General features: G+C 67.3%; 50 protein-coding genes and 1 pseudogene. 19 read left to right on the plus strand and 32 right to left on the minus strand.

Annotation, left to right across the window (positions count from 1 at the left end; translation table 11 throughout):
- Nucleotides 1–22: 22 nt before the first annotated feature.
- Nucleotides 23–1,921, minus strand: coding sequence for a hypothetical protein (locus tag ABD810_RS30390; protein WP_344948217.1), 1,899 nt, complete (start codon nucleotides 1,919–1,921; stop codon nucleotides 23–25).
- Nucleotides 1,914–2,291, minus strand: a complete 378-nt coding sequence (locus ABD810_RS30395) for a hypothetical protein (RefSeq protein WP_344948220.1) — start codon at nucleotides 2,289–2,291, stop codon at nucleotides 1,914–1,916. The genes ABD810_RS30390 and ABD810_RS30395 overlap by 8 nt, the downstream gene beginning before the upstream one ends.
- Before the next feature lie 450 nt (nucleotides 2,292–2,741).
- Here ABD810_RS30395 and ABD810_RS30400 point away from each other — a divergent pair, with 450 nt between their 5' ends.
- The gene (locus tag ABD810_RS30400; protein ID WP_344948223.1) at nucleotides 2,742–2,909 is read left to right on the plus strand and encodes a hypothetical protein; all 168 of its coding nucleotides are present in this window, start codon (nucleotides 2,742–2,744) and stop codon (nucleotides 2,907–2,909) included.
- Nucleotides 2,910–3,242: 333 nt separating this feature from the next.
- Here the strand turns inward: ABD810_RS30400 and ABD810_RS30405 are convergent, their stop codons facing one another.
- From ABD810_RS30405 to ABD810_RS30430, 6 genes are all read right to left on the minus strand, one after another.
- Nucleotides 3,243–3,491 (minus strand): hypothetical protein, encoded by a 249-nt coding sequence (locus ABD810_RS30405; protein WP_344948225.1) that lies wholly within the window; start codon nucleotides 3,489–3,491, stop codon nucleotides 3,243–3,245.
- Complete coding sequence (locus tag ABD810_RS30410; RefSeq protein ID WP_344948227.1) at nucleotides 3,488–3,793, minus strand: DUF6247 family protein; 306 nt, start codon at nucleotides 3,791–3,793, stop codon at nucleotides 3,488–3,490. The genes ABD810_RS30405 and ABD810_RS30410 overlap by 4 nt, the downstream gene beginning before the upstream one ends.
- A 380-nt stretch (nucleotides 3,794–4,173) precedes the next feature.
- Complete coding sequence (locus ABD810_RS30415; RefSeq protein ID WP_344948230.1) at nucleotides 4,174–5,460, minus strand: AlbA family DNA-binding domain-containing protein; 1,287 nt, start codon at nucleotides 5,458–5,460, stop codon at nucleotides 4,174–4,176.
- Between the two features lie 172 nt (nucleotides 5,461–5,632).
- On the minus strand, nucleotides 5,633–6,109 hold the full coding sequence (locus ABD810_RS30420; protein WP_344948233.1) for a hypothetical protein: 477 nt from the start codon (nucleotides 6,107–6,109) through the stop codon (nucleotides 5,633–5,635).
- A gap of 53 nt (nucleotides 6,110–6,162) precedes the next feature.
- Nucleotides 6,163–6,810 carry a hypothetical protein gene (locus ABD810_RS30425; protein ID WP_344948235.1) on the minus strand — a complete coding sequence of 216 codons (648 nt, stop codon included), beginning with the start codon at nucleotides 6,808–6,810 and terminating at the stop codon, nucleotides 6,163–6,165.
- A 116-nt stretch (nucleotides 6,811–6,926) separates the two neighbouring features.
- Nucleotides 6,927–7,880 carry a hypothetical protein gene (locus ABD810_RS30430; RefSeq protein ID WP_344948238.1) on the minus strand — a complete coding sequence of 318 codons (954 nt, stop codon included), beginning with the start codon at nucleotides 7,878–7,880 and terminating at the stop codon, nucleotides 6,927–6,929.
- A 260-nt stretch (nucleotides 7,881–8,140) separates the two neighbouring features.
- Here ABD810_RS30430 and ABD810_RS30435 point away from each other — a divergent pair, with 260 nt between their 5' ends.
- Together ABD810_RS30435 and ABD810_RS30440 are read left to right on the plus strand one after the other, a co-directional pair.
- Entirely contained in the window at nucleotides 8,141–8,323 is a 183-nt protein-coding gene (locus ABD810_RS30435; protein WP_344948240.1) for a hypothetical protein, read from the plus strand.
- 344 nt (nucleotides 8,324–8,667) lie between these two features.
- The gene (locus tag ABD810_RS30440; protein ID WP_344948243.1) at nucleotides 8,668–9,276 is read left to right on the plus strand and encodes a toll/interleukin-1 receptor domain-containing protein; all 609 of its coding nucleotides are present in this window, start codon (nucleotides 8,668–8,670) and stop codon (nucleotides 9,274–9,276) included.
- A 47-nt stretch (nucleotides 9,277–9,323) separates the two neighbouring features.
- Here the strand turns inward: ABD810_RS30440 and ABD810_RS30445 are convergent, their stop codons facing one another.
- From ABD810_RS30445 to ABD810_RS30465, 5 genes are all read right to left on the minus strand, one after another.
- Nucleotides 9,324–9,602 carry a hypothetical protein gene (locus tag ABD810_RS30445; protein WP_344948246.1) on the minus strand — a complete coding sequence of 93 codons (279 nt, stop codon included), beginning with the start codon at nucleotides 9,600–9,602 and terminating at the stop codon, nucleotides 9,324–9,326.
- A gap of 35 nt (nucleotides 9,603–9,637) precedes the next feature.
- Nucleotides 9,638–11,059 carry a helix-turn-helix transcriptional regulator gene (locus ABD810_RS30450; RefSeq protein WP_344948249.1) on the minus strand — a complete coding sequence of 474 codons (1,422 nt, stop codon included), beginning with the start codon at nucleotides 11,057–11,059 and terminating at the stop codon, nucleotides 9,638–9,640.
- Nucleotides 11,060–11,270: 211 nt separating this feature from the next.
- Nucleotides 11,271–11,852, minus strand: coding sequence for a nuclease-related domain-containing protein (locus ABD810_RS30455; protein ID WP_344948251.1), 582 nt, complete (start codon nucleotides 11,850–11,852; stop codon nucleotides 11,271–11,273).
- Between the two features lie 256 nt (nucleotides 11,853–12,108).
- Complete coding sequence (locus tag ABD810_RS30460) at nucleotides 12,109–12,318, minus strand: hypothetical protein (protein ID WP_344948254.1); 210 nt, start codon at nucleotides 12,316–12,318, stop codon at nucleotides 12,109–12,111.
- A 631-nt stretch (nucleotides 12,319–12,949) separates the two neighbouring features.
- On the minus strand, nucleotides 12,950–13,099 hold the full coding sequence (locus ABD810_RS30465) for a hypothetical protein (RefSeq protein ID WP_344948256.1): 150 nt from the start codon (nucleotides 13,097–13,099) through the stop codon (nucleotides 12,950–12,952).
- A 2,137-nt stretch (nucleotides 13,100–15,236) separates the two neighbouring features.
- On the opposite strand from ABD810_RS30465, the gene ABD810_RS30470 reads away from it, so the two are divergent.
- Both ABD810_RS30470 and ABD810_RS30475 read left to right on the plus strand, forming a co-directional pair.
- Nucleotides 15,237–15,587, plus strand: coding sequence for a hypothetical protein (locus ABD810_RS30470; protein WP_344948258.1), 351 nt, complete (start codon nucleotides 15,237–15,239; stop codon nucleotides 15,585–15,587).
- Nucleotides 15,584–16,627: a hypothetical protein gene (locus tag ABD810_RS30475; protein WP_344948262.1), complete on the plus strand. Its 1,044-nt coding sequence runs from the start codon at nucleotides 15,584–15,586 to the stop codon at nucleotides 16,625–16,627. The genes ABD810_RS30470 and ABD810_RS30475 overlap by 4 nt, the downstream gene beginning before the upstream one ends.
- Nucleotides 16,628–17,102: 475 nt before the next feature.
- Here the strand turns inward: ABD810_RS30475 and ABD810_RS30480 are convergent, their stop codons facing one another.
- From ABD810_RS30480 to ABD810_RS30495, 4 genes are all read right to left on the minus strand, one after another.
- Entirely contained in the window at nucleotides 17,103–17,249 is a 147-nt protein-coding gene (locus ABD810_RS30480) for a hypothetical protein (RefSeq protein ID WP_344948265.1), read from the minus strand.
- Nucleotides 17,250–17,610: 361 nt separating this feature from the next.
- The gene (locus ABD810_RS30485) at nucleotides 17,611–18,003 is read right to left on the minus strand and encodes a ubiquitination-like system serine protease family protein (RefSeq protein WP_344948269.1); all 393 of its coding nucleotides are present in this window, start codon (nucleotides 18,001–18,003) and stop codon (nucleotides 17,611–17,613) included.
- Nucleotides 18,000–19,169, minus strand: a complete 1,170-nt coding sequence (locus ABD810_RS30490) for a ThiF family adenylyltransferase (RefSeq protein ID WP_344948272.1) — start codon at nucleotides 19,167–19,169, stop codon at nucleotides 18,000–18,002. Before ABD810_RS30490 ends, ABD810_RS30485 begins: the two co-directional genes overlap by 4 nt.
- Nucleotides 19,144–19,404, minus strand: a complete 261-nt coding sequence (locus tag ABD810_RS30495; protein WP_344948274.1) for a multiubiquitin domain-containing protein — start codon at nucleotides 19,402–19,404, stop codon at nucleotides 19,144–19,146. The genes ABD810_RS30490 and ABD810_RS30495 overlap by 26 nt, the downstream gene beginning before the upstream one ends.
- Before the next feature lie 136 nt (nucleotides 19,405–19,540).
- Between ABD810_RS30495 and ABD810_RS30500 the strand changes: the two genes are divergently transcribed.
- The 5 genes and pseudogenes from ABD810_RS30500 to ABD810_RS30520 all read left to right on the plus strand — a co-directional run.
- Nucleotides 19,541–19,918 (plus strand): helix-turn-helix domain-containing protein, encoded by a 378-nt coding sequence (locus tag ABD810_RS30500; RefSeq protein WP_344948277.1) that lies wholly within the window; start codon nucleotides 19,541–19,543, stop codon nucleotides 19,916–19,918.
- Nucleotides 19,919–19,948: 30 nt separating this feature from the next.
- Nucleotides 19,949–20,524, plus strand: a complete 576-nt coding sequence (locus tag ABD810_RS30505; RefSeq protein WP_344948279.1) for an ImmA/IrrE family metallo-endopeptidase — start codon at nucleotides 19,949–19,951, stop codon at nucleotides 20,522–20,524.
- 371 nt (nucleotides 20,525–20,895) lie between these two features.
- Nucleotides 20,896–22,995, plus strand: a complete 2,100-nt coding sequence (locus ABD810_RS30510; protein WP_344948282.1) for a hypothetical protein — start codon at nucleotides 20,896–20,898, stop codon at nucleotides 22,993–22,995.
- Nucleotides 22,992–23,447, plus strand: coding sequence for a hypothetical protein (locus tag ABD810_RS30515; RefSeq protein ID WP_344948287.1), 456 nt, complete (start codon nucleotides 22,992–22,994; stop codon nucleotides 23,445–23,447). The genes ABD810_RS30510 and ABD810_RS30515 overlap by 4 nt, the downstream gene beginning before the upstream one ends.
- Before the next feature lie 217 nt (nucleotides 23,448–23,664).
- Nucleotides 23,665–24,114, plus strand: a pseudogene (locus ABD810_RS30520) (tyrosine-type recombinase/integrase); the annotation flags it as partial.
- Between the two features lie 71 nt (nucleotides 24,115–24,185).
- Here the strand turns inward: ABD810_RS30520 and ABD810_RS30525 are convergent.
- Nucleotides 24,186–24,665, minus strand: coding sequence for a hypothetical protein (locus ABD810_RS30525; protein WP_344948291.1), 480 nt, complete (start codon nucleotides 24,663–24,665; stop codon nucleotides 24,186–24,188).
- 234 nt (nucleotides 24,666–24,899) lie between these two features.
- Between ABD810_RS30525 and ABD810_RS30530 the strand changes: the two genes are divergently transcribed.
- Together ABD810_RS30530 and ABD810_RS30535 are read left to right on the plus strand one after the other, a co-directional pair.
- Nucleotides 24,900–25,619: a hypothetical protein gene (locus tag ABD810_RS30530; protein WP_344948294.1), complete on the plus strand. Its 720-nt coding sequence runs from the start codon at nucleotides 24,900–24,902 to the stop codon at nucleotides 25,617–25,619.
- A gap of 155 nt (nucleotides 25,620–25,774) precedes the next feature.
- Entirely contained in the window at nucleotides 25,775–28,804 is a 3,030-nt protein-coding gene (locus ABD810_RS30535) for a Tn3 family transposase (RefSeq protein WP_344948297.1), read from the plus strand.
- Between the two features lie 105 nt (nucleotides 28,805–28,909).
- Here the strand turns inward: ABD810_RS30535 and ABD810_RS30540 are convergent, their stop codons facing one another.
- Together ABD810_RS30540 and ABD810_RS30545 are read right to left on the minus strand one after the other, a co-directional pair.
- Nucleotides 28,910–29,611: a hypothetical protein gene (locus tag ABD810_RS30540; RefSeq protein ID WP_344948300.1), complete on the minus strand. Its 702-nt coding sequence runs from the start codon at nucleotides 29,609–29,611 to the stop codon at nucleotides 28,910–28,912.
- On the minus strand, nucleotides 29,608–29,997 hold the full coding sequence (locus tag ABD810_RS30545; protein WP_344948304.1) for a PadR family transcriptional regulator: 390 nt from the start codon (nucleotides 29,995–29,997) through the stop codon (nucleotides 29,608–29,610). Before ABD810_RS30545 ends, ABD810_RS30540 begins: the two co-directional genes overlap by 4 nt.
- Before the next feature lie 41 nt (nucleotides 29,998–30,038).
- Between ABD810_RS30545 and ABD810_RS30550 the strand changes: the two genes are divergently transcribed.
- Complete coding sequence (locus tag ABD810_RS30550) at nucleotides 30,039–30,203, plus strand: hypothetical protein (protein ID WP_344948307.1); 165 nt, start codon at nucleotides 30,039–30,041, stop codon at nucleotides 30,201–30,203.
- Between the two features lie 64 nt (nucleotides 30,204–30,267).
- Here the strand turns inward: ABD810_RS30550 and ABD810_RS30555 are convergent, their stop codons facing one another.
- Together ABD810_RS30555 and ABD810_RS30560 are read right to left on the minus strand one after the other, a co-directional pair.
- The gene (locus tag ABD810_RS30555; RefSeq protein ID WP_344948310.1) at nucleotides 30,268–31,140 is read right to left on the minus strand and encodes a recombinase family protein; all 873 of its coding nucleotides are present in this window, start codon (nucleotides 31,138–31,140) and stop codon (nucleotides 30,268–30,270) included.
- A 250-nt stretch (nucleotides 31,141–31,390) separates the two neighbouring features.
- The gene (locus ABD810_RS30560) at nucleotides 31,391–32,878 is read right to left on the minus strand and encodes a hypothetical protein (protein WP_344948312.1); all 1,488 of its coding nucleotides are present in this window, start codon (nucleotides 32,876–32,878) and stop codon (nucleotides 31,391–31,393) included.
- 202 nt (nucleotides 32,879–33,080) lie between these two features.
- Here ABD810_RS30560 and ABD810_RS30565 point away from each other — a divergent pair, with 202 nt between their 5' ends.
- Nucleotides 33,081–33,464, plus strand: coding sequence for a hypothetical protein (locus ABD810_RS30565; RefSeq protein WP_344948317.1), 384 nt, complete (start codon nucleotides 33,081–33,083; stop codon nucleotides 33,462–33,464).
- Here the strand turns inward: ABD810_RS30565 and ABD810_RS30570 are convergent.
- The 5 genes from ABD810_RS30570 to ABD810_RS30590 all read right to left on the minus strand — a co-directional run bounded on the left by ABD810_RS30570 (nucleotide 33,402) and on the right by ABD810_RS30590 (nucleotide 40,815).
- Complete coding sequence (locus ABD810_RS30570; RefSeq protein ID WP_344948320.1) at nucleotides 33,402–35,168, minus strand: hypothetical protein; 1,767 nt, start codon at nucleotides 35,166–35,168, stop codon at nucleotides 33,402–33,404. The two genes, ABD810_RS30565 and ABD810_RS30570, sit on opposite strands and share 63 nt — an antisense overlap.
- Nucleotides 35,165–35,845, minus strand: coding sequence for a hypothetical protein (locus tag ABD810_RS30575; RefSeq protein WP_344948323.1), 681 nt, complete (start codon nucleotides 35,843–35,845; stop codon nucleotides 35,165–35,167). The genes ABD810_RS30570 and ABD810_RS30575 overlap by 4 nt, the downstream gene beginning before the upstream one ends.
- Before the next feature lie 463 nt (nucleotides 35,846–36,308).
- Nucleotides 36,309–37,103, minus strand: a complete 795-nt coding sequence (locus ABD810_RS30580; protein ID WP_344948326.1) for a DUF5677 domain-containing protein — start codon at nucleotides 37,101–37,103, stop codon at nucleotides 36,309–36,311.
- 412 nt (nucleotides 37,104–37,515) lie between these two features.
- Nucleotides 37,516–39,564, minus strand: coding sequence for a hypothetical protein (locus ABD810_RS30585; RefSeq protein WP_344948329.1), 2,049 nt, complete (start codon nucleotides 39,562–39,564; stop codon nucleotides 37,516–37,518).
- A 903-nt stretch (nucleotides 39,565–40,467) separates the two neighbouring features.
- Nucleotides 40,468–40,815: a hypothetical protein gene (locus ABD810_RS30590; RefSeq protein WP_344948332.1), complete on the minus strand. Its 348-nt coding sequence runs from the start codon at nucleotides 40,813–40,815 to the stop codon at nucleotides 40,468–40,470.
- Nucleotides 40,816–41,321: 506 nt separating this feature from the next.
- Between ABD810_RS30590 and ABD810_RS30595 the strand changes: the two genes are divergently transcribed.
- Complete coding sequence (locus ABD810_RS30595; protein WP_344948334.1) at nucleotides 41,322–41,618, plus strand: DUF6247 family protein; 297 nt, start codon at nucleotides 41,322–41,324, stop codon at nucleotides 41,616–41,618.
- 705 nt (nucleotides 41,619–42,323) lie between these two features.
- Here the strand turns inward: ABD810_RS30595 and ABD810_RS30600 are convergent.
- Entirely contained in the window at nucleotides 42,324–42,770 is a 447-nt protein-coding gene (locus ABD810_RS30600) for an N-acetyltransferase (protein ID WP_344948335.1), read from the minus strand.
- Between the two features lie 165 nt (nucleotides 42,771–42,935).
- On the opposite strand from ABD810_RS30600, the gene ABD810_RS30605 reads away from it, so the two are divergent.
- Nucleotides 42,936–43,358, plus strand: a complete 423-nt coding sequence (locus ABD810_RS30605; protein WP_344948338.1) for a hypothetical protein — start codon at nucleotides 42,936–42,938, stop codon at nucleotides 43,356–43,358.
- A gap of 101 nt (nucleotides 43,359–43,459) precedes the next feature.
- Here the strand turns inward: ABD810_RS30605 and ABD810_RS30610 are convergent, their stop codons facing one another.
- The 3 genes from ABD810_RS30610 to ABD810_RS30620 all read right to left on the minus strand — a co-directional run bounded on the left by ABD810_RS30610 (nucleotide 43,460) and on the right by ABD810_RS30620 (nucleotide 46,452).
- Nucleotides 43,460–44,368 (minus strand): hypothetical protein, encoded by a 909-nt coding sequence (locus ABD810_RS30610; RefSeq protein WP_344948341.1) that lies wholly within the window; start codon nucleotides 44,366–44,368, stop codon nucleotides 43,460–43,462.
- 1,286 nt (nucleotides 44,369–45,654) lie between these two features.
- Nucleotides 45,655–46,095 carry a hypothetical protein gene (locus ABD810_RS30615; protein ID WP_344948344.1) on the minus strand — a complete coding sequence of 147 codons (441 nt, stop codon included), beginning with the start codon at nucleotides 46,093–46,095 and terminating at the stop codon, nucleotides 45,655–45,657.
- A 102-nt stretch (nucleotides 46,096–46,197) separates the two neighbouring features.
- Entirely contained in the window at nucleotides 46,198–46,452 is a 255-nt protein-coding gene (locus ABD810_RS30620) for a hypothetical protein (protein WP_344948346.1), read from the minus strand.
- A gap of 188 nt (nucleotides 46,453–46,640) precedes the next feature.
- Between ABD810_RS30620 and ABD810_RS30625 the strand changes: the two genes are divergently transcribed.
- On the plus strand, nucleotides 46,641–47,774 hold the full coding sequence (locus ABD810_RS30625) for a hypothetical protein (protein WP_344948363.1): 1,134 nt from the start codon (nucleotides 46,641–46,643) through the stop codon (nucleotides 47,772–47,774).
- Between the two features lie 44 nt (nucleotides 47,775–47,818).
- Here the strand turns inward: ABD810_RS30625 and ABD810_RS30630 are convergent, their stop codons facing one another.
- The gene (locus ABD810_RS30630; protein WP_344948349.1) at nucleotides 47,819–48,118 is read right to left on the minus strand and encodes a hypothetical protein; all 300 of its coding nucleotides are present in this window, start codon (nucleotides 48,116–48,118) and stop codon (nucleotides 47,819–47,821) included.
- 314 nt (nucleotides 48,119–48,432) lie between these two features.
- Here ABD810_RS30630 and ABD810_RS30635 point away from each other — a divergent pair, with 314 nt between their 5' ends.
- The gene (locus tag ABD810_RS30635; RefSeq protein ID WP_344948352.1) at nucleotides 48,433–48,876 is read left to right on the plus strand and encodes a hypothetical protein; all 444 of its coding nucleotides are present in this window, start codon (nucleotides 48,433–48,435) and stop codon (nucleotides 48,874–48,876) included.
- Between the two features lie 170 nt (nucleotides 48,877–49,046).
- On the plus strand, nucleotides 49,047–49,506 hold a 460-nt coding region (locus ABD810_RS30640), incomplete at its 3' end, for a hypothetical protein (RefSeq protein ID WP_344948356.1).

Genomic DNA, 49,506 nt, shown 5'->3' on the forward strand with positions numbered 1-49,506 from the left:
GCGTTTGTGCTGCCGTGTTCGCTTATCTGGTGCGCGGGTTTCGAGCCTGGTGTCTTGGCGGTGCCGGTTGTGCGGTGCTGGCACGCTGCGACGATGCCGGACCAGTCGGCCCATCGGTGGTCGCCGATCGCAGCTGAGCCGCCCATGTCCGGCTCTTCGTCTTCATGACTTCGGCGCGCTTTTCATCTGCGCGTTCGGCGAGTTGCTCGTCCCCTTCTCGGGTCTCCCGGGTGGGTGTTTCCGGCTGCAGGTGCGGTCCGATCGTCATCTGGCGGTTGGTTCCTTGCAGGTTGGCCTGCCAGGCGGCCGAGCGCATACGACTGCGATCGGCGACGATCTGCGCTGCGTTGGGGGCGGGGTGGGGCAGGACTGCGGCGATGTGGATGATCGGCCGGGAGTCGGGGATCCGCCGGCCCGCAACCAGGCGGTAGGTCTGCGGCTGCACCGTACGGTAGATGATCTGGTGGGTGGGCTGCTGCGGGTTCTCTCCGACGTAGCGGGGGCGAAACCCTCGAAAATCGACGTCGCGGGGCGTCGACGCCGGGCGTGCGGCCGAGGTTGCGCGCCTGTCGGTGTCTCGTGGGCCGTTGACGGTCAGATCGGCCAGATTCCGGGCTACGGCGGTTTTGACGTTGACAGGAAGCGCCTGCAGGTCGTTTTGGACGCCGCGGGAGAGTCGCAGATCATAGGCGCGCTCGCTGGGCAGCCATCGGGCGAGCGCGCTTTCGAATGCCTCTGCCGAGCTCCTGGGAGAGGCGGCTGGGCGGGCCGGTGCAGCAGCGGCCTGGCCATCGCGGATGGCGGCCACCCGACTCGCCACCGGTACGACGTCGGCTCCTTCGACGGTCTTCCCGTTGATCGTCGTGGCCACCGAGTAGCGCAGACTTCTCTGGCCCTGCTGGTGGGGGGCGGCCTGGGTGCGGGTCTTGAGCGCCTGGACCCGCTCGGCGACCGCCGCGTCATCGACCTGGGCGGGTCCTTGGACGGTCAGTACCTGCATTGCGCGGTGCCTGGTCGGAGATCGGTCAGCGTTCAAGATCCGGTAGACCACGCGCCCCTCAGGGCGGCTCAGTCGTTGCGCCGCGGTGTCGGCCAGGGCGCTGTCCAGGCGTTCGGATATCGCCACCAGCTGGATCGCCGGCCGATCCTGCCCCCAGGGGGAGACAACATGCCGGTAGACCAGAGCCTGGTTGTCACCCAGCCGACGGGCCCGCAGGTCGTCCAGCTGAGTCCCCGCCACCTCGAACTCCGTATCACTCACCGCGGGTCCGTTGGTGGCCAGCTCCTGGATGGCCGTCAACGCCGACCGCTTGAGCTCGGCTGTCGGCAGCGCCCGCAGTTCGGCCTCGACACCGATGAGCGGCACAATGTCGTTACGCGCCTGCAGCGGCATCGACAGGCGCAGCCGCCGGGCGAATGCCGCGCGTTCCAGGTCAGCGGCTCCTTGCGACCGGACAGCGAACGGCGCTTCAAGCCAGCTTCCGCCGATCTTGCCGGGGTCACCGATGAGCGTGCCGCGCGCGCCGGGCAGGTCGTACACCATGCTGTGGATGCGCCACATCGCCTGCTGCCGGTCTGCTTCGGGCAGGGCGTTGAGATCGCCTAAGCTGCCCGGTTCCCAGACCAGATCGCTACGGGGAAGCGGCGGTGGCGACGGCGGGGGACGCACGTCCCGCACGGCCGAGGCGGGGTTTTGCAGGGGGCCGAAGTCTCGGGCGTTCTCGTCATAGGTGGCCGGGTCGGGCCGGTTGTAGACGTTGGGTGTCCCATCGGCCCAGGCTCGTTCTGGATTGTCGGTGCTGTCCCAGGCGCCGGCCGCTCGCCCGCTGTCGGTGGCCGGAGCACCCGCTGCCAGGCGGCGGGCCTGGGCGGAGAGTTGTCCTCGGGTGGGTGGGACGTTGGTGTCGGCGTCTTCAGCCACGGCTCACCCCGATCGTGCCGTCCGCGGCGAGCTCAAGGCCCAGAGAGTCGACGAGTTCCTGCGGCGACGGCTCAGGCTCGCCGGTGGCGGAGTGATCCAGCGCGCGCTGCAGGATCTCGAGGAGTTCGGCAGAAACGATGAAAGCTTCCGTATCGCCGGCACCGGTGATACGGATCGGGCGGGCGAAGATGCCGTCGGACGCGACAATGGCGACCGCATCGGCGAGCTCGCCAGAGGTGGGCAACGGCTGTTCGGCAGAGATCATGTGCCAGTTATAACGCGCTTTCCCGCTGGGCGGCAGGTGGTATTGAAAGCCCGCAAAGGGCGCCAGCTGGTGGGGCAAAGCATCGAGCACAAGGTCCACCTGCACCGACGTCCACGCTAGGGGCCGTCCGTTCCGGTCGATGGCCCCCAGGGACGTTAAGCCGTGAAAGTAATACCGTGCGCGCCATGGCAGGAGAGCTCGAGGTTTACAGGCGCGGTACATGTCCGAAATGCGCGCAGGAGGTGGTAGAAGAATGGCTGGTCATCCCCATTTTCCGGCCGCCGAGACGACCCGGCTGGGCTGAGCCGTTTGTGCTCGGGGCCACCTCCATGGACGTGGCCTCGACAGGGATTCGTCACGGCGAACTCGCGCCCAAGTATTGCGACCAAAGCCGTAGATCCTTAGCACTCTTGTTGCTTATTCCTGTCGGTCAGGTCCACACCTTGCGCGTACTCCGCTCCGAGATGCTTGTTCTGCGCCTCCAAGCCGGGCCCGTTGGATGGGCCCGGCTTACCGCTGGAAGATCGTTTACTCAATGGGCGGCGGGTAACGGCGGTGCAGGCGCTCGATCTCATCCAGGCCGAGGCCCAGGCGGTCAGCGCCGCCCAGGCCCGGCTCACTGCGGCTGTACGCGCGGCGCGTGAGGCCGGCAACTCCTGGGTCGACATCGGGGGAGCGGCCGGTATTAGCCGTCAGTCCGCCCACGAACGGTGGGCCCGATAGGGACAGTGGGAGAGCGCGTCGGGTCTGCCTCCCAGAACCCGCAGCTGGTGGCCTCTACCGCTGTCTCGCGCGCGGGCACGCGCGTAAGGGTGTCCCCGAAAGTTTCGAAATTGCTCCGCAGACGCAGTGCTGATAGTCGGAACCGGCCCGGTCGCAGGGCACCTCTTCCAAGTCAGCCAGGCGGGCGGGGCTGCTGCAGGAATCATGTGAGCAGGCGCTGGGCCTGAGGTTCGCCGTCCACCCGCGCTCGCCGGTGCCCGTACTGGACGCCGCAATGGCACCCTGGCGGCAAGGCACGGCCGGGGGCGCGGTGACCCTGCTGCGCAAGTGTGGTTAGCCGGCCCACACCAGGTCGTAGATCGTGATCAGCTCGGCGGCCTCATCGACGCGGAACCACATGATGCCGACGCCGTCACCGAACGTCGTCTGGCGCAGGTCGGTACGGGAGGGGTCGACCACATGCGCGTCCCAGGGCTCGCGGACCAGGTAGGCCGTTCGCGCCACCAGCGCGGTCAGCGCCTCATCAGGAAAGCCCTTCATCTTGGCCAGGGCCAAGCCGCCCAGCTCGACGCGATAGCTCACCGGCGCCGAGCCTGCGCCAGGCGCTCCTCCCAGTCGGGGATGGCCTCCTCGATGGGCACCCGCTGGCCCGATCCGTCGAGGATCTCGCGCAGCGCGGCCTCGTGACGGGGGTCGCTGTAGGCGATCGAGCTCAGCCACCACCGGTGCAGGACCTCGGTCAGCCGATGGTATTGACCCGGCTCTCGCGCAGCCTCCAGGGCCTCGCGGTATTGGTCCAGGAACAGCGGCCGGTACTCCTCTGGGAGGGCCTTCAGGATGGCCTGCGGGTCGTAGCGAGGATCGTGTACGGGCTGAGCGGTCATGGGGCGAGCGTACCTCGGGGAGCGGCTCGCCCTGAGGCCTTGGTTCGGTGTTCCCCCATCCTTCCCCAGACAGCGAAACGGCCGTCTCGCCCGGTGGGGAGAAACGGCCTTTGATGCGTGCGAGTGACGATCGGCGGCGCAGGCGGTGGCAGCCACACCTAACTTCGCCCATCTGATCTCATCGTTCCCGGCTCCGCCTTCTCGCAACGCGTCGGCGTACTCGTCAGGATCGACCTCGGCCAAGGTGAACTTGTCGGCCATCTTCCGTCTACCGCTTGTTGCGCTGGTGTCCGGGGGTAGATCCAGTCGACGGTGACGGTGCGGCACACCCCGGCCTCGAGCATCGCGCGGGAGCGGTGCTGGCCGTTGATCTCAATCGCTCACAGGAACGCGAGGTTCGCGACGCCGAACTGATGCAGGACATCCTCAGCCAGGCCGCGAGCGACGGCTCGGAGGGTATCGACGGCGGCCGCTGAAGGGATCTCGGTTGCCAGCGGCTGGAATCGGCGCACGGTCCGTGCTCCGTGGGGCGGCCGGTACTGTCCGGTCGAATGGCCTTGAATTAGGCGGTCGCTGATCGCTGTGAATGGCCAACCGGCGACGTCGTCGCGAACGAGATCGACTCGGGCGGCCAGGGCGTTCTGGGAGCCGAGATGTCGGGCGTACGTCTCGGCCAGTGCTATGAAGTCGGCGGCGAAAGATTCGACTACGGGTGTGGGCACGAAGTTGCTGCCCTCGACACGTGATCCGTACCACCCCTCCAGCGCCGCCGCGAGAACGACCGACCCGTCATGGTGCAACTCAACCCGCACGAAATCGCACCGGCGATCAGGGTCATCGGTGGGGTTGGTCTCGACGATCCAGCGGCGCAGGCCGACACGGGGGTTTAACGCCGCCTGGTCGAACTCGCGCACCAGCCAATACCGGTGGCTGCTCGTACTCGGGGCTATCTCTTTGGTCCGGGACAGCACCGACTCCAGGACCCGGGGTACCTCGGCGCGAGGCAGTGGGCCTGCCACGGTGGGCAGCGGTGTACGCGGAGCGGCAACACCAACGATCCAGGCGGCCCTTCCCAGGTCGAGTTGGTCGGAGGTCTCCGAGAGGAGCGTGCTGAGCCGGGTCCGTTCGTCAGCGCGAGCGGCGAATCGGTCAGAGTAGGCGCGTTCGAGGTCGCGTTCGCGCATCCATTCGGTTTCCGGGCCGTGGCGGTACGGGATACCGAGCTTTTCGCCTTGGCCGATGATGTGTGGTGCGTCGGGGCTGCGCGGCACCGAAAGGGCCAGCACGGTCTCCGAGCCGTCGTCACTGGCCAAAGGGATGGTGTCAAGGCCGACGACCCTGGGGTGGACCCGGTTGACAGCCAATTTCCGCAGGCGCCGCTGAGCACCTTCGGAGATGTCAACGCTGGCGATCGCCTTCGCCCGGCCTTTGCCGCGTTCTTCCTCAACACCGTAGACGAGCAAGCCACCGCGGGTGTTGGCCATGGCCGCGACGTCCTTGGCGAACTCGTGGAGGCTCTCTTCCTCCTTGGTAGGGAGGATGCCTTTCCAGTCAAGGTCCTCGGTCTCTGTAATCCTCTGGTCCACGGCGGCCTTGACCATGGCGAAGGTGAGTTCGCCTGGGGGCTCACCGAGTGCCGCATGAATCCCTGACCATAGAACCGGCATTTGTGCAGCGTATCGCCGCCTAAACACTCCTGGCTCACATAATTAGCATTGTGTGAAACGAATTCGGGGTGGCGGCGACGCCAGCCGACACCAGCCGACAGCCGCCCACACCGGCCGATGACGCAGCCGCCGCGCGGGAATCACCGCCACCCTGTCCGCTCGCTGCGCCGCTTCAGCCCAATGGCCAATCCGCTTCGTCGGGCGAGCCGAAGGACCGCCAGATACCCAGGCGCGAGGAGATCGCTGACGGCTGGCGGCCGGACTCGGCGGCGAGCTCGTCGAGGGTGGCACCTTCGGCGTGACGCCGGCGCAGGTGCTGCTCTTCCTCCTCGGTCCACCGCCGGTAGGCAGTGGGATGGTGTTCTCGGATGTCGGCAACCCGGTAGGCAGGGTCTTCGCCTGCGTGGCCGTACCAGATATCCATGCTGACCAGCTGGTCGGCGGGGTAGCGGCCGATCTCCTCGGTGCCGTTGCGCACGATGACCTGGCCCTCGTGGAAGGCGATGTTGTTGGCCTTGGCCCGCAGGACGCATCCCATGCGCCACCGGTCTTCGTCGTAGAACCGCACGATGTTGCTGGCGAACCGGATGCTGACCCACTGTTCCTTCTCCCGGCCGGGGAACCGGGCGGGACGCCTGTACTGCGACATGGCCGGATCGTAGGGCCGCGCCCAGGCCGCTCAAGGGGAAACGGCGTGAGACATCAGAACTCGCCCAGCAAGCGGTTCATCCGCAGGGTAGAGGTCGCCTCGATGAAGGCATCGAGAGTGTTCTGCATCCGTTCCAGGCGGTGAGTGGCGATGCTAAGTTCAGCGATCGCGTCGCCGTCCACCCTGCGTCCCAGGCGACTGTAGGCCTCGGTCAGCTCATCCAGCAGGCCACGCATCAAGGTGGCAGCCTCGTGGTCGGCGTGCTCCAGCCGGTCCAGTACTTCCAGCATCTTGGCGTCGTGCTCTTCGAGGCTCTCGGCGACCAGCTGTTTCAGACTCGCCGGCGTCACCTCTCGCAGCCGCTCGAGCGCCTGGCGCGGGTCCGCCTCCCGCTGGACCTTCCATCGGCGCAACCTTTCGGCGGTGTAGTGCCGCGGCTGTTCGTCGACCAGCTGGTGGTGCTCATCACACAGCAGGATCAGATTGGACTCGGCGCGGCGCTCGTCATCGGTCATAGCCGCGTCGTAGCGCGGGCCGCCCCGTGTAGCGGCGCTGATGTGGGCGATGTCGACCAGCACGAGCCACCGGCCGTCCCGATGTAGCAGGACCGGCTCAGGGCAGCCGGGCCAGTAGCACAGCCCACCGCTGTTGTAGAAGAGGGCGGCCCTGGTGCCTTGGCTGTAGGTACGGGGGTCGGGCACGTGAGGGCTCCTTCGTGGCGTTGGTTGGGGGGTAGTGCCTGGAGCTTGGATGGCGGACTCGCCGTCCCGGGCTGCACGGTAGGTCAGGGAGAGATCGAATCCCGCGCTGCTGTCGACTACGATTGCCCGAATCTCGCCCAGGGGCGCCACACCTCTTCCGGCAAGACCTGCAGCCACTTGCTTCGATAGTCCGATCGGATGGAAGCGGGCTGATCGGCCGGTGCGTCTTCCAACGGGCCGCCGAGGACCGCACCGTCCGGCATGAAGATCATCACATTGACCGCCCCCGTTGGCCATCTGGTGTATGCCTCGGCCAGGAGCGGGCGGGCATCGAACTCGAATGAGCCTGACGGCAGGGCTACCGGCTTGGCGAGTATCAGCACATCCCGAGTGATCTCTCGTTCGGGAAGCTGACCCAGCCCATGGTGGCCTTGAAGCCGGTTCACCAGGTAGCACAGATGGTCCCGCTCGCGGGTGATCAACTTCTCGCTGATCAGCGCGCTGTAGAACCCCTGGACGGCCCGGAAGAAGAAGTTGAGCTCCTGCACGGACATGACGGTGGGAGGGGCGGCCTGATTTCGGCTCGCAGTGGCTTCCAAGTCACCGCTGGGACGCACGATGAGTTCTCGATGCACCACCGAGTGCCGGAGATCCATCGCGTTGGCGTACAGGCGCATGTAGCGTTTCCACAACTCCGGGTTGTTACCGAAAGGCTTGGGACGAGCGGGACCGTTGCCGACGAGCGCCTGCCTGTGCTTGGAGGAGATGGGGAGCGGGTCACCGTTCTGTAGCGTGCCTACTATCGCGTCGACCACCAGGTCCAAGATCTTCCAAGCAGCGCCGAAGACCAGCGGCGTGATGTCCACACTCGTCGAGGCGCCTCCGATGGACCACGTCGCCCTGACGGGCGCGGCACCAACTACAGCGTGGATCCGCGGCGTCGTGCGTTCTAGCTCTCGGTAGTCGACGATCTGGACGCCGCTCGAAGGAGCGGCCGCAGGCGCGACAGCATCAAGCAGGTACCTTTCGAAGGCGCTTTCCAGCTCGAGCCGAGCGGCGGAGTAAGCCATGTCTGCCTCGCGCGTAGGTGGTGGGGTGCTTTGATGGACGGCTGTCATGTCCGAACGGTTGGCCAGGCCAGTGGACGGACGTCGGGATGATTGCTCCGGTGGCCAACTTGACGTCGGCCTCGCCAGCAGGTCGGCGACCAGACTTACGACGGCGAGTTGGTCGACGAGAACCTCACCTGCCGGACAAGATGCCGAAGCATCCCGCCGGCTTCGGCGCGCAGGGCCTGCGGCCGCCATCGCCGACAAGAGAGGCACGCCTCATGCCGAAAACGACCAGCGACCGCCCGCACGGCTACGACGCCGAGACCGACACCGTCCGAGTGCGCCGCCACGATCTGGCGCGGCTGCTGCTGACCTTCCGGGACCACGCAGCGGAGTTGCGAGAGGGCCTGACGAAGACGCTGATCGGTCCCCGGCTGGGCTGGGAGAAGGACGAGGGGTAGCCAGGCCCAGGGCGCCTTAAGGGCGCCCTGGGCCACGGCCGATCGCTCATCCGCCGTCGGGAGCGACTTGGCCCGCCGGGCCGTCGTAGGCGGGCCCGTTCTGCGAGGTGCCTGTTTGAGACGGACCCGACCATCGCGGGAACCAAGTCTCTGGGCGTTCGCCGCCAAGCACGAGCAGGATCCGCGCGTCGGCCTCGGCATGGAGCGCCTTCCCGAGCGGCATACGCCCCAGGATGCGCACCGTTTCACGCTTCCGCCCACCTGACTGTCTTGCCGGGGCTTAGCATCCTCCGCTATGGGAGCCACCGGGTGACAGTGGCCGCAGGCGAGGAGCGCTGCACGTCATGAAGATATTCATGTCGCACAACCACCGCGACAAGCCTCACGTGCGTGAGTTGGCCACGCAACTGGAACTGGCCGGCGCTGAAGTCTGGTTCGACGAGTGGCGGTTGGAACCGGGAGACTCGGTGGTAGGCAAGGTCAACGAGGCGCTGACTGTGGCCGAGAAGGTCGTGGTGGTCTGGTCGGCCAACGCAGCCGCGTCCAGGTGGGTGGCCACCGAGTGGGAGACCGCGCTGAATCGCCACCTCAAGAACGGTTCGGTCAAAGTCGTCCCGGTGCGCATCGACGACACTGAGCTACCGACCATGCTGGACGGGCTGCTGTGGCTAGGACTGGACGCCCGCGCAACCGGAGGGACCTCAGGCTCCACAGAGACCGTCGTCCGCTCCATCCTGGGCATGAGCTCGCGCGCTGCCTACGTCAAGGCGATCTCTAAGTCCCTTGAGTGGAGCGGCGTCACCTTTGCGACCACCCCGGATGGCATGGCCTACATGGGCTGCCCGAAGTGCGGGGCCGAGTCCGACGAACTGAGAATCACCCATGCCACCGACGACGAACGCGGTGACGAGTACTACGGAATCTGTTGTCAACGCTGTAGCTGGCCGGCCTGAACGCCTCGCCCGTGCTCTGAGGGAACATGCGCGCGGGCAGACATGTCTCAGAACGGCGGCTCGATCTCAAGATCAAAACCCATGGCTGGGTCGACATACGGATCCCGCGGCCGCATCTTGGTACGCAAAATGGGGGATGGCAGATCTGAGACATCATCGAATGCCGCGCTCCACAACCGCTTGAAGAGAGCCTGGTGGGTTGTCTCCTCGCCCTCGTCGGCATCCCAGTACAGCGCGTCTGGATCGACGCCGTCCAGGACGCAGAGCGGGGCGTAGACGGCATACGCCGTCTCGCAGCGTTGCGGGATGACCAGCCCTTTGAGCACGCGGCGGATGGTCTCCTGGCTGTGGCGCAGGCCTCTCAGTCCTCGCTCGGTGAGGCTGGGGTGAAAACACGTTTCAGGAAGTCCTCCCGGGTCTTCTCGTCAAGCTTTCCGTCGAGGGCCAGAGCGGTGGCCAGGGAACTCTCGGTCACATCTCGGGCGATCCTGAGCCGGCGTTCCGCCTCGCCGATGATCTCGCTGATGGTGTGGGCGGCGGTGGAGGGGTGGTGGCGGATCAGCCAGTCGATCATGCGGGCTACGTGGGGCACGATGCCGTAGAAGGCCGTGTCTTCATAGATGGGCTCCGGTTTTCCGGCGGCAGCTGCGCGCTCGCGGTCGCTTTCGTAAATGTCGCGATGAAGCTGCTGTCCGGTGGCGAACTCGTCCAGGACGGCGTGGCGGATAGTGCTGGCCAGGTCCTCAGCGGGAATGATCGCGTCGAGGTTGGCGGCGACGTCCCAGCCGAGTTCCTCGGCGATCTGTCCGACTGCGTGCTGGGTGCGCCAGCGCAGCGCCCAGCGTTTGCGCCGGTCGGGGTTCTCCCACAGGGCCGAGGTGAAGATACCGGTGAACCTGGTCCACAGTTCGGCCACGCCGATGGGCAGCGAGGCGGAACCTGCCTTGGCCGAGACGGCCTGGTCGAGGCTTTCGGGGGAGCGATGACGGCGTTCGACCCATTCCTCGGCCACCGGGCGGGCCCAGACGTTGCGGCCGCTGACGGTGGCCTGGGGCTGGGGCACGTCTCCTTCGCCGCGGGAGACGTAAGCGCGCAGGGTGGAAGGGGCGACGCCGGCGATCTGGGCCATCTGGGTGAGGCTGAGGAGTTGGTCGGCGGTGAGTTCGGGTGCGGAAAGCTTCACCACGCTGAGCGCGGCGGAGGGTGTCTGGCGGTGGGCAGCCCAGGTGGCGAGGTCGTCCAGCCAGCGGCCCTGGCAAGGGGTGTCGACGTCGACCTGGTCGATGTCGAGGATGCGCCCGGCGCCGGAATCGGCGTCGCCACCCTCCAGGAGGTCTGCGGCGGTCACGTTGGTCGCGGCAGGGACGCGACGGCGCATGTATTCCTCGCTGGCCCAGTCGAAGATCTGGGATGGGCGATACCAGGTGGTGCCGTCCCACCAGTAGCCGCCGGAGCGGAACAGTTGAGCGGTGTCCTGGTAGTCAGTGTGGGCGCTGGCGACGTCGGCGTCGCGGTAGAGGATGACGGACCGGCCGTGCTCGGGGTGCCAGCGGATCAGCCAGGCGAGATCTTTGCGGACAGGGTCGGTGGTGAAGGTGACCCAGCCGCCATCGCGGGTTCTGTCGTGGCGTCCCCAGGTGCCCGTGCCGTGGCGGCGGCCGATCGCCTCCACGGCGCGCGGGTCATCGATGGGGATATGCGCGTCGTCGACGAAGGGTAAGTCGGGGATGGGGTGGTCGGTTCTCAGCCCATTGGCGACGGGCTGGAGCTTGTGCTGTGGCATTACGACTCCCGCTGGACGTGTACGCTGTAGATAGTTACAGCGTAGTCGATGGATTACTACAGCGCTGATGGCTATATGACTACAGCGCTGTTACTCGGTACAGCGCAGGGCGCTGACGATCGCCACCGGGCTGATCGCGCTGGTGGCAGTGGACTACACCGCGCGCAACGCAGATACCGCCCAGCGTTCCTTTTGACCGTCGGCATCATGCTCAGCGGGACAGGCAGGGGTACCAGGAGGACTCGCCGTAGATGGAGCGGCTCCAGTTGTCGCGGTCCCAGCCGGTCACCGTCCGGCCGGTGAGCGCGGTGATGGCGGCGGCCGCCGCCTCCTGCGCGCCGGCCTGGTCCCGCGCCGAGATCGTGCCGAAGAACCCGAAACCGTCCACCTCGATCTCCCCATCGGCGCCCTCCTCCCGAACGTGACCCCAGCCCCAAAGTGGGTCGATCGGGCAGGTCGTCCCAGTCCAGCACTTCCGCGAACAGGACCTCACCATTAGAGGGCGGCTGGGGTCACGTTCGGGAAAAGGACGCCTTGACGCCACGGCCCCGCTTGGTGATCCGCCGGCCCGGTTCCAGTTCTTGGTGTCCACCACGAAGACGCCCGCCGGGCCGATGACCAGATGATCCACGTTCGCCTTACCGCGGGGCAGCGCGCGGTCATGCAGGACCAGGTGGCCGGCGCGCTCCAGGCGACGCAGCGCGCGAGCGGTCCGCCGTTCGCCGGCAGCACCCTTGCGCCAGCTGCGCACCGCCTCATGTCGGCGCCACCGCTGCACGGTGTCGGCAACCACCGCCACCACCGCGGCGACCAAGGCCGGCCCGCCAGTCGAGCAGAGGCGCCGGGTACGGCCAGCCTGCCACTCGGCGCGGTACCGGGCGTGAGCCGAGGCGCTGGCCCCTGACGAGGGAGACACGCCACGTGCGCGCGTCCTCACGGTATGACGGCCCACCGACAGCGCGAAGGCCGCTCGTGCCCCGTACGTCTCGCTTCGCGTGGCATGCGAGACGTACGGGGCGACTCACCTACTGCTAAGAGCACGGCGAGCGCTACTCGTCATCTCGTCCACCGCTCCCGATGAAGTGGGCGGCGCCGAACAGGAGCCCCATCGTCGCCGCGAAACTGCCGCCACCCCAAGCCGGAAGGTACTCCGGCGACTGCTTCAACAGCATCGCCAGGCCGACGGCGCAGATGGCGACGAACGCCGACACTAGCGTCATGATCGCGAGCCAAATGGCCCGCTGGTGGAACTTGCTCACGCATTTCTCCTGCTCAAAGACATGGATGGCAACCAGTGCCACCGGAGTCTGAGATTGCGTGAGCTAAGTACCTGTCATACTCTGGGAGGTCTGGTCAGCGGAGATCCACGACACGAGGTCGTAGGCGCCGCGGTAGCGCCTGTCACCCTGGTCCTCAAGGAGGGTAAGAGCTGGCCTACCGCGATCCTGTGCGGGGCCACCGCCTTCGTGGGGACCGCCACGTTCATGAACGAGGTGATCTCGTAGCTGGGTTTTCGTCAAGCACCGCGGTGGTCGTCGGCGCGTGAGGTGTCCCGGGCCTACTGGCCCCGTCGCGGGACTCGTCTTGCGCGTGCTCATCGGCAGCAGGCCACCGCCCGGGCCACCGCGGCCGCCGACCTCCCGCTGCTGCTCTACCGGTTCCGCACACCCCCACCGGCGGGGGGGGTGGCGTGCTGAGAGAGGAACGCCTGGGGGATGGGGGAGGTCATCGGATCATCCTCTTCGATGCCCGGCCTGTGCGGGCCGGTTCAGCGACCCACGGGGTCTGGCGGCGAGCGTCATGTCCTTGGCGGCGTGCTCATGGAGGATCTGCTCGCGCTCACACCGGCCGGGCGGTAGTTGACCCGGCACCACGGTGTCCCGAACGCCTTTAGGTGCAGGAGTCGTACAGCGGTTCGTCGTAGCGCTGGCGGAGGATCGCGAGGGTGACTTGCTTGCTGTTGACGGTCATCGCCTTGATCTCCACGGTAGTGGTGGTCTCGGCCCACTGGGGAGCGAGCAGAGGACCGCGGGTAGCCATGACTCTCCCTTCACGGTGGGGATGCTTTCACGGTGGGCCAGATCCCGGACCGGCGCCGGGGCTGAAGGGCGTGCTGCTGTCGCGCTGCTGGCAACCTTCCGCGTGGGCGGCATCCTCACCCGCCCAGGCCCGGGCAGCGCCTGGCCTCACTGCGACAGCGGAGCCAAGTCATCACAGGTAGGCCTCACCCTCATGTGATCCCGCATCGGCACCCCGTCCCGTGATCGCAGCGGGCCTCCTTCCACGGCCAGCACGGCACCGAGCCGGGAGACGCCCCGATCTTGCTAACAACCCCGATTTTCTCGCGAGAGAACACGGATTGGTCGACGATCCGCTCCCAATGCCGCACACAGACAGCTATGCCCTTATTCTATTTCGACGCAACATTGAGAATGCAATATGAACTCGACGACAAATGCATTCCAATAATCGCCCCCAATAATGCGTTGGCGGTCTTCATGGACTTCATTTCTCGCCGATTTATTGCTACTACTCGAACCATCTGCTCGCGGTCCGCGCAACCGGGGAGCTCATCGGTGAGTGTGTCCAGAGAAGGACATAGGGGCCTGCCATCCGAGTCCTGGGTAGCTGATCGCAAGCAGTCGCGGTGCTTCCACGACAATGTTGGCGCTTGTCTTGTTTCGTGTCGCTGCTCATGTTGTTCAGTTTCGTTTCAACTACAAAGCATTTCGTTTCGTCTTGCCTAGTTTCACTGCGAAGGCTTGTGCCATTCCAGAGCTGGCCGCAAAGTCAGTCCAGGAGGCAATCTTTGGTGGACAAGCCCCCGCCATGCTTGCGCTTGCCTCCCCCACCCTGACGCCGGCTCGAAGGGAGAAGCCGATGGATGATCCACCCTCACGGCAGCTCCTGCCTGCGGATTTGAGCGAGGCAACAACGCTGATCGTGGCTGCCGTCCTCGCTGTCGCAGCATCGATGATTGCGGCTTCAGGGCACACTGCTACCGCAATCCGCGTCTTGACTAGCTGGTTCGTTCGCGGCCGCCATCACGAGGCAGTCAACTGGCCTGAGACTCGCACAGTCTGGATGCCGTTGCCTAGCACCAGGTTCGCGCTGCTCAACGCCCTGTCTCCCCGGCCTGGCCGAGTGAACGGAGACACAGCCTGATGGAACGAGTCATGGCGTTGCCGCTGGGCGTTGCGGTCGGTGCATGGTCGACTAGCCGGTCCTTGCTAACATTGGCGGCCCGACTGGCCCCTACCGTTCCCTCGCCGCGCGCAGCGGCGCTGGCTGGCCTCCAGCCGCCTCTTTGGACGCCGACCCCGATCGCCTGCCGACAAGCGAGCGCGCCTGCACGGCTTGTGCTGCGGGGTCGCAGTAGCATTCCTGCATGCCATGAGCCTGCAGGATCCCTGTCAGGGCCAGGTTCTGCCCTGCGCAGCTCCGCGACAGGCGGGCCGCAGCTACCGCTCCGCGGGAGGCAACCGCGGATGCTTGCCCCCTGATCTGAGCAATTCCCAAAACCTGCACACTTCCGAAAGCACCGATCTGTTGGTCCAGGCGGGCATTCGGAGATAAAGAAGAGGCTCTCCGCTGGCACGGAGGGCCTCTTTGTTTTCTGGCCCAAATGCCCTCGATCCCTGCTCGCCTGAATCGACGGCCCAGCCTACGGATTAAACTAATTATTCGCGCCCATAAGGATTCGCGAGCCATTTCTTATTCTTTTGTTCTGCCGCTTTCCTCAACGCTATTCGCGAGGGACGGAAGGAAGGTTAGGTGACCCTTAGATTCAAAACCTGTTTAACCGGTTACATCTATCGATTCGGAAAGATCATCGGTCTGGTTGCCTCCGCCCGTCGGAAGATCATCCGGCCTGGAGGCTTGTCAAGGGCCGATCGTGGTGTAATTGTTTTACCAAGGGTTCCGTGACGGCCGACCGCGCATTCTGCGAAGGCCCGAGCAGAACCTCGCTCTGTATGTGGGCACTGTTGCTGCGATGCCAGTCAAAGCAATACAAAACGCCCACTCGCCGAGCTGACCCGCGTACACCCTGTGCGCGGGCCCCCGCCTGGACCACAGGTCAAGGAGGAGTGCGACGCGAGCGCGAGCACACGTGCTCCCCATGTATGCGCACGCGAGCGTCGCGCGCCTCCTCGGCCTTCGCAGAGAGGTACCTTCGGTGTCACACCCGATCAACGCCGGCAACGTCGCCGGCGCCCGCGCCCACCCCACTCACGGGCTGACCTTCGGCCTGGCGCTGCTGGCCCACGTGGGCTTCACCGGCTACCTGATGTTCCTGGGTCACCCGCTGTGGGAGTCGCTGGCCGGCTCCACCAGCGCCGTCCTGGTAGCCGCCTACGTCACCCGCGTGGTACTCACCGGCGTGCCGCATCTGGCCTTCACCGCGCGCTCCCTGGTGGCCCGCACGGTGCTGTCCTGGGTCAAGCAGGGAGTCGCCGAGCAGCTGCCGGCGACCCAGCCCAGCAAAGACCAGCAGCCGTCCTCCGTTCAGGGGGAGGTCATCGCGTGATCACCCTCTACACGACCTCACTCGCCAGGCACGAGCTGCGCGAGGCCTACGTCTACATCAAGGAGCAGCGGCAGATCCACGCCATCAAGGCCGTGCGCCACGGCGGCCCGTCCTGGGGGTTGAAAGAGGCCAAGGACCTGTGCAACGCCATGCGCGACGGGCACGCCAAAGGCATCTTCTTCGTCTCCCTTCAGACCTTCGACCAGGTCAACAACCTGGTGTCCACGCGGCCGCACGCCGCAGTCAAGGAGCTGGACGACGAGACTGCGGGCTTGATACCGACGCGCCATGCGAGCGCCATCGTGAAGCACTTGCTCGACTGGACGCCCGAAATCCCGGTCCAGGTCAAGCCATGGTCGACCGAGCAAGATATCGGCGGCGAGCACGTGCGCAGCACATCGACGCTCACGACGCAGCGCGTCACGCCGGGCACCCCCACGCCGGAGCGTGTGCGGCCGGCGCGGCCCAGACGGATTCCAGCCGAGCCGCCCACGGCCACGCGGCGCCTGGCCGACGAGCTGAAGTTGGCCTGGCGTCAGGCCGGGGAGCCGCCGCTGCGCAAGCTCCAGCGTGCCCTGATCAACAGGGGCGTCGACGGCGCCGTGTCCAGCGCGTCGATCTCCAAGGCCATGTCCGGGTCCACCGGACGTCCACCGTCGTGGACGTTGGTGGAGGAGCTGCTGTGGGAGTTCGACAAAAACGCCGATATCGACGGCTTCTGGCGGCCGCTGTGGGTGCAGGCCCGCGAGGAGATCGCGCCCCTGGGTCTGTCTTCCACCACCGGCACGACTGAGTCGAGCACGGTCGTCCCGGTCATCAATCTGGTGACCAAGCCCGAGGAGGAGAACAACACCGCCGCCTCGCGTAGCGACGCCCACGACCACGCCCCTAAGGCCGGAGACGGGGACCCAGCGGGCTTCGAATGCGAGGACTGCGGCGCCTGGGTCGTCAACGCCGACCGGCACTACGCCTGGCACTGGAGCATGGAAAAACAGCTCCGCCGCGCGATCATCCGAGGAGTTGAGAGCACCGGCAGCTAGCGGCAGCCCACCGACCGGCGCCCCGCCACCGACTTCGTGCACGCCGCGGAGCTCGGGGGCGGGGCGCCTTCTCAGCGGGGCTCGGTGCTGGCTCGGGGAGAAGGGCGGGCCGCAAAGTTGACGATGACCCCGAGCCCCACGATGCCTGCGAGGACCTGCCCACACGCTCCCGCAGTACGGCGAGCGGCGCGTTGACCCGGTCCGAAAACTCGTGTGCAGCTCCCGGTCAGTTAGGCTCACGAAGCTCGTCGGCACCACCACGACGAAGCTCGTCGGCACCACCACGACGAAGCTCGTCGGTCCGCGATGCGACCGCCCCGTGACAGGGTGCCGGGGCGCCGCCGTGTCAGGTGATCTCGAACCCAGCGAGCCCTTCCGGAAGGCCGTGTTGCACTGCGCGGACCATGGCCGCATGGAGCCACTCGGCGTTGCTGGCCGCGATGGTCAGCGGTCCGCCAGCCACCGTGTACTACTCCTACGCTCCGGTGTACTGGACCCGGATGGTGGCCTGGTTGCCTTCGCCCTCGGTGGCCACTGTCAGATCGCCGGTGATGACGCCGACCTCGTCGGTCATGACCCCGTCGAGGCCGGCTTCGACATCGGACTCTCGTCGCATCGTCACGGGTGCCAGGTGTCGAGCATCCCGTCGAGCGCGCTCTTCTCGGCCGCGGTGATGGTGGCCCGTAGTGGTGCTTCACGTCGGTCCATGCCCGGGCGTAGGTGCACCAGTAAGACCGCAGCGGGGGCTTCCACTGGGCGGGGTTCTAGTCGCCTCGGCGCTGATCTCGATCTCAGCGTGTGTCATGCGGAGCAACAGTAGCCCGATGGCAACCCGGCCAATTTCGGCTGCCGAAGGGGGCCACAGCGCGATCAGGAGTCACTTTGGGGCTGCGGACATTTCGGGCGGGCCTCCCGGCACAGGATGCGGACCGCGGGCCGTCGTCGTGGGACGTCCTGAAGGCTGGTCCGCCGCCCGGCGGAGGTCAGAGCCCGAGACGGCGGTACAGCCTCGCGATCGGCCCGGGCGCGGTGTCTGCGTGGTGTTCCTGCAGGTCTCTTCGGTCCCGTTCCCGGTTGTCGGCGATCTCGCGTGCAGTGAAGCGGCGGCACCACCGTACGGCGCCTTCTCTGATCCAGTAGTGAGAGCGGCAGGGCAGCCCCCAGTTGCCGATCGAGGGCGACAGGGAGACGTCCCTGCCGTTGTAGGTGAGGGTCCACTGTGCCGGGGACAGCGGCGTGACGATCTCGTGCCCGCACCCGCAGACGCACAGGTGCCCGCAGGTCGCGTAGGGGATCGATACGTAGAGCACTCTCGGCTCGAGCTCGGGCGGGAAGCTCTCAACGAATTCGGGGCGCAGGAACGCGGTGGCGGTCACGGGAGGTCCTCGTTGGCGATCTCGTTGGTGACCAGCGAGTAGGTGGCGAAGGTCTCGTCGGTCGCGTCGGCGTAGACGCCCAGGTAGCGCTTCCACCGGTCGACCGCCAGGAGCGCGTTGAGGGCGTTCAGGTCGGCGGTCTGGATGTTGCGGCCGTAGTCGTCGCGCTCGGGGGCCGGGGCCGGGATCCTGTGACGGGCCTGGGCGCGGCGTCCGGGCAGGCTGGTGGAGACCCGCAGGAGGCCGGTCAGCTTGCCATCGATCTCCTCAACGCCCAGCCCGACGTCGATGAAGGGCACGTCGTAGGCTTCCAGCCAGTCCATGATCGGCTGCTTGCTCAGCGCGTCGTCGGAGGCCAGGAACACGAAGGTCGCCCCGGACAGGACCTCGAGGGTGTCCTCGTCGAGGTAGTGCTCGTAGGCGGTGATGCCGCGGTGCATCTGGGAGTAGACCGAGGCGAAGTGGGCGGCCTTGTTCGGGCGTTCGCGCAGCACTTCCAGGGACGCCGCGCCGGGCGCCCGAAAGGCATTGTGGTTATCGAGGCAATCACCGTCGATGAGCAGGATCGAGTCGACCTCGGTTTTGGCGATCTGGTCCAGAATGTAGCTGCCGGTGCCGCCGAGCCCGATGATCGCGATGCGGTGGCCGCGGAAGCGGCGGTGGACGGCCGCGAGCCCGGCCCGCGAGGTGGCGGTGTCGCGGTAGGCGAACGGCGAGTCGGCCTCGACGTCCTGCCAGGCCGCGCCAGGGGTGGCGGTGACCGCCGGGTTGAGCGCTTGGGCCTGGTCGGCGATCATCCGGGCGTAGGCGGTGACCTTCGCGTACTGGTCGGAGTAGCCGGACGGCGCCGGCTTGGACGACAGCATGAAGTCGGCTTGGACACCGTCGGCGATCACGCGGACCTCGTCATTGACCATCGGGAGCCGGCGGCCGTGCTCGTCGCACGGCGCCGAGCCGCCGAACCAGATGCGGTGGTCGGTGTCGGAGACGACCTGGTCGCCGCTGACGGTGACCGGGTAGGCCAGGAACCCGTATTCCACGGTCCGCGCCCCGGTAACGTAGGGGATGTGCCGGACGATTAGGTGCCCCGCTTGCACCACGACGTCATAGCCGTCGTCGAGCAGGCGGGACAGATCCGCGTCACGAACGAGAAGTACGGACGACATCGAAGACCATTCCGTTCTTCACCTTCACGCTGTGGGCGGCGGTCAGGCTGCCCGACCCGTGCCCGTCGTGCCCGCGGCTGTAGCGGACGGTGTAGGTGTCCTGGTCGGTCTGCGGCTGGCCTGGGTAGGCGAGCTGGACGACCTCCTCGAAGGAGATCTCCTTGTCCCTCCAGCGGTGCGAGCGGGTGTTGACGATGATGGTGACGGGCGGGGGCCCGTGGACGTCTTGTGACATGTGCTTCTCCTGCGGCGCATAGAGGAACGGAACGCATCTGCGTCAGATGTTAGCCAATGCTCGAAATTTCGAGCACTGCTACTGTAGCAGGGGTGAGCGACATGTGGAGCATTGGGAGAAGTCAGGGGCAGCCGGGATGAGCGAGAGCCCTGGGGTCGACGTCAAGGCGCTGCACGCGGCCTTGGACGCCGCGCGCGTCAAGGACGGCTTGTCTTGGCGGCAGTTGGCCAAGGAGGTCGGCGTGTCCGCCTCGACGATCTCCCGCATGGCCAACGGGTTGAAGCCGGACGTCACGGCGTTCGCCGCGATGACGACCTGGTTGCGGATGCCGGCTGAGTCCTTCTACGTGAACCCGATGCAGCCGGGCGCCGAGGAGCCCGAGCTCGTCGCCTCGCTCGTCCCGCACCTGCGAGCTCGCCGGGACCTCTCAGAAAAAGATGTGGCGTATCTCGAAGAGGTCATCGGCGCCGCGGCCCGGCTCTTCCAGACAGAACGAGACGATCGGGAGGGCTGAATGCCCCGAGGCGGGTGGACGCAGGCGCGAATGCGCGAGGTTGTGCTCGAAGAGCGGGGGGAGCTCGGGCTGGGGGCGATTGATCCGTTCGATCCGTACGCGCTGGCCGACGCTCACGGAATTCTCGCCTTCAAGCTCGGGGACCTGCTCGCCGGCGGCATGAGCCAGAAAGCCTTCGGCCACTTCACCATGGACAACTCGGCCGCGTGGTCTGCGGCCCTGGTCCCTCTGGGAAGCGCACGTGTCATCGTCGAGAACGAGTCCCACGCCCGCGTCCGCCGTAGGTCCAACATCGCGCACGAGCTCGGCCACTTCCTGCTGGAGCACCCCTTCGACAACGTGATCCTCGGGGAGGACCACAAGCGCCAGTTCGACGAGAAACAGGAGAAGGAAGCCGACTTCATGGCCGGCGAACTCCTGATCCCGCTCGCCGCGACCTCGCGCATGGCCTTCGACGGCTGGGACAACGCGCGCGTCGCGGCGGCCTACGACGTCAGCCCGCAGTTCGCCCAGAAGCAGATGTACGGCCAGCGCGTGCGAGCACAACACGCCGAACGCAAATACAACTTCGGACGGTCGAACCTCAACAAGTCCACCGCCCGGTGACCGGTCCGGTTCTGCCCAAGCGCCGAGTGGACCGGCGCGGCTGGCGGACATCGAACACCGGGAGATTGTCGCCCGTGTCCCCTAGGGTGGCCCTTGGAGCGCACCGATGTCGGTGACCCGCACCAGCCCCAGTGGACCGAATCGGTTCGGGGTGGCCAGATGTCGCGGTTCCCCTTGAGGAGCTTGCGGCGGCCCGGTACGGCGATCTGTCCAAGGTGGTCGCAACGGCCCAGTGCCCTGCCATGGCGGGGAGGTGGTACGGCGGCGGCACCGGCCTCTGCACGACGGGAGGCGGACCCACTCCGCATCCTTGTCCTCCAGGGCGGGCAGCGGAAGTCTGCCGTCCCTGCGGCCGAAAGCAGAGGTGCGGTATGTCACCGCGTCGTCCCAACCGCCCGACCGGGCCCTTCCCCTACCTCGACGAGCCCGAGTACCGGGCCCAGTTCGTCCAGGCAGGCCTGGAAGACCCCCGGTGCACTCTCGACCAGAGCGCCCTGGAGCGCCTGGCCACCGACATCACCAACATCAAGCCCCTGATCGAATCCAGCGGCAGCAAGAACACCGGCATCGTGGTCAAGGGCTTCAAGCCCAACGCCGTCCGTGAGGTGACGACCGAGCACGGGACCCTCTACCAGCTGATCGCCAAGCAGTCTGGTCTGGCCAGCGCGATCAACCAGTTCAACATCCGCTTCGCCTACGACGTGGCCCAGGCCGTCGACGTGGCCACGCCGCGCGTCGTGGCGATCACGGCGCCGGACGGCCGCCAGCTCGCGGCGCTGGAGGTCGAGTTCGAGTCCGAGCAGGCGCTCATGGACCACCTGACCTTCGTCGAGGGCAGGCTGAACGCGGCCGAGAAGGCCCGCAAGTACGACCTGAAGGCCGACCTTCAGGTCTCCGGCCAGTCCGAGCGGGCCACCTACCACATCGTGCGCTACCGCGTCGGCGACCAGGTGTGGGACACCTCCGCCGCCACGGCAGGCTCCAACCGCACCCGGCACCGCCACGACCTGTACGGCCTCCACCCCGCGGTCGGACTGCTCGGCCTGCCTCAGCAGATCTTCGGCGGGCCCGAGGACCAGCGCTGGCGGGACCCGGCTGACTGGCGGGACCGGTACACCGTGAAGCTCAACGAGTTCTTCGGCGTCGATCCCGAGAGCATCGAGATCCCGGCCGACGATCCGAACAAGGCCGCGGAGGCGATGCAGAATCGCCGGTTCGCGGAGGCCGCCAACGCCGCGAGCCAGGTCGCGATCACCGACGCCGCATTCGTGATCGGATATGTCCCGGCCGACGAGAACCGGCCGGACTTCGACGCAGCGCTGGCCTCGACCAACCTGCGCACCCACCTGCGGGGCCCGCTGGACTTCACCGGCGCCAACCAGGCCATGGCGTCCGGCCGCAAGCTGGCCGACGCCGCGTATGCCGCCGACGCGATCACGGACCTGGAACACGCGGTCCTGTCCGGCGCGACGCCTGCCGCATGTCTTCACGCCGAGCCGCGTGAGGCCGTGGTGGCGCTGGTCCGGTTGGTCGACCGGGTGGCCTTCCCCGACAACATCCCCGACCTGCGCAGGACGACCAAGGTGCTCGTGGAGCCGTCGCCGGCCCACCTGACCGCCAAGCATGCGCTGGCCAGGGCCGAGATCCGCAGCGCCCTGCTCACCGCTGCGGTCGGCGGAGTCGATCTCCCGGCGGCCGCGATGGACACCCCCCATCCGCGGATGGTCCGGCAGGGCATTCCCACCACCGGCCTGTCGGCCGCCGACCTGATCGCCGCCGCGATGTCCGCCGAGCCCAGCCCGATCCGCGACGAGGCTCGTGCCGAGTTGGCGCATGCCGCGGTTCCGGGTCTGGTCAACGGCAAGGTGCTCCTCGGTCCCTACGGGTCCACCGGCGACCGGCGCACGCCGTTGACCAAGCTCGCTGCAGCCCGCATCACCGGCGACGGGATCAGGATGTTCGTCGAGGCCATCGACACGTTCGCCGAGGTGCTCCAGGTACGCGCTGGCCGCCCGGCCGCGCCGCGGCCGGGCGCATCTGAAGGCCGTCTGCGCCGCGTGCTGGACGGGGAGGTGGTGACCACCGAGACGAAGGCGGCCGACTCGGAGTGGTTCACCAGCCATTGGCCGTTGGAGACCAGCGGGCCCGGCGGCGGGCTGGGCATACCGTCCCAGCTGTCGCCCAGCGAGCAGTGGACCACCAAGCTCCAGAACACGGTCGGCCTGATCGAGAGCGCGAAGCGGGCCGCGAACGCTGTCGCCGCGCATTTCACGGCCATGGTGCCCCTCGTCGGGGAGGGCCGGGAGATGACGGCCGAGGATCGGGAAGGCTGGCAGGACGAGCTCGAGGATCTGCAGGACATCGTGAAGGACGCCGGCCGAGGGCTGAAGCTGCTGCGGTATCGGCCGACCGACACCGACGCCACGGTCGGCGACATCGACGACTTTCCCTTCACGCAGGACACCAAATGAGCGGCATCGTGCCGTCGGCTCACGCCCTGTACTCCGACGCTTCGGCGCCGGGGCCGGTCCTGCAGCGGCATCACGTCCCGCTCCTGACGCACGCCTTGGGCTGCTACAGCAGCGGCGAGCCGTTCTGGTCCCGGGTCGACAGCGTTCAGGCCTATTCTCCCGGCCTGTACCTCGCCCTCGACGCCAAGCACCGCATCCTGTGGCTCGGCAAGGCGTGTGGCGCCCAGGGCGTGACCGGACGGATCAGGATGCATTTGGCCGAGCCGTGGAAGCGCAAGGCCTTCCACTGGATCTGGGTTGCCCCCGCCTACGACCAGATACCCGGTCCCGCTCTGAAAGCCGCCGAAGGCTGGGCCGCTGAGGCGTTGGATCTGCGGACCCAGATGCCGCACCGCACCTGGCCGTCCTCAGCGGGGTGGCTGCCGCTCGTCGGCCGTCAGCAGGTGGCCTGACCCTCGTGTTCTGGCTGACCTCCTCACCGGGCGGCCGGACCTACGCAGCAAAGTTCCGGGCGCGTGGTGCGGACCTCGGTGATCCGGCGGCGGAGACGAGGATGCGGTCCGCCCTTGCCGTGGTAGACGACCCGAACGCCTTCAAGAACTCCTTCAGCAACCTCAGTGGTTCAACAGCCCCCGAACCGTTTGTTGAGACCCTGCCCTCGACGTCGCCGACCTCGGCCAGCGCAACCGCCGCGCCAAGGTGCGGCGTAAAGGCGGCGCGGTCGACGTCATCGTCTGGCAAACGCCCACTGCCCGGCTGCTGCCCCGCCTGCTGGACGGGCGCCGCGCCGGCCCGGTGTTCCTCACCGACCGGCGTGCCCGGGTCGCGTTGCCGCCTTCCGACGTCGATCCCGGCTCCGGCCGGGCCCGGCTGTCTTACCGCCGCGCCGCCGAGCTGTTCGAGCAGGCCACCGCTGAGCTGCCCGGTGGGCCATGTACGCTGCACCAGCTGAGCCACAGTGCGCTCACCCACGCCGCAGAAGACGGCGCCAACACCTCGACCCTGCTTGCCTACTCCGGGCACACCTCGGTCGCCTCGCTGGCCCGCTACGCCCGGGTCTCTCCCGAGGCGCTGGCCCGCTGGCAGGCCGGACATGATCCGGCCGCCCGCCGCCGCTGAACCCGGAAAAGTCCTCCTGCACAGGACAACACCGACCGGTTTTGGCCCGGTCCCCGGCATCTTGGTGAAGGTTAGGCGGTCATGGACGCGGCGGGCAGACCGAAGACCTCGTCGAAAGGGTGCGCAAGGCGAGTGCTGACCAGGTAGTAGGAGCCGCCGGGCGGTTGGTGACCGATGGCGGCGTAGTGCGTGATCTCGGTGGGGGTGAGGACGCCCAGGTCGCCGAAGACGTAGAAGAGGGGGACGGGAGTGTTCATGCCGAGAAACTGCATCCCGGCGGTGAGGCAGGCCCGAGACACCGCGTAGCGGTCGGTGTGGGTGCTGGGAAGGCGGGTCTTGGCGTCGATCGTGACGAGACTGGTGCCGCGGGCGGCGATCAGGTCGGGGAAGCGGCGTAATGAGGATTCGGTGCGACTGAGAGCCTTCTGGATGGTCGGGGGGAAGGTGCCTTGGCCACAGCGATGAGTTGTCCAGCCGCGGCGCTCCAGTTCGCGGATGACACGTTGTTCATGCAGGTCACCTGCCTGGTGACGGGTGTGCCAGTCGGCCACGAGGGCGTCCTTTCGACTCTGCGCGAACTTCCGTAGTACGATGTTGTGTTCTTTGGTACTACTGCGATGTCTGCTACCGTACCCGGCATGGCGGCATACGTTAACCCACACTTTCGTCCCACGCTTTGGCCGGGGATCATGGTTCCTCCTCCACTTCTGCGGCCCTTTCCCGACGTCCGGGTAGAAGGCGGGGAATGGGTAACCTGGCCCATCGGCCCGAAAACAGAGGAACCCGTGCCGCTGCCGGTCGACTTCTACATGCGCGAGTTCCTGGAGCTGCGCATAGACGACCTGGAGGCCGTCGCCGAGCTGATGAGGGCCTATGGGCCGCTGTTCGACATGGATGGTGGCGAGCTCGACCTGTCTAGCTGTGATGAGGAGTTCATCGAGCAGGTCGCGGCGATCCCCAAGTACCACCAGGTCACAGGGAGCATGCGCCGGGAAGGTTTCCACCGGGATCTGATCCGGCTGCACGTGGAGATGGGCCAGGAGGCCGTACGAACCTGGCTGGCCCTGCAGCGCGAGGGCGGCATCGAGGAACTCATCGCTCCTGACCTGACCGGCGACAGGCTCGCTCAATGGCAAGAATTGCTGGAAACGACGTCGCTGGAGGAGACGCGAGAGGTTCTGATCTCAGATGTGATCGGTTCTTTCGAGGACGTCGTGGAAGGGGCTCTCAGCAAGTTCAGTATTGGCCTCAGCGGTCTTTCGCGACGTCGCCCCACGATCTACTCGGTGTCCTTCCTCCAGCTCTACAACCACCTGGTCGAAAACGCCCACGTCCGCACCTGCGCCAACGAAAGCTGCCCGCGCCCCTTCGTCCGGCAACGCGGCCGTGCTGAATACGGCCAGCACCGTACCGAAGGCGTCCTGTACTGCTCCCGCGAGTGCGCCCGCGCCCAGGCTCAGCGAGAGCTACGCCGCCGGCGCAAAGCCGAACGCACCACACCGTAAGAAGCCCTCGGCAAGCTCCCCTCACAGGTGCGGGCCTGAGCCAGATAGGCCTCCGGGGAGGATCGGACCGGAATTTGGCGCTAGAAAGTCGATCTTGACGACGATTCGGTGACGACGACTGTTTCCCCTGGTCGAGCGCCTTAGCGTGCCTGCTCATGCCCGTGGATTTCCTCTCAGATGAGCAAGTAGCCCGCTATCGCCAGTTCCGGCCCGAGGTGTCGGTGGCCGAACTCGAACAGTTCTTTCGGCTGGACACCAAAGCGCTGCAGGCGGTGGCCGGTAAGCGCCGCCCAGCGACGAAGCTGGGGTGGGTGGTGCAGTGGGGCACCGTGCGGATGCTCGGGACCTTTCTGACTGAAGATCCCCTGGATGTGCCGGGGGCGGTGCTGGAGTTCGTCGCCGAGCAGCTGAACATCGACCCGGCGTGCGCGATCGAGTACCTGAGTCGGCCGAAGACCGCCTACGAGCACACCTGGGAGATCCGGGACCTGCTGGAACGGTCGGAGTTCTCCAAACGCGAGCAGGAGGTCCGCGACTACCTGGCCGCCCGGGTGTGGTCGACGATCGAGGGGCCGCGGGCGTTGTTCGACCGCGCGGTGGTGCACATGCTGCGTGAGGGCATTCTGCTGCCGGCGGGGATCACGACGCTGACACGGCTGATCAGCGAGGTGCGCCGGGCCGAGCATGCCCGGGTGTACCGCACGCTGGCCGAGCGGGCCGGTCCAGAGCTACGGGCGCGGCTGGCCGAGCTGCTGCAGGTGCCCGCTGATCGGCGGGTGTCGGAGCTGGAGCGGCTGCGTACCGCGCCGATGCGGGCCTCGGGCCGGGTGATGGTGGCGGAGCTGCATCGGGTGGCCGAGATCGTCGGCCTGGGAGCCGGTGCCGTCCGGGTGGAGCCGGTGCCGGCGGTGAAGCTGTCGGCGCTGGCCCGCTACGGGCTGGTCTCCAAGGCGCCGACGCTGCGGGATCTGGAGAGCGATCGGCAGGCGGCCACGCTGCTGGCCACCGTGCGGCACCTGGAGACCTCGTCCGTCGATGACGCCCTGGACGTGCTGGACCTGCTGATCACCTCCAACCTGCTGGCCCGGGCTGAGCGGGCGGACAAGGCCGAGCAGCTGCGCACGTTCCCAAAGTTGTGTAAGGCGGCGCGCACGATGGCCTCGGCGGTGCAGGTGCTGATGTCGGCGCCGGAGGATCGGCTGGTGTCGCTGGTGGAGGTGTGGAAGGCGATTGAGGAGGTGGTGCCGCGGGAGAAGCTGGTCTCGGCGGTGGAAACGGTCGCGGCGTTCGTGCCCACGACTGACGATGACGCGGCCGCGCAGTGGCGGGCCGAGCTGGTCAAGCGCTACCGCACCGTGCAGGGCTTCATCGAGCTGCTGCTGGAGGTGATCCGCTTTCGCGCGGTGGAGGCGGGCAGCGCGGTGCTGGCGATGGTGCGCATGGCTGCGGCGATGGCCAAGAGCCGGCGCCGCTACACGCCGGGCGACATCGCCGCTCACGAGGAGCTGATCACCGGGTCGTGGCGACCGCTCATCTACCGCAACCCGGACGTGCCGGAGGGGCAGGTCGACAAGGCGGCGTTCGTGCTGTGCGCGGTCATGCACCTGCACCACGCGCTGCGTCGGCGCGATGTGTTCGCCGAAGGCTCCGAGCGGTGGAGCGACCCGCGGGCCCGGCTGCTGGACGGGCAAGCCTGGCAGCAGGCCCGGCCGCGCATCCTCACCTCGCTGGAGCTGGAGATCGAACCGGCCGGGCACCTGGCCGAGCTCGCCGGCGCGCTGGAGGGCGCCTACGCCCGGGTGCTGGACGGGCTCGGCACCAACACCGCGGTGCAGTTCGTCGGCGGCCGGCTGCAGCTGGAAAAGCTCGGCGCGGCCGAGGAGCCGCCGCTGATGAAGGAGCTGCGCGCGCTGCTGGATGACATGCTCCCCCGGCTGGACTTCCCCGAGCTGCTGCTGGAGGTCTTCGACCGCACCGGCCTGCCGGCCGACTTCACCCACATCTCCGGCGCCGACTCGCCCATGGAGGACTTCGGGGTCAGCTTGGCCGCGCTGATCGTGGCCGAGGCGTGCAACGTGGGCCTGGTGCCGATCGAAAAGCCGAACGTGCCCGCGCTCACGCGGGCCCGGCTGCTGCAGGTGGATCAGGGTTACCTGCGCGGGGAGACGATCGCGGCGGCCAACGCCCGCCTGATTGCCGCCCAGGCCGAACTCGACATCGTGCGGTGCTGGGGCGGCGGGCACATCGCCTCGGCCGACGGGCTGCGTTTCGTGGTGCCGGTGCAGAACCTGTATACCGGCCACAATCCGATCTACTTCGGCCGCCAGCGCGGCGCGACCTGGTTGAACGTGGTCAACGACCAGGTGATGGGGATTGGCGGGCTGGTGGTGCCGGGCACGTTGCGTGACTCGCTGTTCATCTTGGACGCCATCTTCAATCTCGACGGCGGCCCGAAGCCGGAGACGGTGGTCACCGACACCGCCTCCTACTCCGACATCGTCTCGGGCTTGTTCGCGATCTGCGGTTACCAGTTCTCCCCACGTATCGCCGACCTGGCCGACACCCGGCTGTGGCGGACCAACACCCGCGCCGTCTACGGGCCGCTGGAGCACATGTCCCGCCATGTCGTCCGGCTGGACAAGATCCGCGCGCACTGGGGCAACATGCTGCGGGTGGCCGGCTCGCTGACGATGGGTACGGTGCGCGCCTACGACCTGATCCGGATGCTGTCGGCCGACGGCCGTACCACCGGCCTGGGTGAGGCGTTCGCGCACTACGGCCGGATCTCCAAGACGCTGCACCTGCTGCAGTTCATCGCCGACGAAGGCTACCGGCGGATGATCGGCACTCAGCTGAACGTGCAGGAGGCCCGCCACCGGCTGGCCCGGAAGATCGCTTTCGGCAACCGGGGCCAGCTGCGCCAGCGCTACCGCGAAGGCCTGGAGGATCAGCTGGGCAGTCTGGGTCTGGCGTTGAACGCGGTCATCTGGTGGAACAGCCTTTACCTCGATGCTGCCGTCAAGCAGCTGCGCGAGCAGGGCTTTCCGGTCACCGGCGAGATGTGCGCGCGGCTGTCGCCCATCCAGTACGACCACATCAACTTCCTAGGTCGCTACGCCTTCTCCCGTGCTGATGTGGCCGGGGGCCTGCGTCCCTTCCACGACGGTGCACACGAGGGCGCTTGAGCCCTCCACCCGAGCCCCGGCTGAGCCTTAGGGCTGGGGCCATGCCGCCGTGCGCAGCCCGGGTGAGCACCGCAACCGGCGCTACCCGGGCTGCGCCAGCACGACCTATCGCGGATCTTCCCGCTCGGCTCGGCGCATGGCCTCGGAGGTGAGGATCTGCTCCAGGCTCGGGAGGTCCGCGCGCCTGGTGATCTGGAACAGGCCGATGGCGAACATCACCAGCGCCCCGAGGGACAGCAACACCGTCATCACGACATCGAGGACGGCGATGGGGAAGACGTCGACGGTGAGAGCCCTGGCCACGGCGCCCAGCGCGAAGCCCACCGAGCAGGCCATCAGCACCGCTCCACTGGCTGTCGTGTACCAGGGCTGGTTGGCGTAGGCGGCGACGATCTGGACGAGCCCGCCGGTCATGACGATGACGCCACCGATCATGGACCAGATCGTCTGCTCCGGCCACAGCAGGGGGTCCGCCCCCCAGACCATGCCTCCCAGGGCGGTGGCCATCAGTCCCTCGCTCGCGCGCCAGCGCACTTCAAGTCCGATCGACCTGTTGTGCCTGCGCAGGCCGGCGATCGCCCCGACGGTCACGAACCCCAGGGCGGTCAGCAGCTTCAGCAGCTTGCCCGGCCGGTCGTTGATGTAGGCGGCGACGACCTCTCCGCGCTCGGCGGCGCGGGGGGTGTCGCCGTAGCGCAGGCGGGCGGCCAGGGCCACGAGCCTGACGGCGAGCCAGGGACAGACGTCACTCATTTCGTTCACGATCAGTCCCAGTCCGACGCCGATGATGATGTCCGAGGTGCTCACCAGCCGCTCCTCGAAGTGCTCGGAGTGCTCCTGGCGCCGAGGCCGAGCCAGCGGGCGAAGGCCGTGCCGAGCCCGGCCCGGCCCGGCCTGGCCTGGACGGGAGCGGGCCGCCGCTGGGCCAGCAGCGCGCGTGCTTCCACCACGCCGGTGGGGGTGAGCGTGTACAGCTTGCGGCGCGGCTTGTTGGGCTGGGGATTGTCCTCCCACCGGCCGCTGACCCACCCGGCGTCCTCGATGCGGTCGATCACGCCGTAGATCGTGGGGCCGGAGCGTTTGGTCGTCTTCGCGATGATCCAGCCGTGCAGCTCAGTCTGATCGTTGAATGCTTGGAGAAGCAGCTCCAAGACGTCGAGTAGCGGGCCCGTGACCCGCTCTGGAACAGCCATAACTCTTATCTTACCTAAGTCGGTTAGATGTTGCCAGAGTTGTGAGGCTAGTCGCTGTCACCGCAGCCGTGGTCTGCGTGCCGGCCACCGTCTACTACCTGGCCTGGATCCGCCGCGAGGACCGCGCCAGCTCCAGGGAGATCGTCCTGGCCCTCGCGCTGGGCACCGTGATCGCCGCCCTGGCCATCGGCTTTCTATTCCTGTAGAAGATCGCGCGGGCGGCAGGCCGTCCTGCACCAGGACCTTCCTGGACTGCCGCCGGCTGGCCCGTCAGCTTGGGCCCTCCTGACCCAGCACGCGATAGACGCTGGCCAGAGACGGATGACGGCCCTTGTTCCTCCCGGCCGGGATGGTGAGCTTGCGGGCGATCTCCGGCACCGGCACCCCGCGCTCACGCAGACTGCGGGCGTAGGCGACCATGTCGTGGTCGAACACCTTCGGCCGGCCGCCGTGGCGGCCGTGCTCACGTGCCGAGGCCTGGCCTTCGAGAGACTTCTCCCGGATGTACTCCCGCTCGGACTCGGCCATCCCGGCGAAGAACGCGAACAGCGCCGCCCCGTGCCCGCTCGGGTCGTAGACCCCCTGCAGCGGACCGGTCAGCAACTCCAGCTGGATGTCGGCCCGCCGCAGCTCTTCGGCGATGGCCAGGAGCTCGGCCGCGCCGCGGCCCAGCCGCTTCATCTCGTGCACCGTGAAGATCACCCGCTGGTGCGGGACGGCCGTCTTGATGGTGCGGGCGAAGTCCAGCGCCTTGGCGAACTCCGGCCGCACCTTGACGCGGGTGCTGATCTTCTCCGAGAAGATCGGCTCGCAACCCACCGCCTCCAAGGCGCCGAGCTGGCTCTGCAGCTCCTGCTGGTCGGTGGAGCACCGGGCGTAGCCGACCCGGGTCGGCCTGGCCCCGGCATCGGTGAGGGCCGCCGCTCGCGCCGGGCCCGCCGCCCACGCCCGGCCCGGACCACGATCGGCGGGCGTACGAACCTCCAGCTCGGTCCGAAGCTGCGGCACCAGCATGAAGCGCGGCGTGTGGTACTTCGGCGCAACCTTCCCGCCCCGGGTCCGGCAGGCGCTGCCCGCCGGCGCCTGACACACGGGACAGTCGAACGCCTCAACCGCAGTGGCCGGCTCGACAAGATCGCTCATGTCGCAAAACCTACTGAGAGCGCTGTTGTGAGAACACGGTTTTGCGAGAGGTTGTGAGAACGACGACCGGGGACAAACCGGACAGCGCCGGGTGACGGGTCGGAGTCTGTCAGAACTCCTCATTTCTGAGAGCAAGATCAACGCGGATTGGGGCTCGCGACCTGATCCTTACCGCGTCACGTAGCGCCAAAATCCGGTCCGATCCTCCCCAGAGGCCTTGGCTGCACCCCACAGAGGGAAAGAGGCGCTCTCACAAGGAGCTGGGATCGCGCTTGTTGCCCTGGACGCGCAGCATGATGACGGTACGAGGCCGAGGATCTCCTGCGGGTCCCGGCACGGTGCGCACGTCGACGCAGGCGGGCAGGGCGGCGAGGCCGTCGGGCTTCGCCGTCAGATCCAAGAACATGAAGAAGCTCAACGGCGGTCCGCTGACCTGATAGGAGATGGCCTGGGCCACATACTTGGTGGCGATCTTGTCCCAGGAGGCGTCGGTCCAGTCGCGTTTGAGCTCAATGGTGATGAGCTCATCGTGAGGACGCCAGGCCACGTCGACGCGCCCCGCGCCGACGTTGGACACCTCCAGATCCACCCGCAGTCCCTGACCGCCCAGGAAGTCGCGCAGGTCTCTGCCCAGCTCCCTTTCTTCCGGTTTGGGCTCACCGGCCTTCAACTGCCGCAGGTACTTTCCGGCCGCACCGCGGAACTTCTGTGTCTCCGATAGCCGCAGGTCGACAAAACGCAGCAGATAGAGCAGAAGGAGGTCAACGTCGGCGGCGAACCTGCCGGTGTATCCGTCGGGACATTGATCACATAGTTGCTGCTGTACCGATCGGTACACGCCGGCGACGATGGGGACCTCATCGATGAGCTCACGCGCATTCCGGGCGTCGATCATGGCCTCTAGCCGTTGGGTGAGCTCGGGATCCTGAGCCAGCAGAGTCTCGATCCGCCGGGCGTCTTCGGGTGCCATCCGGAGCCCGGCGAGCGGCGTGGACGCCGGGCCGTCAGGTTTTGGGTAGGGCGGCCCTCCTGTGCTCAAGGCCTGGCGCAGCGCGGTGGCCTGCTCGCGGACACGGGCGGTGGCGGGGGCATCATCGGTGTCGGCTGCGTTCTGGAGCTCTTCGAGCCATCCGTCGAGCAGTGCGAGACCGCCTTCTCGGGCCAGGAAGGCATGCTCGACGCGGGGGGCAAGTACGGCGTGCAGGCCGGGCGCGCTGGGCGCGGCGTCGGTGCGGTTGCCGTCGAAGGGCGGAGCGTCGGGGGGAGCGAGCAGGGTGAGGGAGCGGTGCGCTCCGTAGACGGTGACCAGATCAGTGATCAACGCTGGGGCGTGCAGCCACGCTCGAGGCTCGTTTGAGGCCTGCGCCTTTTCCAGGGTGTGGACGAGCTGTTGCCAGGCGGCGATCGTGTCGAATCGCGGCGTACGCCATCCGGCCGGCATGCCCATCATGTTCAACCGGAACTCCACCACCGCCTCGGCTAGGCGCGTGCAGGTATCTCGGGTGACGGGGGCGCCTGCGGCGTAGGCGAGGACGGCGTCCACCGCGGCGCCGAATGCGGCGGCGTCGGCGCGTTCTTCTTCGGCGTGGGCATCGGTCAGCCGTTGCCGGGCGGTCAGCAGCAAGGTTCGCGCTTCGGTGGCGTCGCTGCTGGCTAGAGCTCGCCGCAGGGCGAGCATTCCGAGTTCGAAGGCGGCGTCGTCGGCGACGTCGTCGCGGGCCAGGAGGGCCTCCAGCAAAGCCGGTACCTCAGGTGCGGCAAAGTGTTCAGCGACGGCGCCGGCGACCCGGACGGCGCGACCGGCGAAGTCATCGTTCAGGCGGGGCAGGTCGCGCTGCAGGCGGGTCAGACGGTCCAGCAGGGCGTAGGGGCTGCCGGCCTCGGCAAGAACCAGGCGGGTGCTCGCCTCGAGGGCGATACCGCCGATGAGGTCGAAATGCTTGCCGCGCCTGGCCGACCTGGGCGGCCTGGACCTGCTCGCCGAACACGCCTCTGAGTTGCTGACCCGCCAGGAGCTCCCCGAACTCATCCAGCTGATCCTCAACGATGATCAGGCAAGCGGCAGCGCAGCGGGGCGAAACTTCCTGCTCGCCGCCGCCGTGGCCCCGCGCAACGGCTCACTGACCGAAGGCGAGCAACTCCGGCTGAAGATCGTGACAACGATCGCTCTGCTCCGGCACGGCTTTCGCAGCGGCGTGGGCCGTCATCCCGGGCTGCTCCTGGTCGACTCTCCCGGCGCCGAGGAAGTCGACAGCGGCGATCTACGCCATATGCTCGAAGACCTGGTTGTTCTGTTTTTGACCGCCGCCCTTCCACACCGTTAGCTGGGCGCCGCTGGTCAGCTCCACCCGCTCGAGCATGTCCAGCCCCAGGTCGCGGCCCATGGCGGTGATGTCGCGGTTGATGTCGTCCAGTATCTGTTTGAGCGCCGCGGTCCGGCGCTCGTGCGCGCTGGCCTCTGCGGCCTTCAGCACCGCGGCGGCCCGGGTCAGCGGAGCGACGTCGACCGGCGTGCCCAAGTCGTCGAAGCGTCCTTGACGCTCGGCCAGCGCACCTTCCAGCCGGGCCACCTCCAGTTCCGCCTCGCGTCGCGCCGTGGCAGCCGGGTCGGTCGTCGCAGTCTGCAGCCGGTTGGCGGCGTCCTCGCGCCGGGCAGCGGCTTGCGCTGCGGTGCGTTGGGCGCGCGACAGTCGGGCGGCGATCTCCTCGACGGCTTCCTGCGCGCTGGCGAGCGTCAGGTGGAGATCATCTATTTCGGATTGGGCATCCGGGTCGTCTTCACGGCTACCCGGCTGCGGCTTCGAGGTCACCTCGTGGCTGGGGTGCAACTCGGAGGCGCACAGCGAACAGGTGCCGTCTTTTTCCCGTTCCCACTGCTCCTTGCGTACCGCGGTGTCGCATCGGGGACAGACGGTCGGGGTGAGGGAATGGAAGAAGGCCCGCGCCAACGCCGCCTCCTCGGCTGCGTGCACGGCCACCACGAGCGACCGCCGTTGCCGTTCCCATTCATCGTGCTCACCGCGAGCACGCGCCAGTTCCCCTTGCGCCTGGGCCGCCTCCTGGGTGGCTGTAGTGAGTGCGCCATACAGCTCCTGCAGCGTCGCCGCCGCCTCGTTGGTCTGGGGAAGCGCCTGGAGCCGGTTACGAGCGCTGATCAGGCGCTGGGAGAGTTCCGCCAGTTGAGCCTGGCGGGCCGCGGCATCGTTGGCGGCGCGGGTCTGCGCCGCTGTCAAGTTCGCCGCCACGATCTTGTGGGCGACCTGGGCGGCCACCTTGGTCGAGGCCCACGGCGCCCCTAGGAACAGCTCCAGCAGGCGGGTGGGCAGGCCGTGCTCGACGCTGCCGCCGCCCAGCACCGCCTTCAGGCTGGCCCGGTTGATGTGCAGGGCGCTGGCATAGGCCGGCCAGGACAGCTCACCGGTGATCGGCGCAATGTCGGGGCCCTTCTTGGCGTCCTGCGCGGTGCGCAGGGGCTCAAGGTTCAATCGATCCAGCATGAACGCGTCCATGACCTGCTCGAAGTTCTTCAGGCCGTTGAACTGCGCCAGGACCGTGCCACTGTCCAGTGCGACGACCTCGCCTTGAGGCAGGCCGTTGACCACGGTCATCTCAACGCCGAGGTGCTCATCATCCAGGGTGAACCGTACCCGCACGCGACGCAGCCAGTGCCGTACGTCGGCCTGCAGGCCGCTGCGACCACGCAGGCACCACAAGATGATCTCCAGGATGCTGGACTTGCCGGCCTCGTTCTTGCCCATGGAGGCCACACACCACACACCGGATTCCAACGCCCAAGAAAAGGAGAAGTTCTCCAGCGAGGTGGCTGTCTCAGCCCCAGGAACGGGCCGCAGCCCGTCGAAGAACACCTCCGTCACCAAAACCCGGTGCGGGCGCGGCAGCGTCGTCCGCGCCCGCACTCCGTGGCTGGTGAGAATGTCGCGGACCGCATCCAGCGGCTGGCGTGATCGCTTAGCGACCTCGGCCAGCCACTCGCCTACCGGGCCCTCGGCGCTCTCGTCCTGGCTCATTCCAGCCCTTCCCGCTCTAACGCGGCGGCCAGCCGCGGTCGGACCCGCTCGGTGATTCCCGCGATCACGCGCCCGGACGGGGTGGCCGCGTACTCCTCGTGCTCGTACTGAGATGCCTTCAGCGCTGCTCCGATCAGGCCTTTGGCGACCAGTCCTACGTAGAGTGCCTGCTCGTCGTACCAGGCCAATGCGGGGACGCGTGAGCGCAGTTGCTGTGCCTGCAACTGCCCCGGCTCCAGCAGGTAGTAGTCCCGCCGCCGCACGTGGGTGTCGGAGGTACTGCCTGCCCGTTCGATCTTGATCAGTCCCAGGTGCCGCAGGACTGACAGCGCATTGTGCAGCGGCTCATAAGCGCCGTGCTGGCCACGCAGCATGCGGTAGGTATGCAACTCGGGTTCTCGTTGCTCCAGCACCTCGCGGGCAGCCCGCAGCCGCTCGGGAGGCAGCCGTCCCTGCTCGACAGCGGTGATGATCTCATCGGCGAGGTAGTCGGGATTGCGCATCAAGAAGTCCAGCTTCTGCAGTTTGCGCTGTGCCCGCACCACCCGCACGGCAGCGAGCGGCCCGCCTTCATCGCAGGTATCGCCCAACCGGTCCAAGATGAACAGCAGCCGTACCGCAGTCTGCTCCCGAGTCGGCTCCGTGCCGATCGCCCCCCTACCGGCGAAAGCCTCCACGCTGGCTTGCCGTCTAGAGTTGCCAACCGCGTGATCGTATCTAGGAACCGCTCAAATTGTGCGATGTCAGCAACACTCTGTGACCATATGGTTAGCGCCGATCCGGCGGATGAGGAGATTGGAGATACAGGCAAAGCCGACGCCGTGACGAGCACGCCGCTGCCCGCTGGTGGGGCCCGGCAGTGTCGGCGAATTTTACTACCGAGAGCCCCTGGAGGTCTTCCCCAATCCCTGCCGCTAGCGCACGCCGACCGCGGCCACCACCACCAAGACAGGTTTCACGGTTTCCACCGTTACCCGAATTGCCGTCCGCAGCCAGAGCCCCGTGTGCGCCCCACAGCCCATTTCTGCCAGTGTGGCACCCGTGAGGGGTGTACGCGCGCCCCGATGCGAATCAGCCGACAACGGCGGCAGACGATTCGGGCGGGCAACGGTGAGCCGTACCCGCTGAAAGCGCGGGCCATTACCTGACGCGGGTAGGCAGGAGTTGGGTGTCCTCCAGGCCGAGGTCCGCGAGGGCCTGGTCGATGCTGGGGCGTAGGGGGTCACCGTCGATGAGAGGACTTACCGCGCTGGCGGCTTGGAGGAGCGCCACGGTCAGTTGGATGACGTCCGCATCGCCGAGTTTTGGCGCATTCTGTCGGATCTGCAAAGTGCCGTCATCCATGTGCTCGACGTACGCGCTGGCGGTGGCCATGGTGGTGTGTGACAGCGAGGAGAGGTGCGAGTACACCGGGTAAACCCCGGCGACGTCGTACCGCTCAAGCATGTCGTAGAAGTTCCCCAGCTCGTGCTTGAGCTTTTCATGGAGTTCCTGCTCTGATGAGGTTCGGGTGGGCGGGGCCGGCCGCTGTGCGGCAGCCAGGTCCAGGGCGGCCCGCAACTCGGCGGCGCCAGGCCAGCCGGTTTTCTCCAGCTTCTTGCACAGCTTCTCGCGATCGTCGTCGCCGCGGGCGACGAGCGCGTCCACGGCGGCATCGCCGTTGTCGACGAGCCAGTTGATGGCGTATGCGTGATTGAAGACGTTTCGGACCAGGGGAGCGACCTCGAGCGTGAAGCCTCGCTCCGTGAGCAGCAGCGCGGCCTCGGCCGTGCGGCAGGTAAGACGCCACCAGCTGTAGACCGGACCGAACACCCGCGCCTTGGCCACGGGGACGCTCAGGCCGGTGGCGATGACGCTCTCGGCGGCCTTGAGGAGGGATGCGGCGGTTGCGCGGGCGAGCTCGCCGGTCTTCTGGTCATTCGTCAGGTTTGACATGACAGGACTGTAGGGGCGAGTTCCCGCAAGCCGAAAACCGCCGGAGGTGGCGGCTCTTGGCCTGGAGTTCGGGGGCGCCGTTCGGCCAGGGACACCGGGCCCCGCATGGCGCCACCAGCACCTGGCCAGCCTCGGCCGCTACGTGAGCCTCGGTGAGGAGACCTCCGCCTACATCACGGCCGAACACGACCCCGCTGCCCGCCGACGCAGCGACTGACCAGACCAACCTCAGCCTCTGACATCGGCGCCGAAAGCGCGCCACCGCGGGTCGTGCGACCCGGCGATGTAGTCCTCGAGTTCGTCGGGCGGAGGCTCCCGTCATGGACTGACGCGTTGATGTCGTCTCCGCCGCTGCACTGCTCGCAGCTCTGGATGTGGGTGATCATGTCGCGGATCTGGCAGGCGGTAGGCGTCACGACCTGTTCCTCCTGTCGTAGACGGCGGCGAGGTCACGATATTGGGCTCTGGTGTTGCTGCTGAGATCACGTGGTGGCGGACCTGGACGTGCCGACGGCGAGATGGGCCGGCCCCCGAGCTCGTCCTGGATGAGCTGCAGCGCGCACCGCAGTTGTTCCTCCTGCAGTGCGGCCGCTGGGGTTTGCTGGGTGTATGCGTCCTCAGGAGGCAGCCACGGCGGCGGTTCGGGGCCCTGCCCGGTAGCCGGCCACGTGGGGTCGTCGCTGGCGGCCAGCGGATGGGGGTCGGCCGTGGCCAGGTCGGGGTCTTGGGGGACCGCCAGCAGGTCGGCGAGTGTGTCGGGTACGGCGATCGCGGTCAGGTAGGCGCGCCAGGCGAGGCGTTCGGCGCGGTGACGGGCGCGCAGTTGTTGGATCTGCTGGTCGACGCCCAGGGCGTCGGCGACCACGTCGGGGTCGATGGGTCCGCGGTGCCAGCCGTGTCGGCCGCGCTCGGCCAGGCCGTATTCGGCCAGCTGCCGCAACGCGTGGTTGGTCGCGGTCGGTGACAACCCGGCCAGGTGGGCGAGCTCCAGTCCTTTGGTGTCGTCGGCGCCCAGGTGCTCATACACCAGCGCGGCCGGGCCGCCGAGCTCGCCGCGGAACACCGGGTGCACGGCGCCGAGTTTGCCGGGTTTCCAGCGACGCCAGGCCGCAACGTCGGCGTAGGCGGCCGGGATGAGCAGCCGGTACCGGTCGCCGGCGGTGCCGTGGCGGGGGCGGACGCGGTCGTGCTCGGGGGTGTCGGGGTGGTAGTCCTCGTCCAGTCGCTCGAGGAAGGGGTCGGACTCCTCTCGGAGTTTCTTCAGCGCCTTGGCGACGGTGGAGTGGTCCAGTCCGCACATTAGGCCTAGATTGCGGGTGCCGAATTCGGGATAGGGACTTCCGTGTGAGGTCACTGACATCTGCGCGGCCGCCACGATCGCGCGCAGCACCCGGCGGTAGGTGATGGCGCCTCGTCCGCTCCAGCGGCCGGTGACCTCGGCGACGCGTAGGGCTGACCACCAGGTGCGTAGGTAGCGGTAGGACTCCAGCGAGAAGATTTCCGAAACCTCCCCGCCTTTACTTTGTACAGGTTGGGTCATCGCCTCACCCCAGGCCTCTGCACCGTGCCCCCCCCGGTGTGTTAGCTCCCTTGTGTGGCTGCTGTGACGAGTTTTCTCCCTGAGAACAAAGGTGACGGCTTTTTTCCAGTCCTTCTCCAGGCGGTCGGCCACCGGCCGGCCGGGGCGGTACCGGGAGTAGAACCGCGCCATGCCGGGCCACACCCCCTCCCGTAGGCGACCGGTGACATCGGCCAGTCGCCAGCCGCGCTCGGCCGCGGCGGCCAGGACGGCCTGGCGTGCGTTGCTGTCGCTGGCGTAGTCCTGGTGGGAGTAGATGCCGAGCCGGGCGGTGCGTTCCATTTCTGGGCGCAGCGGAAGTGAGGCGTTCGACCCCGGGCGAGGTAGCCATGGTGCGCCTGCCTCGTCGACGACGAGTTCGCCCAGGTCCACCTCGCGCTCGCCCTGTTCGACGGCGTGCAGGTCCTGCTCCAGCAGCTCCAGCAGCCGGTCCCAGACTCCGGGGCCGTTGGGGTGGTCGATCGCGGCGCGGGCCTGGTCCAGCGACATGGTCAGGCGCTGCCGGCCGCCGCGGCGGTGGACCGAGCCGGGCGGGCGGATCAGACCGTTGGCCAGTCCGCACATGGGCTTGGGGTCGAAGGTGCGATACCGGCGGGCCAGAGCCCGGGCCACCCGCCGTAGTTCATCGAACGGCAGGTCGGCTTGCCACAGCACATACACATGGCGCCCGCCGGTGGGGGAGATGTCGGTGATCACCCGGCCGCCGCAACGACGAATGTCAGCGGCGAACGCCGCGGCGTCGGCGGCCACCAGGGCGGCCGGGTCACCCGGGCTGTGCGCGGAAGCCAGGGAGATGTCGAAGTCGCCGACCAGCAACCGGCCCGATCCCGAGGCCACGTCGTAGACATAGACCGCGGCCGGGTCGACCGGGGGGGCGTCCAACGGGAGCACCTGCTCCAGGCGTGACTCGCGGCCCTGCCGCGGCGCGGGGAAGCCGCGGACATCACGCGGAGACAGCCGGACGCGGCCGCGACGCCCCAGCGCGGGTGCGCACAATGCCCACTCGGTCGCCGCTGTGATCGCGGTCGCCTGGTGGTCTGGGTGCGGGCTGGTAGTGGGTGTTGTTGCGGTGCGGCTATCGCGGGTCATCGACAGCACCGCCCAGCAGGCGGGGGAGCGGCGTAGTGCTCGAGTCCCTGTGGGCAAGGGTGCCTGCGTTCATGCAGGTTGCCGCTCAGGGACTGGCGATTTGACTGACCGGTGAGGCCGGCGGGTGTCAGATGGTTTTTGGCGCGGCTATCGCGAAGATCGGTCGCAGCGCGCAGCCGGCCGGTGGTTGGCAGCGTCTGGTTGCTGTCGGTGGTGGGCGCGCAGGCAGCGGCCGCTGTTGGCTGACGCTGTTTTTCCCTGCGCAAGATCTGTTCGTAGCGCTGCTGGGAACAGGCGCGGGTAGGAGGTGTAGAAGAGGGCCGCGTCAGGGGTTGTTGGGCCATGGCGACAGCGCGCAGCCGAGGTGTTATGGCTGCGCGACGATCCTCATCAGCCTGCAGCGAAGCAGACGAATGGGTCGTAAACGGGCAAGGGGTGGCACTAAACGCCTCATCTCCACTCGACGTGGACACGCCGAAAAGAGGCAAGGGTGTGGCATCCCCGGGACCATCGGTTATGATCCCTCCTAGGGACCTTGGTTCCGGACAACAAAGACCGGCCCGATGGCATCGCCATCAGGTTCGATCTTCCGAGAAGTTCAGCGTGGTTTGCGACGCCGGTGCTGACTCTCGGGCACGGTGTGAAGTTGTTGGGCCCCCCCGGATGGGACGTCCGGGGGCCTACGCCTCGTTGCCTTTAGCTGGCGATAGACATCTCCGGTTGCTCGATCTTGTCCTGGTGTGTGTCGGGCTTACCGGAACTCCTCGGCTCGGCCAGCTCCTCCCAGTTCTTCGGCAGCTTGGTGTTGGGGTCTTGGTCAGCCAACAGTGCGCGCAACGCTCGCCGCACCACCTCGGCGTCGCTGACCCCCCCTGCCTGGGCGATCTCTTGAGCTTGGGCTGCAAGCTCAGACAACGCGCCAGGGAAGGTCGCGACGATTCTGGCAAGCTTGACCGGGCCCTCAGTTGACGGGCGCTCAGTTGATACGGGCGTCGACTTACGCCGACGCTGCCCTACCTTCGATCCACCACCCCTGTAAGCCATGTGGGAGATCATTGCATACACAGGCATAGTGAGTTGCACACTCACTGGGGCGTGTCGCACCGAAAATAACATCGGTGGGATTCCACTGATCATCCCAGCAAGATGCGGGCCACCGCAACAGCTGCGTACGGCTCAGTACACCGATCGACTACAGAGCGTGCTGTGCCGACTGGTCGGCTACCTGATATGGTCGTCCTCCAGAAGATGGTGTGATCCTGGCCCGTACGGCTCGCCAACCTGGGGGCTGGATCGCACAGTATGGAATTACACAAAGCGCCCCAAGTGGGGCGCTTTTCCGTTTTGCCCGCTTGAAGACCACCTTCTCTCGATCACTTGACCTTGACTATCGTGGCAGAAAGCTTGTCAGATCCCAAGCTCTACAAGGCTTTTCATCCATTACACGAGTCAAGTCCGGTGATCATTCGAGTCGGGGTTATCCCTCGCAGCCGCTGCTCTACCTGTGGTGGAGGGACGACTCCAAAGACCGTGACACCTGGTCGACCGTCATGGTGGTTGCGAAGGGAATGGTTCCGCGCGCTGCCGAAGACCCGGCAGAGATCTTGTGTGCGCTGCCGGAGCGGTGGCACGAGCAGTTCCTGAGCGAGTACCACACGGCGTTGGACGCGGCCCATGAGGTGTGGCGGTTTCAGCAACTTCGAGAGCTCTTGCACCTGTGGCGGCTGCATGCCGCCGCGGTGTCCCATCCGGATTTCGACCGGGCCGAGCAAGCGGTTCGACACGGCCGGCGCGAGGAACTCGTGTCGATGGACGACGCCTTCCCGGGCTGGGCCGACCCTCGATGAGTTACCGCGTGGATCTCCACGTGGCGGCGCTGTCTCAGATGAAGGGCCTACCGAGCGATGCGCACGAGGCCCTGGCCGTCATCGCCCGCCTCCGCCCGGGCCGCCTACGCCGACGGCGCGCACCTGCGGGGCCGCTCCTCCGGCATCGTCCACCAGGTCGCGGCCGTGTACGGGGACATCGAGGCCGTCTTCGAAATCACCGAACCCGGCAGCGACGCTGAGGGCGCGTCATGGCTCCAGGCGGGGCGCAACGGCAAGCTCACCAATGACCACCAGTACGTCAGCGCCGTCGCGCTGCTGCGCGAGCGGCCCCACAGCACGGCCTGGGCCGAGGCATGGTTCGAGGAGAACCGGACGCGCTTCAAGCGCGCTCAGGATCTGGCAGCAGCGTCCCGGGAAGCGGCAGACGACGGTGATGTGCCGGAGGGAAGCGAGGTGTTCCTCAGCGTCATCGAGACGGTCAACGCCACGGCCGTGCCCTGCCCCGCGACCTTTTCGACGGACCGCTTGATCTGCGGTACGGCGCGATGCCGGACGGAAGCGGGCTCATGCTGCTTGATCGCGAGTAGCCACGGCGCTGAGCCAGGGTGGATCTCACCTAATTGTGTGAAACGAGTTCGGGGTGGCGACGACACCCGCCGACACCGGCCCGCTCCAGCCGACAGGAACCGCAACCCGGTCGCGTTCCAGTGCGGCTGTCGAAGGTCAGACGTGCCGCTCGAACCCCGGCGCGGGCGCCGGGATCGGGCAGGTGATCGGCATGCGGCGGTCGTCGTCGAAGTGGGCGCAGCCGCCCCCGTACTCGGGGAAGGCCGTCCCGGTCTCCGCGGTCAGCGCGGGGAAGAACTGCTTGGCTTCCGGTGACTGGCCGGAGGTGGACCAGGTGTAGCTCGGGCCGTCGCGTAAAGCGCGGCTGATCAGGCGGCGGCCCACGCCGCGGCGCTGCCATTCGGGGGAGATGGAGATCTTGTTGATGCTGCCGCGGCCGCACTGATCGCAGACCTGCCACACCAGCCGGGCGATATCGTAGTCGCGGGCGTCGTAGACGTACATCTGCCGAAGCCCCGCCGGCAGATCGGGCGGGTGGTAGACGAAGCGCAGCGTGGCGCCCGGGGTGGTCATCCTGACCCACCACCAGCGGATCTTGCTCATGCCGGGCACCGGAACGACACTTCTGTCTCTGGCCATCTGCTTCCCTTCGGTATTCGGCCAATCGACAAGACAGTATTCGGCTACCGCACTAGCGGCCCTGTGCTTGCGGTTCAGAATCCGCTTATGCGTCTGAACCATGGTGCGATCTTCAACCAGCCTGACCTCATGGAGAACAGTGACGAATCCGAGGTCGAAACCGTCACCTACTTCGCGACCGCTACCCGGACCGGAAAGCAGTGGACCGCTACCACCCGCGACCTCCCCGGCGGGCGCACCGTGCAGGCCCAAGGCGCGAGCTGGCGCGAAGTGAAGCGGAACGTGGCCGACCTCATCTTCGAGGTACACAACGACGATTCCAGCATCGGCGCCCTCCATCTTGTCCCCGCCGACCCGGACGCCGCAGCCGCCCTGAAGGACGTTATCGCCGCCCGCTCGGCGCGTGTTCTCGCCGAGCAGGCCGAGCGTGACACCGTCCGCCATGCCGTCCGCCTCCTCATCGGCCAGGGGTGGAGCACCCGCGACATCGGCAGCGCCCTGCTGTTGTCGCATCAGCGCGTCTCCCAGCTCGCCCCCCGCGCCACCACGTAAGGGCCTTCGAGCGCTCGGTGGTGCGGGCGCGGCGTCATGTCCTGGCCGCGGAAGACCGACCGCCACAGCAGCCGCCAGCTCGACGACGGCGGCCGCAGCGGTCAGGGGTACTTCCAGTCAACGGTGACGGTGCGCCGCACTCCGGCCTCGAGCATCGCCTGGGCGCGGTGCTGGCCGTTGATGTAGGAGATCGTGCGCCAGCCAGCGAAACGGGTGACCTGAATGGCGTCCGCCAGGCTGGCCAGGCTGGCCACCGCGTCGACTTCCCACTCCGACATGCGCTCGGCCTCGGCGGCGTCCAGGACGGCATGGTGGATGTCTTCGACCGCCACCCCGTTGCGTTGGGCGCGGTGGACCAGGCGGATCGCGGCCGCCGCGGCGCGGTGCCAGTTGCCGCCGTGATACCAGCAGCAGTCACGCACGATGGTTCGCGGAGTGAGCTGGCGGGCCAGACGCTGCCAGCCCAGCCCGGCCGGCATGCACTCGTCCTGGCGGAACGGCTCGGGGCGGGGGAGGCGGGCGACCCACATGACCCGGTAGTAGGGCTGCGGCTCAGGCTCTGGCGGCTGCGGCCGGTAACCGACGCCGCGATCGACGTCGACAGCCCCGCCAACGAGCTCGGCGAGCTGCAGGTCGCTCACCCGCTTCCATTTGGGGGTGTGGAGGTCGAAAGAGCCGGTCTGGGTGAAGGTGACCAGGGCCAGATGGTCCAACCGGCCGCTGGGCAGCAACTGGTGCTGAATCCAGATGGGCGGCTCGGCCGACTCGGTGCAGTGCCGCCGCCACACCTCGGCCGCGTACTCCTCCGCGGCGTTGACCAGCGTCCGGCCTTCCATGACGGTCTGGGTGGCCACGGCGACCGGCCGGGAGCCGGGCGCGGTGAACAGCTGCAGCCGGAACGTCGCCAGCGGCCGGCCAGGCTGGTCGACGGCGAACATGTGGTCATCGACGACCCGGGTGCGCACGGCGGCGTGCTCGGCGAGGAAGGCCTGCAGCGTCGGGGAGCTCATCGGGCCATCCTGCGCCAAGCGCCCTCGCGGCGCGCCCCGTTCGCACTGTGCGATGCAGCAAGGTTTATGAAGTAAGGCAGGCGCCGAGACGTGCCTACTGCGAACGGTCGGTAGGCCGCCCGGTCTCCGGGTCGCGCACCGGTGGGGGCGTCGCCAGGCGCACAGAAACTCCGAACGACTGCTGTGGGCGGTTCGCCTCGAGCAAGAAGCCGCGGACACCACAACGGCCCTGCGCGAGCTGCGCAGGGATATGCGCGCGCAGGGGCAGGTCCCGCCGCGGCTGTCAGGTGGCACCACGAGCACGAGTTCGGCCTTGACGTTGGAGCACATCGACGACCCCAGCCCGCCGAGCTTCGAGCCGAACGTCAACGACCTCGGGGCCCTGGACCCGTTCTTCCCGAGCGAGTAGCCGGCGACCCGGCCGCGAGGTCGCCCCGCGTACGGTCGGCGAGAGGCGAAATTGGCCCCGATTCGGGGGTGTTCGCCGAGTTTTCGCGATCCGGGGAGAGAGACGGGAGCGGCTGCGCGGGGTCCCCCGGGCCCTGGCCAAACCAGCTGACCAGCCAGGATGCGTCAAATGTCTGATTGATCGGAGTGGCGGGGCGAGGCGCCGGCAGCTGCAGAAGTGCGCATCCGCGTTGGCGGAAATCGGGGTCGAAAACTTGTCACCCTCTCCGTGGGCTCCCCCCGCGCGTTCGCCGCCCACCCCCGCAGTGATTCCGATGGCCCTCCCTCCAGGGCGGCCGGTTGGAGCCCCAACATCTTTCAAGATCGATAGAGGTGCCCGAGGTGAAATCTCGACTACAGATCGCGGCTCGCGTCCTGGTCTTATCCGGCACTGATCGGTGCTGTCCGGCAATGTGCGGCAATTTCCAGCATCCGCTGTCAGCACTCGTGTTCCAATTTCAGGGCCGTCGTGTTGTCGCGGTGGTTGCTCGGTTCCCGGAAGGTCCGGGGACGAGGTGAGCAAGCGGGCGGGATTTCGCACCGGCCGCTGATCGCTGTTCTACGCTCTGAAGGCGCAAGCGTCACCGCGACGCTGCCTGCGAGGTTCGGGTCGGTCAGCAGGGGGATTGACCGGCAAGCCCCCACGGTTGATCTCACCCATCAACGGGGGCGGGCAAGGGAGCTCTCATGGGCGCCAAGCGGCGACGTCGCAAGACGCCGGTCTTCGACGGGTGGGGACCGCAGATCATGCGGGCGGTTCTGATCATCGTGGACTGGTGGCTCAACGCAAGGTCGCGGCGTTCGCGGCTGAGAGACGGCTGCCGAATCCGGCCCAATGCTCAGGTGGGATAGGGGAGAGCCAGCTGATCAGTAGGCCGTCGTCGTGTTGTTCCTCGGCGTAGTCGTTGGCGGGTAACACGGTGGACCGGGCGCCAATAGACACCGCAGAACTCGTGATCTTCTGCACATTCGGGGTCGGAGCATCGGCTGGTGAAGTGCCGGCCCAAAATGAGGAACCCGTGAGGCGACGGGGGTTCCTCCAGCAGCACCTCTTCATCGGGCATGGTCTCCTGTGCGGCTTCCACGATGCTGACCATGTCGGGCGCGACCCAGAAGTTCTGGGCGTGCATGAGGCTGTCGCGCTCGGCTTCGCAACTGTTGTCGACGCCTTGCTTCTGGTAAGACTCGGTGCTCATCGCCGCGATCTCCCGGGCGAACGGCGACCCGAGGTACTCGATGTACAACCTCTTCAGATCCAGGGTTTCCAGGGGGTCAGTCATCGCTCTCTTCTCACGCGGCAAGAGCAGACCCCAGGGCTGCTCTGCCAGTGCGGCCCACTCGGCTGCGACTGTTGCTGAATACGCCCACCAGGGTGCCAGGTGTCACCACTCGATGTGCTCGTCGCACAGCAGGATCAGGTTGGCGTCGGAGCGTCGCTCGTCATCGCTCATGGCGGGGTCGTAGCGGGGGCCGCCCCGGGTGGCGGCGCTGATGTGAGCGATCTCCACCAGCACGGTGCACCGACCGTCCCGGTACAGCAGGACCGGCTCGGGACAGCCGGGCCAGTAGCACAGGCCGCCGCTGTTGTAGAAGCGCGCGGCCCTGGTCCCTTGACTGTAGGTGCGGGGGTTGGGCACCTGAAGGCTCCTACGAAGACGTGGTCTGGGGGATATTGCCTGGAGCTTGGACGGCGCACTCCGTGCGTGCTACACGGTAGGCGATGCGTCCCGCCCGGGCAGCCATTCGACCAGCCACTGGTCCCGAGGCAGGGCTTGTGCCTTTACGCGGACTTCCCAGATGTCGTTGCGCCAGGATGAACGCCGTGATGGTTGATGTGGGCTCCTATGAACTGGTTTGGCCAACAGCGCTGTTCCTCGCCGAAGGACAGCGGGTTGCCCTCTCCAGCGGTTCGTCGTGGAGCGACCGGGTGAAGTGGCTGCTGACGGAGGCACTTTCTGGGGCCACGGCCGTGGCGGACTTCGAGGATGCCGCCTACGACGTGGACGGCGATCCATGGGCACTGCCCACGGGACAACTGACGACGATGACGAATCACCAGCGGGACTGGTTCACTGAACTGCTTAGACGTGCTGATGAACTACGGCAGGCGTCAGCTCCGCGGGCTTACTGGCCACAGCGCCGCGTCGGAAGCTCTGCCCACACGGAAAGCCCTCTCCGAGATGCGCACCGGGACTTCACCCAGATCATCGCCACGTTCGAGAGCAACGGCTACCTGATCGAGGCCTTCGGCCAACCCTGCGTCGACAGCGATGAGGAACTGCCAGACCCTGCAGACGTCATCGAGCACCGCCTCGGCATCGGCGGCTTATGGCCGCTTGTTCCTGCCGACTGGAATGAGGACACCTTCTACGGGCTCGTAGAGGTCTTCCACGACATGGTCAGCCGACCTCGGCGACGCGAGAACCACCCGTTCGGCGCGTGCGGCTGGCACTACTACGAGTTCCACGTCGTGCCTGGACAGATCTTGTACCGGTGGAAGATCAACCAAATGCTGCGCTCAGCCGGCGTCGAGTACGAACTGGCCGCCGAGGGGGAGGACCGGGGACGTCTGATAGCCGTCACCGACGACGCCCGCAGCCATCTGGTCCACCAGGTGCTACAGACCTCGACGCCCGGCATCAAGGAGCGGGTCGACCATGCCATCGCTCTCTTCCGCAACCGCTCCGCCTCGCCCGAGAGTAAGCGTTCCGCGATTGTCACCCTGGCGGGCGTACTCGAGGAGCGCCGCCAGCTGATCCGTGACAACCTCGGCAAACCCGACGAAGGGTCACTGTTCGAGATCGCCAACAGGTACGACCTCCGCCACCGAAGGACCGATCAACTCGGCGACTACGACCCCGTGTTCTTGGACTGGATCTTCTGGTGGTACCTGGCCACAGTCGAGCTCACCAGCCGTCTGATCGCCCGTGAAGGCTTCCCCCAGGAGAAGAAGGACTGACCTCGGCCAGGACACCCGTGTACCGAGTGCCCTACGGCGGCGGCTCACTCCAGCCGCCGCCAGCGGGCCTCCTCGCTGGTGGCTTCGGCGGCGACCTCGGCAAGCTCGATGATCAGCTCTTCCCTCACCCACATCGACAGCGAGCTGCCACGCAGCTGCCGGCAGATGTCCTCACTCGGGGGCGACCATGGCCCACCGGTCGACGGTGCGTGCGGCCACGCTCTGGGACTGGGCAGCGGCCAACCGATGACCGGACACACCGACGCGGTGCTCGCGGTGGCGTGCACGGTGCTCGACGGGCGCCCCGTCGCGGTCACCGGCTCGGGCGACGACACGGTGCGCATCTGGCATCTGGCAGAACACCGCCTCCGGCACGTCGTGGCTCTCCCTAGCGCTACTTACGCCGTTGCGCTGGGAGAGGCAGGCCAGCTTGTCTGTACGTTCGGCAACGACTTCGCTATACGAACTCGACAGAAGACCTATGGGTGCGGCTCCTTTCGAGGGAGCGAGTTGACCAGGTAGAGCACGCCCTTCACGGTTTGTTCAGCGCTGCCGTGGTGGGCGGGGAAGCCCTGCAGGTGATGTTGGAGGAGGCGAACGAATGGATCCTTCTCGTCACGAGAACAGGTCCTCACCGGCCTATAGGAGAATGCTGGACGTGGATGAACTATTGGCGCGGCTTGAGCACGTGATGTACGGCCTGAACTACGCGACCACCTTCGGTTTGCTGCCGTTGCCGGCTGGGACATCGTTGAAGGGTGCTGAAGCCGCAATCGTCGGGGTATATCCGAAGGCCGAGCTGACCGGGCCGACACCCGCGGATGCTGCCACCGTGTGGGAGGAGATCGGCTATGCCTTTGATTACCGCGGCGACATCGCCCACGGGAGCGGGCTAGAGCTGACCGATGACCAGGAGGTTGAGCTGCGGGAGTTGCAGGACCGTTATAGGGACTATGTCCGCGGCTTCATCGGACCGGAATCGGCTATTTACACGGGTGGCTGCCGCGGCCTTCCCGGCTACCCTGTGTTCTGGGGTTTTTGCTTCCTGGTGCTCAACGCCGACCGTGAGGGTCTGCTTCTGTTCGGCGATGCGTCGGACTGAGTCCAATCGACATGGGTGTAGCTCGTTTCAGCGACCGTCTGAGCTGGGCTTGTGGTCATGACTGTTGGGTGCGGCTCCTTCTGAGGGAGTGGCTGAGCTGGGGGTTCGTGGTTCGGGCCTGGTTGGGTGAGGGATCACGTCCTACCGTCTGAGGCAAGGCGGTGGTGGCGATGGGCTCGTTGCTGGAGGAGCTGGCGCGGCGGGAGGCTGCGGCTCGGCGTCGGATCGAGGGGCTGCGACAGCAGATCAGCGAGTTGACCGAGCGGCTGGGGGTCGAGGAGGACCGGTTGTCTCGTCTGGTGGTCACGCGCGAGACGGTTGAGGAGATCCTTGGTGAGGCCGCGTCGCTGGTCGAGGAGCCCGATGAGGAGGGCGGCTCGGCTGATGCGGCGGGGGCGGAGGAGGAGCCGCCGGAGGTGGTGCGGTTGGGGGTGGTGACGGTGCCGTGGTGGCGTTCGGGGATGGGGACGAAGGTGTTGCCGCAGGCGTATCGGGACGCGGTTGAGATCTTGGTTGATGGGGGCGGGCCGATGCGGGTGGGGCAGCTGCTGGTGGCGATGGGCCTGCAGGATGCGGCCTCGACGCGGGAGGGGCTGCGGTCGAAGCTGAAACGGCTGGTCGAGCGCGGTT

It is taken from the genome of Sphaerisporangium flaviroseum, assembly GCF_039537005.1.
Classification (GTDB): Bacteria; Actinomycetota; Actinomycetes; order Streptosporangiales; family Streptosporangiaceae; genus Sphaerisporangium; species Sphaerisporangium flaviroseum.

What these genes read in the sequence shown, in the direction of transcription:
- ABD810_RS30410 (WP_344948227.1), bottom strand. Translation starts at nt 3,793, where the DNA reads ATGACCGCTCAGCCCGTACACGATCCTCGCTACGACCCGCAGGCCATC.
- ABD810_RS30415 (WP_344948230.1), bottom strand. Translation starts at nt 5,460, where the DNA reads ATGCCGGTTCTATGGTCAGGGATTCATGCGGCACTCGGTGAGCCCCCA.
- ABD810_RS30420 (WP_344948233.1), bottom strand. Translation starts at nt 6,109, where the DNA reads ATGTCGCAGTACAGGCGTCCCGCCCGGTTCCCCGGCCGGGAGAAGGAA.
- ABD810_RS30430 (WP_344948238.1), bottom strand. Translation starts at nt 7,880, where the DNA reads ATGGCTTACTCCGCCGCTCGGCTCGAGCTGGAAAGCGCCTTCGAAAGG.
- ABD810_RS30435 (WP_344948240.1), top strand. Translation starts at nt 8,141, where the DNA reads ATGCCGAAAACGACCAGCGACCGCCCGCACGGCTACGACGCCGAGACC.
- ABD810_RS30440 (WP_344948243.1), top strand. Translation starts at nt 8,668, where the DNA reads ATGAAGATATTCATGTCGCACAACCACCGCGACAAGCCTCACGTGCGT.
- ABD810_RS30450 (WP_344948249.1), bottom strand. Translation starts at nt 11,059, where the DNA reads ATGCCACAGCACAAGCTCCAGCCCGTCGCCAATGGGCTGAGAACCGAC.
- ABD810_RS30465 (WP_344948256.1), bottom strand. Translation starts at nt 13,099, where the DNA reads ATGGCTACCCGCGGTCCTCTGCTCGCTCCCCAGTGGGCCGAGACCACC.
- ABD810_RS30490 (WP_344948272.1), bottom strand. Translation starts at nt 19,169, where the DNA reads ATGTCGTCCGTACTTCTCGTTCGTGACGCGGATCTGTCCCGCCTGCTC.
- ABD810_RS30495 (WP_344948274.1), bottom strand. Translation starts at nt 19,404, where the DNA reads ATGTCACAAGACGTCCACGGGCCCCCGCCCGTCACCATCATCGTCAAC.
- ABD810_RS30500 (WP_344948277.1), top strand. Translation starts at nt 19,541, where the DNA reads ATGAGCGAGAGCCCTGGGGTCGACGTCAAGGCGCTGCACGCGGCCTTG.
- ABD810_RS30505 (WP_344948279.1), top strand. Translation starts at nt 19,949, where the DNA reads ATGCGCGAGGTTGTGCTCGAAGAGCGGGGGGAGCTCGGGCTGGGGGCG.
- ABD810_RS30510 (WP_344948282.1), top strand. Translation starts at nt 20,896, where the DNA reads ATGTCACCGCGTCGTCCCAACCGCCCGACCGGGCCCTTCCCCTACCTC.
- ABD810_RS30515 (WP_344948287.1), top strand. Translation starts at nt 22,992, where the DNA reads ATGAGCGGCATCGTGCCGTCGGCTCACGCCCTGTACTCCGACGCTTCG.
- ABD810_RS30535 (WP_344948297.1), top strand. Translation starts at nt 25,775, where the DNA reads ATGCCCGTGGATTTCCTCTCAGATGAGCAAGTAGCCCGCTATCGCCAG.
- ABD810_RS30545 (WP_344948304.1), bottom strand. Translation starts at nt 29,997, where the DNA reads ATGGCTGTTCCAGAGCGGGTCACGGGCCCGCTACTCGACGTCTTGGAG.
- ABD810_RS30555 (WP_344948310.1), bottom strand. Translation starts at nt 31,140, where the DNA reads ATGAGCGATCTTGTCGAGCCGGCCACTGCGGTTGAGGCGTTCGACTGT.
- ABD810_RS30570 (WP_344948320.1), bottom strand. Translation starts at nt 35,168, where the DNA reads ATGAGCCAGGACGAGAGCGCCGAGGGCCCGGTAGGCGAGTGGCTGGCC.
- ABD810_RS30580 (WP_344948326.1), bottom strand. Translation starts at nt 37,103, where the DNA reads ATGTCAAACCTGACGAATGACCAGAAGACCGGCGAGCTCGCCCGCGCA.
- ABD810_RS30590 (WP_344948332.1), bottom strand. Translation starts at nt 40,815, where the DNA reads ATGGCTTACAGGGGTGGTGGATCGAAGGTAGGGCAGCGTCGGCGTAAG.
- ABD810_RS30595 (WP_344948334.1), top strand. Translation starts at nt 41,322, where the DNA reads ATGGTGGTTGCGAAGGGAATGGTTCCGCGCGCTGCCGAAGACCCGGCA.
- ABD810_RS30600 (WP_344948335.1), bottom strand. Translation starts at nt 42,770, where the DNA reads ATGAGCAAGATCCGCTGGTGGTGGGTCAGGATGACCACCCCGGGCGCC.
- ABD810_RS30605 (WP_344948338.1), top strand. Translation starts at nt 42,936, where the DNA reads ATGGAGAACAGTGACGAATCCGAGGTCGAAACCGTCACCTACTTCGCG.
- ABD810_RS30610 (WP_344948341.1), bottom strand. Translation starts at nt 44,368, where the DNA reads ATGAGCTCCCCGACGCTGCAGGCCTTCCTCGCCGAGCACGCCGCCGTG.
- ABD810_RS30615 (WP_344948344.1), bottom strand. Translation starts at nt 46,095, where the DNA reads ATGACTGACCCCCTGGAAACCCTGGATCTGAAGAGGTTGTACATCGAG.
- ABD810_RS30625 (WP_344948363.1), top strand. Translation starts at nt 46,641, where the DNA reads ATGGTTGATGTGGGCTCCTATGAACTGGTTTGGCCAACAGCGCTGTTC.
- ABD810_RS30630 (WP_344948349.1), bottom strand. Translation starts at nt 48,118, where the DNA reads ATGCGCACCGTGTCGTCGCCCGAGCCGGTGACCGCGACGGGGCGCCCG.